Origin of the sequence: Streptomyces sp. NPDC052012 (assembly GCF_040689265.1) — a bacterium.
GTDB lineage: Bacteria > Actinomycetota > Actinomycetes > Streptomycetales > Streptomycetaceae > Streptomyces.
The window spans coordinates 1-57,671 of sequence record NZ_JBFAXA010000026.1 but is presented as its reverse complement, the minus strand read 5'-3'; the positions used below and the strand labels follow the sequence as shown (position 1 = coordinate 57,671).

48 protein-coding genes and 3 pseudogenes (1 of these 51 running past the window's edge) are annotated in these 57,671 nt (G+C 70.5%); 27 read left to right on the top strand and 24 right to left on the bottom strand.

Annotated features, from left to right (window positions below; genetic code table 11):
* From AB0412_RS30210 to AB0412_RS30185, 6 genes and pseudogenes are all read left to right on the top strand, one after another.
* Window positions 1-1,220, top strand: partial view of a hypothetical protein gene (locus tag AB0412_RS30210; protein WP_366405762.1) — the 3' portion only. It extends 187 nt beyond the left edge of the window; only the last 1,220 of its 1,407 coding nucleotides appear in the window; its start codon lies beyond the left edge, outside the window; the stop codon is at window positions 1,218-1,220.
* Window positions 1,217-3,156, top strand: a pseudogene (locus AB0412_RS30205) (glycogen debranching N-terminal domain-containing protein). Before AB0412_RS30210 ends, AB0412_RS30205 begins: the two are co-directional and overlap by 4 nt.
* 298 nt (window positions 3,157-3,454) lie before the next feature.
* Window positions 3,455-6,076, top strand: coding sequence for a class III lanthionine synthetase LanKC (gene lanKC, locus AB0412_RS30200; protein ID WP_366405761.1), 2,622 nt, complete (start codon window positions 3,455-3,457; stop codon window positions 6,074-6,076).
* Window positions 6,077-6,109: 33 nt separating this feature from the next.
* Entirely contained in the window at window positions 6,110-6,238 is a 129-nt protein-coding gene (locus tag AB0412_RS30195; RefSeq protein ID WP_006130296.1) for a SapB/AmfS family lanthipeptide, read from the top strand.
* A 149-nt stretch (window positions 6,239-6,387) separates the two neighbouring features.
* Entirely contained in the window at window positions 6,388-8,175 is a 1,788-nt protein-coding gene (locus AB0412_RS30190) for an ABC transporter ATP-binding protein (RefSeq protein WP_366405813.1), read from the top strand.
* Between the two features lie 29 nt (window positions 8,176-8,204).
* Window positions 8,205-10,007 carry an ABC transporter ATP-binding protein gene (locus AB0412_RS30185; protein WP_366405812.1) on the top strand — a complete coding sequence of 601 codons (1,803 nt, stop codon included), beginning with the start codon at window positions 8,205-8,207 and terminating at the stop codon, window positions 10,005-10,007.
* A gap of 4 nt (window positions 10,008-10,011) precedes the next feature.
* Here AB0412_RS30185 and AB0412_RS30180 read toward each other — a convergent pair whose 3' ends face one another.
* The gene (locus AB0412_RS30180) at window positions 10,012-10,608 is read right to left on the bottom strand and encodes a response regulator transcription factor (RefSeq protein WP_366405760.1); all 597 of its coding nucleotides are present in this window, start codon (window positions 10,606-10,608) and stop codon (window positions 10,012-10,014) included.
* Between the two features lie 1,205 nt (window positions 10,609-11,813).
* Here AB0412_RS30180 and AB0412_RS30175 point away from each other — a divergent pair.
* The 3 genes from AB0412_RS30175 to AB0412_RS30165 all read left to right on the top strand — a co-directional run bounded on the left by AB0412_RS30175 (window position 11,814) and on the right by AB0412_RS30165 (window position 15,641).
* Window positions 11,814-12,893: an amidohydrolase family protein gene (locus AB0412_RS30175; protein WP_366405759.1), complete on the top strand. Its 1,080-nt coding sequence runs from the start codon at window positions 11,814-11,816 to the stop codon at window positions 12,891-12,893.
* Window positions 12,894-13,218: 325 nt separating this feature from the next.
* The gene (locus tag AB0412_RS30170; protein WP_366405758.1) at window positions 13,219-15,234 is read left to right on the top strand and encodes a nitrate- and nitrite sensing domain-containing protein; all 2,016 of its coding nucleotides are present in this window, start codon (window positions 13,219-13,221) and stop codon (window positions 15,232-15,234) included.
* Entirely contained in the window at window positions 15,231-15,641 is a 411-nt protein-coding gene (locus tag AB0412_RS30165; protein WP_260824578.1) for a roadblock/LC7 domain-containing protein, read from the top strand. Before AB0412_RS30170 ends, AB0412_RS30165 begins: the two co-directional genes overlap by 4 nt.
* A gap of 82 nt (window positions 15,642-15,723) precedes the next feature.
* On the opposite strand, the gene AB0412_RS30160 is transcribed toward AB0412_RS30165, so the two are convergent.
* Together AB0412_RS30160 and AB0412_RS30155 are read right to left on the bottom strand one after the other, a co-directional pair.
* Window positions 15,724-16,254: an SRPBCC family protein gene (locus tag AB0412_RS30160; protein ID WP_366405757.1), complete on the bottom strand. Its 531-nt coding sequence runs from the start codon at window positions 16,252-16,254 to the stop codon at window positions 15,724-15,726.
* A 170-nt stretch (window positions 16,255-16,424) separates the two neighbouring features.
* Window positions 16,425-18,440 (bottom strand): NAD(P)-binding domain-containing protein, encoded by a 2,016-nt coding sequence (locus tag AB0412_RS30155; RefSeq protein WP_366405756.1) that lies wholly within the window; start codon window positions 18,438-18,440, stop codon window positions 16,425-16,427.
* Between the two features lie 301 nt (window positions 18,441-18,741).
* On the opposite strand from AB0412_RS30155, the gene AB0412_RS30150 reads away from it, so the two are divergent.
* Window positions 18,742-19,335, top strand: a complete 594-nt coding sequence (locus AB0412_RS30150; protein WP_366405755.1) for a TetR/AcrR family transcriptional regulator — start codon at window positions 18,742-18,744, stop codon at window positions 19,333-19,335.
* Window positions 19,336-20,138: 803 nt separating this feature from the next.
* Here the strand turns inward: AB0412_RS30150 and AB0412_RS30145 are convergent.
* Complete coding sequence (locus AB0412_RS30145; RefSeq protein ID WP_366405754.1) at window positions 20,139-20,279, bottom strand: hypothetical protein; 141 nt, start codon at window positions 20,277-20,279, stop codon at window positions 20,139-20,141.
* 297 nt (window positions 20,280-20,576) lie between these two features.
* Here AB0412_RS30145 and AB0412_RS30140 point away from each other — a divergent pair, with 297 nt between their 5' ends.
* From AB0412_RS30140 to AB0412_RS30130, 3 genes are all read left to right on the top strand, one after another.
* On the top strand, window positions 20,577-21,218 hold the full coding sequence (locus tag AB0412_RS30140; protein WP_366405753.1) for a response regulator transcription factor: 642 nt from the start codon (window positions 20,577-20,579) through the stop codon (window positions 21,216-21,218).
* A gap of 87 nt (window positions 21,219-21,305) precedes the next feature.
* Window positions 21,306-22,850 (top strand): MFS transporter, encoded by a 1,545-nt coding sequence (locus AB0412_RS30135; RefSeq protein ID WP_366405752.1) that lies wholly within the window; start codon window positions 21,306-21,308, stop codon window positions 22,848-22,850.
* 35 nt (window positions 22,851-22,885) lie between these two features.
* On the top strand, window positions 22,886-24,085 hold the full coding sequence (locus tag AB0412_RS30130; RefSeq protein ID WP_260824573.1) for an FAD-dependent oxidoreductase: 1,200 nt from the start codon (window positions 22,886-22,888) through the stop codon (window positions 24,083-24,085).
* A gap of 595 nt (window positions 24,086-24,680) precedes the next feature.
* On the opposite strand, the gene AB0412_RS30125 is transcribed toward AB0412_RS30130, so the two are convergent.
* The 14 genes from AB0412_RS30125 to AB0412_RS30060 are packed head-to-tail and all read right to left on the bottom strand — an operon-like array spanning window position 24,681 to window position 36,300.
* Window positions 24,681-25,268 carry a TetR/AcrR family transcriptional regulator gene (locus tag AB0412_RS30125; RefSeq protein ID WP_366405751.1) on the bottom strand — a complete coding sequence of 196 codons (588 nt, stop codon included), beginning with the start codon at window positions 25,266-25,268 and terminating at the stop codon, window positions 24,681-24,683.
* Between the two features lie 19 nt (window positions 25,269-25,287).
* Window positions 25,288-26,559, bottom strand: coding sequence for an acyltransferase domain-containing protein (locus tag AB0412_RS30120; protein ID WP_366405750.1), 1,272 nt, complete (start codon window positions 26,557-26,559; stop codon window positions 25,288-25,290).
* Window positions 26,556-27,395 carry a cyclase family protein gene (locus tag AB0412_RS30115; RefSeq protein WP_366405749.1) on the bottom strand — a complete coding sequence of 280 codons (840 nt, stop codon included), beginning with the start codon at window positions 27,393-27,395 and terminating at the stop codon, window positions 26,556-26,558. Before AB0412_RS30115 ends, AB0412_RS30120 begins: the two co-directional genes overlap by 4 nt.
* 2 nt (window positions 27,396-27,397) lie before the next feature.
* Window positions 27,398-27,919, bottom strand: a complete 522-nt coding sequence (locus tag AB0412_RS30110; RefSeq protein ID WP_260824569.1) for an isoprenylcysteine carboxylmethyltransferase family protein — start codon at window positions 27,917-27,919, stop codon at window positions 27,398-27,400.
* Window positions 27,916-28,899, bottom strand: coding sequence for a carbohydrate kinase family protein (locus AB0412_RS30105; protein ID WP_260824568.1), 984 nt, complete (start codon window positions 28,897-28,899; stop codon window positions 27,916-27,918). The genes AB0412_RS30110 and AB0412_RS30105 overlap by 4 nt, the downstream gene beginning before the upstream one ends.
* Window positions 28,900-28,933: 34 nt before the next feature.
* The gene (gene metK, locus AB0412_RS30100; protein ID WP_366405748.1) at window positions 28,934-30,133 is read right to left on the bottom strand and encodes a methionine adenosyltransferase; all 1,200 of its coding nucleotides are present in this window, start codon (window positions 30,131-30,133) and stop codon (window positions 28,934-28,936) included.
* Window positions 30,130-30,582, bottom strand: a complete 453-nt coding sequence (locus AB0412_RS30095) for an SRPBCC family protein (RefSeq protein ID WP_260824566.1) — start codon at window positions 30,580-30,582, stop codon at window positions 30,130-30,132. Before AB0412_RS30095 ends, metK begins: the two co-directional genes overlap by 4 nt.
* Before the next feature lie 4 nt (window positions 30,583-30,586).
* Window positions 30,587-30,835, bottom strand: coding sequence for an acyl carrier protein (locus tag AB0412_RS30090; protein WP_366405747.1), 249 nt, complete (start codon window positions 30,833-30,835; stop codon window positions 30,587-30,589).
* A 37-nt stretch (window positions 30,836-30,872) separates the two neighbouring features.
* Window positions 30,873-31,280 carry a holo-ACP synthase gene (gene acpS, locus AB0412_RS30085; protein WP_260824564.1) on the bottom strand — a complete coding sequence of 136 codons (408 nt, stop codon included), beginning with the start codon at window positions 31,278-31,280 and terminating at the stop codon, window positions 30,873-30,875.
* A complete protein-coding gene (locus AB0412_RS30080) occupies window positions 31,277-32,515 on the bottom strand; it encodes a beta-ketoacyl-[acyl-carrier-protein] synthase family protein (RefSeq protein WP_366405746.1) in 1,239 nt (412 codons plus the stop codon). Before AB0412_RS30080 ends, acpS begins: the two co-directional genes overlap by 4 nt.
* The gene (locus AB0412_RS30075; protein ID WP_366405745.1) at window positions 32,512-33,798 is read right to left on the bottom strand and encodes a beta-ketoacyl-[acyl-carrier-protein] synthase family protein; all 1,287 of its coding nucleotides are present in this window, start codon (window positions 33,796-33,798) and stop codon (window positions 32,512-32,514) included. Before AB0412_RS30075 ends, AB0412_RS30080 begins: the two co-directional genes overlap by 4 nt.
* A 2-nt stretch (window positions 33,799-33,800) precedes the next feature.
* Complete coding sequence (locus AB0412_RS30070; protein ID WP_366405744.1) at window positions 33,801-34,844, bottom strand: class I SAM-dependent methyltransferase; 1,044 nt, start codon at window positions 34,842-34,844, stop codon at window positions 33,801-33,803.
* Window positions 34,841-35,872, bottom strand: coding sequence for a methyltransferase (locus tag AB0412_RS30065; RefSeq protein WP_366405743.1), 1,032 nt, complete (start codon window positions 35,870-35,872; stop codon window positions 34,841-34,843). Before AB0412_RS30065 ends, AB0412_RS30070 begins: the two co-directional genes overlap by 4 nt.
* Window positions 35,869-36,300, bottom strand: a complete 432-nt coding sequence (locus AB0412_RS30060) for a cupin domain-containing protein (protein WP_030818971.1) — start codon at window positions 36,298-36,300, stop codon at window positions 35,869-35,871. The genes AB0412_RS30065 and AB0412_RS30060 overlap by 4 nt, the downstream gene beginning before the upstream one ends.
* Before the next feature lie 1,069 nt (window positions 36,301-37,369).
* On the opposite strand from AB0412_RS30060, the gene AB0412_RS30055 reads away from it, so the two are divergent.
* On the top strand, window positions 37,370-37,555 hold the full coding sequence (locus AB0412_RS30055; RefSeq protein ID WP_260824558.1) for a hypothetical protein: 186 nt from the start codon (window positions 37,370-37,372) through the stop codon (window positions 37,553-37,555).
* Between the two features lie 796 nt (window positions 37,556-38,351).
* On the opposite strand, the gene AB0412_RS30050 is transcribed toward AB0412_RS30055, so the two are convergent.
* On the bottom strand, window positions 38,352-38,888 hold the full coding sequence (locus AB0412_RS30050) for a hypothetical protein (RefSeq protein ID WP_366405742.1): 537 nt from the start codon (window positions 38,886-38,888) through the stop codon (window positions 38,352-38,354).
* Window positions 38,889-39,597: 709 nt separating this feature from the next.
* On the opposite strand from AB0412_RS30050, the pseudogene AB0412_RS30045 reads away from it, so the two are divergent.
* Window positions 39,598-40,227: pseudogene (locus tag AB0412_RS30045) on the top strand (transposase family protein); the annotation flags it as partial.
* 219 nt (window positions 40,228-40,446) lie between these two features.
* Window positions 40,447-42,231 carry a VanW family protein gene (locus AB0412_RS30040; RefSeq protein ID WP_366405741.1) on the top strand — a complete coding sequence of 595 codons (1,785 nt, stop codon included), beginning with the start codon at window positions 40,447-40,449 and terminating at the stop codon, window positions 42,229-42,231.
* An 892-nt stretch (window positions 42,232-43,123) separates the two neighbouring features.
* Here the strand turns inward: AB0412_RS30040 and AB0412_RS30035 are convergent.
* The gene (locus tag AB0412_RS30035; protein ID WP_366405740.1) at window positions 43,124-44,005 is read right to left on the bottom strand and encodes an NAD(P)-binding domain-containing protein; all 882 of its coding nucleotides are present in this window, start codon (window positions 44,003-44,005) and stop codon (window positions 43,124-43,126) included.
* Between the two features lie 126 nt (window positions 44,006-44,131).
* On the opposite strand from AB0412_RS30035, the gene AB0412_RS30030 reads away from it, so the two are divergent.
* Window positions 44,132-45,139 carry a helix-turn-helix domain-containing protein gene (locus AB0412_RS30030; RefSeq protein WP_366405739.1) on the top strand — a complete coding sequence of 336 codons (1,008 nt, stop codon included), beginning with the start codon at window positions 44,132-44,134 and terminating at the stop codon, window positions 45,137-45,139.
* Window positions 45,140-45,267: 128 nt separating this feature from the next.
* A pseudogene (locus AB0412_RS30025) lies at window positions 45,268-45,615 on the top strand (hypothetical protein); the annotation flags it as partial.
* Window positions 45,616-45,848: 233 nt separating this feature from the next.
* Here AB0412_RS30025 and AB0412_RS30020 read toward each other — a convergent pair.
* Window positions 45,849-46,004: a hotdog domain-containing protein gene (locus tag AB0412_RS30020; RefSeq protein WP_366405738.1), complete on the bottom strand. Its 156-nt coding sequence runs from the start codon at window positions 46,002-46,004 to the stop codon at window positions 45,849-45,851.
* A 341-nt stretch (window positions 46,005-46,345) separates the two neighbouring features.
* Between AB0412_RS30020 and AB0412_RS30015 the strand changes: the two genes are divergently transcribed.
* The 5 genes from AB0412_RS30015 (at window position 46,346) to AB0412_RS29995 (ending at window position 51,731) form a co-directional block, all read left to right on the top strand.
* Window positions 46,346-48,418, top strand: coding sequence for a SpoIIE family protein phosphatase (locus AB0412_RS30015; protein ID WP_366405737.1), 2,073 nt, complete (start codon window positions 46,346-46,348; stop codon window positions 48,416-48,418).
* Between the two features lie 93 nt (window positions 48,419-48,511).
* Window positions 48,512-49,063, top strand: a complete 552-nt coding sequence (locus AB0412_RS30010; protein ID WP_366405736.1) for an AAA family ATPase — start codon at window positions 48,512-48,514, stop codon at window positions 49,061-49,063.
* A 484-nt stretch (window positions 49,064-49,547) separates the two neighbouring features.
* Entirely contained in the window at window positions 49,548-49,784 is a 237-nt protein-coding gene (locus AB0412_RS30005; protein ID WP_366405735.1) for a hypothetical protein, read from the top strand.
* A 417-nt stretch (window positions 49,785-50,201) separates the two neighbouring features.
* Window positions 50,202-51,440, top strand: coding sequence for a SpoIIE family protein phosphatase (locus AB0412_RS30000; RefSeq protein ID WP_366405734.1), 1,239 nt, complete (start codon window positions 50,202-50,204; stop codon window positions 51,438-51,440).
* A gap of 87 nt (window positions 51,441-51,527) precedes the next feature.
* Entirely contained in the window at window positions 51,528-51,731 is a 204-nt protein-coding gene (locus tag AB0412_RS29995) for a hypothetical protein (protein WP_366405733.1), read from the top strand.
* A 97-nt stretch (window positions 51,732-51,828) separates the two neighbouring features.
* Here AB0412_RS29995 and AB0412_RS29990 read toward each other — a convergent pair whose 3' ends face one another.
* Together AB0412_RS29990 and AB0412_RS29985 are read right to left on the bottom strand one after the other, a co-directional pair.
* Window positions 51,829-52,449 carry an isochorismatase family protein gene (locus AB0412_RS29990; RefSeq protein WP_366405732.1) on the bottom strand — a complete coding sequence of 207 codons (621 nt, stop codon included), beginning with the start codon at window positions 52,447-52,449 and terminating at the stop codon, window positions 51,829-51,831.
* A gap of 128 nt (window positions 52,450-52,577) precedes the next feature.
* Window positions 52,578-53,414 carry an IS5 family transposase gene (locus AB0412_RS29985; RefSeq protein ID WP_366405731.1) on the bottom strand — a complete coding sequence of 279 codons (837 nt, stop codon included), beginning with the start codon at window positions 53,412-53,414 and terminating at the stop codon, window positions 52,578-52,580.
* A 198-nt stretch (window positions 53,415-53,612) separates the two neighbouring features.
* Between AB0412_RS29985 and AB0412_RS29980 the strand changes: the two genes are divergently transcribed.
* From AB0412_RS29980 to AB0412_RS29970, 3 genes are all read left to right on the top strand, one after another.
* Window positions 53,613-53,816, top strand: a complete 204-nt coding sequence (locus AB0412_RS29980) for a cold-shock protein (protein ID WP_366405730.1) — start codon at window positions 53,613-53,615, stop codon at window positions 53,814-53,816.
* Window positions 53,817-54,251: 435 nt separating this feature from the next.
* Window positions 54,252-55,235: a squalene/phytoene synthase family protein gene (locus AB0412_RS29975; protein ID WP_366405729.1), complete on the top strand. Its 984-nt coding sequence runs from the start codon at window positions 54,252-54,254 to the stop codon at window positions 55,233-55,235.
* 8 nt (window positions 55,236-55,243) lie between these two features.
* Complete coding sequence (locus AB0412_RS29970; RefSeq protein WP_366405728.1) at window positions 55,244-55,378, top strand: transposase; 135 nt, start codon at window positions 55,244-55,246, stop codon at window positions 55,376-55,378.
* A 259-nt stretch (window positions 55,379-55,637) separates the two neighbouring features.
* On the opposite strand, the gene AB0412_RS29965 is transcribed toward AB0412_RS29970, so the two are convergent.
* Complete coding sequence (locus tag AB0412_RS29965; RefSeq protein WP_366405727.1) at window positions 55,638-55,772, bottom strand: hypothetical protein; 135 nt, start codon at window positions 55,770-55,772, stop codon at window positions 55,638-55,640.
* A 275-nt stretch (window positions 55,773-56,047) separates the two neighbouring features.
* On the opposite strand from AB0412_RS29965, the gene AB0412_RS29960 reads away from it, so the two are divergent.
* Window positions 56,048-56,539: a hypothetical protein gene (locus AB0412_RS29960; protein ID WP_366405726.1), complete on the top strand. Its 492-nt coding sequence runs from the start codon at window positions 56,048-56,050 to the stop codon at window positions 56,537-56,539.
* The last annotated feature ends 1,132 nt before the right edge of the window (window positions 56,540-57,671 follow it).

The following is a 57,671-nucleotide window of genomic DNA, read 5'->3' as shown; positions in this document are numbered from 1 at the left end:
CGATCGGCCTCAGGCACGTCTCGCCGCTACGGGCGCAGACGGAGCTGGAGACGCTGCTCGACGCCCAGTGGGGTGACGGGCGTGTCCCGCACATCGTCTTCAACCCCTCCATACCGCTCCGCGCCTACTTCCCGAGCCCCGACTTCTGGCGCTCCTCGACTGCGGGGCGCGCTGCGGGCGCCCCGCGCGCTGTACAGACCTCCGGCATCACGCAGCCACCGGTGCACGCGCTGGCGGCCTGGCTGGTGCACATCGCCGACCCGGGACTGTCCCGGGCCCGCGGCTTCCTCACCCGGGTGTATCCCCGCCTGGCCGCCTGGCACCGCTACCTGCTGCATCGCAGGGACCTCGGCTCCGGCGGTCTGGCGTCCGTCGTCCACCCCTGGGAACAGGGGATGGACAACAGTCCCTGCTGGGACGCCCCGCTGTCTCGCATCACCCCGGCCCCGGCTCGCTCCTTCCGCCGCGCCGACCTCGACCACAGGGCGGCCGAGGACCGGCCGACGGATCTGGACTACGGGCGGTATGTGCGCCTGGCGACAGACTACCGGGACGGCGGGTACGCCGATGGCTCCGGTGACTTCGCGGTCGAGGACCCGGCGTTCAACGCCCTGCTCATCGCCTCCGAGCACGCGCTGGCCAGGATCGCGCGGGAGCTCGGGGCGACGGGGACGGCCCGGCACGCACGCGCCCAGCGGTTGACGGCGGCGCTGATCGAGCGGATGTGGGACCCGGCGGAGGGCCTGTTCCTCTGCCGTGATGTCCGCGCCGGTGAGCTGGTGCGCGAGCGCAGCGTCTCCGGCCTGATCCCGCTGATGCTGCCCGGCCTGCCGCGGGACATCTCCGCGGCGTTGGTGCGCACGACGGCGTCCGAGCATTTCGGTCTCGGCAACTCGACCCGGCTCGTACCGAGTTACGACCTTCTGGGCGAGGCGTTCGAACCGCACCGCTACTGGCGCGGCCCGGCCTGGTTCAACACGAACTGGCTGCTGGAGTGGGGGCTGCGCGCGCAAGGGGAGCACCGACGTGCCAACGCGCTGCGCGAGGCGGTCCTGGATATCGCGCAGGCCTCCGACTTCGCGGAATACGTCGACCCGTACACGGGTGAGGCCTGCGGGGCGACCGGCTTCAGCTGGACCGCCGCGCTCACGCTCGACCTGCTGCACGGCCGAACCGAGACCACTGCACTGACGGGATTCGAGGGAGGGAACCCGGGATGACGGACCGGTATCATCTGCTCGTTCACGGGGGGACGTTCGCCGCCGTGGGCGACGGCGGGGACATCAGCGGCGTGCGGGGCGTCGGCTCCCCGGATGGGTTATTCGTACGCGACGCCCGGCACCTGAGCCGCTGGCAGCTCACCGTGGACGGGGCGGTGCCCGAGACGCTCTCACCCGTCGCCGACGGGGACACGGCCCGCTGCGTCCTCGTCCCGCGAGGCGGACGCCAGGAGCCGCCCGCGTACACGCTCTTCCGTGAACAGGCTGTCGGCGACAACTCGTTCATCGAATCGCTCCGCCTGATCAGCAACCGTCCGGTGCCGACGACGGTCCGCCTGGCGGTCACCGCGGACGCCGACTTCACCGACCAGTTCGAGCTGCGTTCCGACCACCGCACGTATGCCAAGACCGGCGCCACCCGTCCCCGTCAAGTCCTGGAAGACGGCGTGGAGTTCACCTACCAGCGAGGCGACTGGCGGTCGGTCACGACCGTGACGGCGGACCCCGCCCCCCACGGCGTCGAGGAGACGGGCACCGGCGCCCGCCGCCTGATCTGGACCCTGGACCTGGAACCGCACGGCACGGCCGAACTCATCCTCCGCGTGATGGCCCGCCCGCACGGCGACAAACGGGCTCTGCGCGTACCGCGATCCCCGGCCGCCCTCGACGACCACGACCGCGCCCTGGCGGACGAGGTCGCTGAGGGCGTGGCCTTGCCGGCCAGTTGGCCCGAGCTGGCCGCCGCGTGCGCCCGTGGCCTCGCGGACCTGGCCCTGCTCCAGGTACCGGCGACGGGCCCCGACGGCGAGGAGCTGCGCGTCCCGGCTGCGGGCGCACCGTGGTTCCTGACCCTCCTGGGGCGCGACGCCCTGCTGACGTCGCTGTTCGCTCTCCCCTACCGACCCCAGCTGGCCGCGGCCACTCTCCCCGCGCTGGCAGCGACCCAGGCGACGGAGACCAGCGTGGACGCCGTCTCCCAGCCCGGCAAGATCGTGCACGAGGTACGGCACGGCGAGCTGGCGCACTTCGGGCAGGTCCCGTACGGCCGCTACTACGGCTCGGTGGACGCAACCCCGCTGTTCCTGATCCTGCTGGGCGCGTACGCGGAACAGACGGGCGACACGAGCTTGGCCCGACGCCTCGAACCCCACGCCCGCGCGGCGATCGGCTGGATGCTGGACCACGGCGGCCTGAACTCCCGCGGCTACCTGACCTACCGAGCCGACCAGCACGGCCTCGCCAACCAGAACTGGAAGGATTCCCCCCCGGCGCCATCTGCTCGGCCGACGGCACTCGCCCCGCCGGAGCGGTGATGGCGGCGGGTGCCCAGGGCTACGCGTATGACGCCCTGCGCCGCACAGCGTGGCTCGCCCGCACGGTGTGGTGGGACGAGACCTACGCGGCCCTCCTGGAACAGGCGGCCGGCGACCTCCGCGACCGTTTCCAGCGGGACTTCTGGATGCAGGAGCACTCGTTCCCCGCCCTGGCGCTGGACGCCGTGGGCAACCAGGTGGACGCGCTGGCGTCGGACGCGGGGCATCTGCTCTGGTCCGGGCTGCTGGACAAGGAATACGGGAAGCTGGTGGGCCACCGCCTGCTCGAACCGGACTTTTTCTCGGGCTGGGGCGTACGTACCCTCGCCTCGGGCCAGCCGGCGTACCACCCCCTCTCCTACCACCGTGGCTCCGTCTGGCCGCACGACAACGCCATGATCGCCCTGGGCCTGGCCCGCTACGGCCTCCATGACGAGGCTGGCACGGTGGCCCACGCTCTGATCGACGCGGCAACGACAACCGGGCACCGTCTGCCGGAGGTCCTCGCCGGGTACGGCCGCGACACCCACCCGGAACCGGTGCCGTACCCGCACGCGTGCGTGCGGGAATCGCGTTCGGCGGCGTCACCGTTGGCGCTGCTGTCGGCGGTGGGGGGCACGTAGCGGGGCGCCCGCGGGGGCAGTTGGCCTGGCGTTCGGCGGGCGCTCGGGCGAGGTCCCGAACTCCTCGTCGGCGGCGTCATGCTGTGGTTCGCCCTGTGCTGGTACGGGCTGCCGGTCTGGCTGCGCCGACGGTCGGCGCGGCGCGGCGCGGACTGACGGCCCGACCGCTTCCGGAGTTCCGCTCGGGCAAGTTACCCGTGCGTTCCGCACGTCGGAGTGATGACAGCGGTGACTGTCCCCGCCGCCGCGTCGCGTGACAGCGTCTGTCCCGGCACCGATCCGGTCGGAGGGAGCAGGCGTGAACAAGGGCTACGCCGTGTACTGCGACGCAGACCCGTTCTTCTACGACGCGCCGCACCGCACCGCTCCCGGCACTCATGCGGCGGACTCCCGGTACGCGGCTGCCCTTCTGCCCGTGCCGACCGGATGGCAGCGCGGCGAGAGCGGTGACTGGCTCGCCCTGCGCCCGCTCGACGCCGCGCTGCCGCCACAGGGCTGGAAGATCCACGTCTCCGCCTGCCTGGACAACGCCGAGTCCGTCCTGGAGCGCGTTCGGGAGCACTGCCTCGAGCGCGGCGTCGCGTTCAAGTTCGTGCCGAGCCGCTATCTGCTGCACCAGCGCAACGCCAAGTACGCGGATCGGGCGGGCAGTGGCAAGTTCATCACCGTGTATCCGGCGGACGAGCGGCAATTCGAGCGCCTCGCCGGTGACTTGGCCGAGCTGCTGGCGGCTGAGCCCGGACCGCGCATACTGAGTGACCTCAGACTCGGCGACAGCCCGGTGCACGTGCGGTACGGAAGCTTCACCCGCCGCAACTGCTACGACGACAACGGAGAGTTGCGGCCGGCCGTCGCGAACCCCGAGGGCGTACTCGTCCCCGACCTTCGCGGCCCGGTGTTCCAGGTGCCCGACTGGGTGACCGTGCCGGAGTTCCTGCGGCCCCACGTCGACGCGCGGGCGACGGTCACGCTGGCCGACATCCCTTACACCGTCGAGTCGGCGCTCCACTTCTCCAACGGCGGTGGCGTCTACCGGGCGCGTGACACCCGCACGGGTGAGCTCGTGGTCCTCAAGGAGGCCCGCCCGCACGCCGGACTGGCGGCCGACGGCGCCGACGCGGTGACCCGCCTGCACCGCGAACGCCGGGCACTGGAGAGCCTGTCGGGTCTGTCCTGCACGCCCGAGGTGCGGGCCGGCTTCACCGTCGCAGACCACCACTTCCTCGCTCTGGAGTACCTCGACGGAAAACCGCTCAACACCTTCTTCGCCCGGCGTCATCCGCTGATCGAGGCCGACCCCGGCCGCCGGCGGCTGGCCGAGTACACCGAATGGGCGCTCGGCATCCACGCCCGGGTCGAACAGGCCGTCGCGGACGTGCACGCCCGTGGTGTCGTCTTCAACGACCTGCACCTTTTCAACATCATGGTGCGTGATAACGGACGGGTGGCCCTGCTGGACTTCGAAGCCGCACATCATGTCGACGAGCCGGGCCGGCAGACGGTCGCCCATCCCGGGTTCGTGGCACCGCCCGGCAGGCAGGGCACGGCCGTGGACCGTTACGCGCTGGCCTGCCTGCGGCTGGCCCTGTTCCTTCCACTGACCAGTCTCCTGGCGCTGGACCGGCGCAAGGCCGAGCATCTCGCCGATGTCGTGTCACGGCACTTTCCGGTTCCGCGTGCCTTCCTCGACGCGGCGGTCGACGAGATCACCGGCGCCACGGCTGCCCGGCCAACGGCGGCGCGACGGAGCGGGCAGCGCTTCGTCCCGGTGGAGCCCGGTGACTGGCCCACTAGCCGGGAGTCGATGACGGCAGCGATCCATGCGTCGGCCACCCCGACCCGTGAGGACCGCCTCTTTCCCGGCGACGTCGCCCAGTTCGCCACCGCGGGTGGCGGGCTCTCGTTCGGCTACGGAGCGGCCGGGGTGCTGTACGCCCTCGCCGAGAGCTGCGCCGAGCGCGCCGAGGGCGAGGAGCAGTGGCTGCTCGACCGGACGAAGGAACCGCCCTCGGGCATGCCTCTGGGGTTTCACGACGGGCTCGCGGGAACCGCGTGGACCCTGGACTACCTCGGCCACCGGGACCGGGCGCTCGATCTCACCGGGTTGCTACTCGACCACCCGCTGGAAGATCTCGCCGCGGATCTGCACAGCGGCACGGCCGGAGTGGGTCTGACGCTGGACTCGCTGGCCGCCTCCACCGGGGAGACCGCCTTGCGCACGGCGGCCCTGCGGTGCGCCGAACTGAGCGCCCGGAGCATACCGGACGATGCGCCGGACCTCCGGCCCGGTGGTCGCCGCCGAGCAGGTCTGCTGTACGGCGCTACGGGCAGCGCACTGCTGTTCCTTCGTCTGTACGAACGCACGGGCGACACCGCTCTGCTCGACCTCGCCCGCACCGCACTGCGCCGGGATCTCTCGTGCTGCGTGAGGGGCGCGGGCGGCGCCCTCCAGGTGGACGAGGGCTGGCGCACGATGCCGTACCTGGGAGCCGGCAGCGTGGGCATCGGCATGGTGCTCGACGACTACCTGGCGCACCGCGCCGACGAGCAGTTCGAGCAGGCGCGGACCGAGATCGTGCGCGCCGCGCAAGCCATGTTCTACGCCCAGCCGGGGCTCTATCGCGGTGTGGCCGGGATGGTGCTGTACCTCGGCCGGACGACGGCCACCGGGCCGGGCACCGGGCCACAGGCCGTCCGGCGCCAGATCGACGCACTGGCCTGGCACGCGATGTCCTACCGCGGTCGACTCGCCTTCCCCGGCGAACAGATGATGCGCCTGTCGATGGACCTCTCCACCGGGACAGCCGGGTGCCTGCTGGCCCTCGCGTCCGTACGCGGTGACCGTCCCGCCGGTCTGCCGTTCCTCGCCTCGCCGCGGCAGAGGCCGCGGCCCACGAGCCGGTCCCGCCAGGGACCGTGAACACAACACGTTGCCGAACGAAGGGAAGAGCACATGAACCTGTTCGATCTGCAGTCGATGGAGACCCCCAAGGAAGAGGCCATGGGCGACGTCGAGACGGGTAGCCGCGCCAGCCTGCTGCTCTGCGGCGACAGCAGCCTCAGCGTGACGACGTGTAACTGACCTCCGCGGCGGCCCGTCGCGGCAGACCGCGGCGGGCCGCGCGATCCGGCACCGGCGCCCCCGGGCTCACCACCCGGGGCGCCGGTGGACCGCGTCTCGTCGCCGCCGCGGGCGGCGACGGCCATGAGGAGGAACGGCTGGTGGGAATCATGCCGGCCCGGCGACGACCGAGGCGTTCGGGACCCGACTCGTACGACTCCGATCCGGGCCGTGGGCCCGAACTGCTCGTCCTGGTGTGCTCGGTGGCGGCCGCAGCGGTCGCGGTAGCCCAGCCCCTCGTCCTCGGCCGCACCCTGGACCTGCTCCTGCACGACGGCGCCGCCGGACCCTGGCTCGCGGCGAGCGCCGCGCTGCTCGTCGGCGAGGTTCTGCTGGACGGCCTGACCGCGCTGCTCACCGGCCGCTGTACCGCCGACTGGACGGCGGCGATCCGCCATCGCGCTCTCACCGGAATGCTGCACGCCGTCCCGGATCCGGTCAGTCGGCACTCACCCGGGGACATCGCGACACGGCTGACCGTGAACGCGTCCGACGCGGGCGGCACTCCGGCCGCCCGGGCCGCACTGACGGCCTCGCTCATCACCCCGGCCGGCGCGCTCGTCGCGCTGGCTGTCGTCGACGTGTGGGTCGCCGCATGCGTCCTGGCCGGGCTGCCGACCCTGGCACGGGTGCTGCGGACGTTCGCACGCGACACGGGAACGTCGGTACGGGCCTACCAGCGCGTGCAGTCGGACATCGTGGCACGCCTGCTCGAAACCACGGAAGGCGCGGAAACCATCGCCGCCGCCGGGACGGCCGCCCGCGAACGCGAGCGTGTACTGCGTCCTCTGACCGGCCTCGCCGAGCTGGGAAGGCGGATGTGGGTGCTGCACGGCAGGGCGCTGGCCACCGGAGGTGCTCTCGTCCCGCTGCTGACCGTGGGCGCCACGGCCGTCGGCGGACTGCGGCTCGGCGCAGGTGCCATGAGTGTCGGAGAGCTGGTGGCGGTGTGCCGGTACGCACAGCTGACCGCGGGCTTCGGCAGCGCGGCCACCCTGCTCGGCGCGCTCGTCCGGGGGCGTGCGGCGCGGGACCGCACCACAGCGCTGGAACAGCTGCCCGCCCTGGCCTACGGCACCCGGACGCTCCCTGCCCGCGGCCCGGGTGTCCTCGAACTCCGCGGAATCCGGGTCGTGCGGAACGGAACGGAGGTGTTGCGTGCGGACCACGTCGTCGTGCCGGGCGGCCTGACCGCCGCGGTGGTGGGCCGCAGCGGCGCCGGCAAGTCCGTCCTGGCCGCCGTGGCCGGCCGGCTGATCGATCCCGACGAGGGGGACGTCCTGCTCGACGGGACACCGCTCGATCAGCTGACCCGCCCGTGCCTGCGCGCAGAGGTCGGGTTCGCTTTCGCGCGCCCGGTCCTGGGTGAGGGCACCGTGGCGGAAGCCGTCGCTGCCGGACCACGCACCGTGTCACCGCACCGGATACGAGAGGCCCTGAGGGTCGCGGACGCCGACGCCTTCGTACGCCGCCTTCCCTGCACGTACGACACCCGGCTCGGCAATGCCCCCCTGTCCGGCGGCGAACACCAGCGCCTCGGCCTGGCACGCGCGTTCGCCCATGCGGGCCGGCTGCTCGTCATGGACGACGCGACCTCCAGCCTCGACACCGCCACGGAACACGCGGTGGACCAGGCACTGCGCCGCTCTCTCACCGCCGTCACCCGGCTGGTCGTGGCACACCGCCCGTCCGTCGCGGACCGAGCGGATCTGGTGATCTGGCTGGAGGACGGACGGGTACGGGCCGTGGGCACTCATCGGCGTCTCTGGGGGGAGGCCGCCTATCGGGCGGTGTTCGCCACCGCGGAGCACGCCGAGGGATCCTTCGCCACCACAGACGACGCTGACGGGCTCCGCTGTAAGCAGAGCGCCTCCGGGTGCCGAGAGGTCCGGCCGTGACCCCCGTCGACGGCAGCCGTGCCGCCGCGATGGACCACAGCGGGTCCGGGCCGATGCGTCGGCTCGCAGCGCCCGCTCGCCGCTTCCTCTCCGGACGCAGGGGCGTCCTCGCGCGGCTCGGGGCATGGTCGGTGGTGGAGTCCGCACAGACGTTCCTGGTCGGCTACGGAGTCGCCCGGGCCGTCGACCGTGGGTTCCTCGTCGGCGACACGCTCACCGGACTTGGCTGGCTCGTGGTCGCCGGCATCGCGGTGGTCCTCGCCGTGCCGGTGGTCAGAGGCGTGTTCGCTCAACTGGCCGGGCTGACGGAACCGCTGCGCGACCAGCTGGTGCGGCGGGCGGTCGACCAGTCGATGGCCCATGCCCTGGCCCGCCCCGGCGGCGAGGACCGCGCCGCCGTCTCACGGCTCACGAACCAGGTCGAGATCGTGAGGGACAGTTTCGCCGGTCTCGTCCTCACTCTGCGCTCGTTCGTGTTCACCGCCGCCGGGGCGCTGGTGGGACTGTTCTCACTGGACCCGGCCCTCCTCGTGGTGGTCGTGCCGCCGCTGGTCGGCGGCCTCGCACTCTTCCTTGTCACCCTGCGGCCCATGGCGGCCGCGCAGCGGCGGGCGCTCGCCGCCGACGAGGCACTGGGCGAGCACGCGGCGCGCACCCGCCGGGCGCTGCGCGACATCACCGCCTGCGGTACCGAGACGGAGGCGGCACGGCACGGAGCGCGGCTCATCGCCGAAGCCGCCGCCACATCGCGCGTCCTCGCCCGCTGGGCGGCGGTGCGCACGCTGGCCCTCGGCATCGCGGGGCAACTGCCGATGCTGCTCCTGGTGCTGACCGTGCCGTGGCTGAAGGGAAGAGGAGTCACCACAGGAGCCTTGCTGGGCGCGTTCACCTACCTCGCCCAGGCTCTGCTGCCCGCACTGCACACCCTCATGACCGCGATCGGCGCCGCGGGAACCCGACTGCTGGTGGTCCTGGACCGGTTCACCACGCCGGTGTCGCCTCCCCACGTCACCGCCGCCACGCCACAGACCTCCGCCACCGCACGCGCCTGCCTGCCGGAGCAGGCACCCACCCGCTCCCCGAGCCGGAGAGCCCCTCGGGCGTCATGCCCGATCCCCGCGGTGGAATTACGGGCGGTGACGGTGACCTACGGAGCACGGGCCGAGCCGGTCCTCGACGCGCTCGATCTTCGGATCGAGGAGGGGGAACACCTGGCCGTCGTCGGTCCCAGCGGCATCGGCAAGTCGACCCTCACCCGCGTCATCGCCGGGACACTCGCGCCGAGCAGCGGCGAGGTCGACGTGGCCGGCCGTACGATCGCCAGCCGAAGCACGGCCGAACTCTCCGCCCTGCGCGTCCTGCTGCCCCAGCAGGCGTACGTCTTCACCGGCTCGGTCCGCGACAACCTCACCTACCTGCGGCCGGAGGTGGCGCGTACCGGCATCGATGCAGCAGTGCGAGAACTCGGTGCCGACCGCCTCGTCGAGCGCCTGGGCGGGCTCGACGCGCCGGTACGGCCCGACGACCTCTCGCAGGGCGAGCGCCAGCTGCTGGTCCTGGCACGCGCACACCTGTCCACGGCTCCGCTGCTGCTCCTCGACGAGGCGACCTGTCATCTCGACGCGGCGCTGGAGGCGCGAGCCGAGGAGGCACTCGCACGACGATCGGGAGCACTCGTCGTCGTGGCTCATCGCATGTCGTCCGCGATGCGGGCCGACCGGATCCTGGTACTGGACGGTGTCGGTGCGGCGTGCGGTACCCATCAGGAGCTCCTCGCCCGTTCGCCGCTCTACCGCGACCTGGTGGGGCACTGGAGCGGAACCCGGGAGTGAGCTCTCACATCCAGCCGGCGCTCTGCACGATGCGGATGGCGTCCACGCGGTTGCGCGCCCCGACCTTCCGTATCGCGTTGGCCATGTAGTTGCGGACGGTCCCCCGGGACAGGTGCAGGGAGACGGCGATCTCCGCGATGGGGGCACCCTGCGCCGCCAGGGAGACCACACTCAGCTCACGAGTCGTCAAGGGCATCTGGGACGCTTCCAGCAGCGCCACGGTCAGTCTCTCGTCGAGGAACCGCCGGCCCTCGGCGACGGTGTGCACAGCGGCGATCAGCCGCTGCGCGGAGGCGTCTTTGTCGACGAAACCCAGCGCTCCCGCGTCGAACGCCCTGCGCAACAGACCATGCCGCTCCGCAGTCCCGAGAACGACGAGCCGGGCTCCGACCCGGTCCCAGAACGACACTCCTCCGACGTCTCCAGGTCCCTCCAGACAGTCTCCGTCCACCACGCACACGTCCGGGCGTAAGGCCTTCTCATCGAGGTCGTCATCGCGGGAGGACATGGACGAGACCTCGAATCCGTCAACGGACTGCAGGAGTTGTACCAGTGCGGCCCGCAGCAGCGTCGCATCGTGCACCACGAGAACACGGACCATGCGCAACCAACCCCCTAGGTTCCCCAGATGCCTTACGGTCTCCGGGCTCGTCCCCCACTTCCCCACCTGTCTGCCCCGGACCCCCGCCGAGAAGCAGGACCATCGATGAAAGGCGGGGCTGAACGACAGCAACACGCCGTTCTCGGCGATGTTCGCAGGCGAGGCATGAGGGCCGACGAGTCCGGAACCTGTCCTTGCCAGGTTGTCCGCATGGTGATGGAGCCTGGTGATGCCACGGCAACGGCGGAGACGGCACGGCAGAGTCACTCCCCGCCCGGCGTCACCGACCGAAAACCCACGAAGCGAATGTGGCCCGAACGTTGCGGTCACCCTTGAGCTTCCCCGTGCACGACCCTCACCGAGCGAGTGTGCCCGCCCCGCCGGGGCAACAGCAGCGCTGCCGCGTCCCCGCTGCGCGCGGGTACCGAGCCTCGTCGCACCAGACGGCTGGGGGGCGGTGCCGTCCGTCCATGCCCGCAGAGCTGCCTAGTCCACGCAGACGATCCCGCACTGGTCGGCGTACTCCGTCGCCGGCGAGGTGAAGTCGCTTCCGGTGCGCGCTGACGAAGGTCAACCTCTTCGGCGCGGCGCTGACGGACGCCGACCTGCGAGGGGTTGACCTTCGTCGGGCGGTGACCTCCACTGCGGCTCAGGCGACATCTGGTCCTGGTCGGCCCTGCGGCCGCCCCGAACACGTCACCGCAGACAAGGGCTGCAGCGCCCGCGGCTTCCACGACTACCGCGACGACGGGGGATCGGTCACCCCGTCCCCGAGAAAGCCGATCAGCGGCGGCACCGGCACAATGCGCGACTGCCGTGGCGGGCCCGCGCGGCTCGACGAGGAGAGCCACCGCCCGGCGCAACGTGGGCGAGCGTTGCTTCAACCGGCTCAAGGCAGTCTGGTATCGCCACCCGGTACGAGGAGGCCGCCGTGTCTTACGAAGCTCTGGCGACTGGGGCGAGGTCGACTCGCAGGTGTCCGACGACGGCGTGCTGCGACGGCTGCCATTGGATCGTGCCGGTCAGGTGGCATCCGACTGCTCCATGCGGCGGAATTCGTCCCCCGATGGCGCCGCCCGGCGAGGCCGCGCTCCTGTGACCGGTGCACCGTGGTGAGCCAGAGGACGGTGCTGCGGAAGGAAGTTCGAATGTCACGCTCGGGTCGGCCCTTGAGCCGGCGTGGTCTGCTCATAGCCGGTGGGGCCATGGCGTCCGCAGCCGGCACCACTCAGACGTCCCGCGCCCTTGCCGGGGGAGGCGGCAGTTCGAGTGGCACCGAGGGTGGTGACGACGCCTGGCGGGCGAAGATCGATATGCACCACCACTTCACGGCGCCGCAATGGGTGGACTGGGCGGAGCGCGAAGGAGTGGTGCGTCGGGGAGAGCTGCTGTGGTGGGCGCGCTGGGATGTGAACGCCACGCTGGCGCTCATGGACCGGGCGGGGATCGCGACCGCCGTTCTCAACCCCACCATGCAGGACCGGTATCGCTCCGCGGCGCAGGCCAGGGAGGGGCTGTCCGTCGTCTTCGAAGCACTGACCGACTTGATGCACGAACATCCGGGCCGTTTCGCCTTCCTCTGCCCGGCCCTGCTGGACCACCCCGACGTCACCACGTGGGCGTTGCGACGAGCCTTCGACGAACTCGGTGCCGTCGGTGTCAGTGTGAAGGCGAGCTACAACGGTGTGTACCTGGGCGATCCCTCGTACGACCGCTTCCTCGCCGAAGTCGACGAACGCTCCGGGGTGCTCGTCACCCACCCACTCGATCTTCCGGGGAAACCGCCGGGGGTGCCCACCGTTTCCGGCATCCCGAACTTCATGTGTGACTTCCTGCTGGACACCACGCGTGCCGCTGTGAACATGATCCGCACAAGAACACTCGAACGGTACCCTCGCCTGTCCGTCGTCCTGCCGCACGCCGGCGGATTCCTTCCTCAGATCGCCACCCGCCTCGAGGCCTTCGGCGACTTCTGCACCCCGCCACTCGACGCAGCCCGGGTGCGGGAGGCCCTCCGCGGCTTCTACTACGACACGGCAGGCCCGCTGGCTCCGGCATGCACTCTGGTGGAGACGGCCGGTGCCGACCGGATCCTGTTCGGCACGGACTGGCCGGCCGCCTCCGCCGGGATCATCACCGACTACACGGTGCCGGCCGTCGAGGCGGACCACGCGTTCACCGAGCACCAGCGTCGCGGCATCTACCGAGACAACGCACGGCGACTCATGCCCGCGTTGCAGCGGGCCGACCACACCGGTCCCCGGGGCGACCGGCAAAGTGCGTAGCACCAACCGGGGGAGGAACGAGGATCCCCACCAGTAGCTGCGGATCGTCGTACAGGCCAGACCGACCTCATGTGTGCACAGCCGGACCTCCTCGCCAATGGTGAGCAGGTTTCCCTCCCCGGACGGATTCGCGACCTCCGTACCAGTGCAAGCTGCGGGACAGCGAGGCCACCGTTCCGCCGACGCTGCTCTCCTGCGCTGGGCCGATCCGCGGGTCACAGTCTCCTGCCTTGCGGTGTGAGAGCGGTGCAACGGAATGTCCTACACGGTCTAACAGGCGGGAAACCGGCCGCCGCGGCGCTCGGACTAGTTTCGTGACATGAGGGTGTGGAAGCCGGTACGGAGCTGGCGCAGTATCAGGGGTCGCGTGGGGGTGGTCATCACGGTCCCGGTCTGCCTGCTGCTGGCGGTGACAGGTCTCGCCGTGCACGGCCGCGCCGAGGTTCTCGGCGATGCACGGGCGACCCGTGCCGAAGTCGACCTCAGCCTGCGCATTCAGGCTCTGGTGCACCAGCTGCAACGCGAACGCGGCATGACCAACGGCTTATTGGGCGGTGAGGACGAGTTCCGCACACCGCTCGACGCCACCCGCAAGCGCGTCGACACGGTGCTGCTCGCCATGCGTCGCGAAGGCGCGGTCGAGGGCGTCGTCCAGCGGTACATGCGGCGCCTGCCCGACATCCGAGCCGCCGCCGACAAGCGCGCAGCCGACCAGGCCGGGACCCTCACCTTCTACACCAGCGCCATCGACGCCCTGAACGCCGTCGATCCGGTGGCGGAGACCGCGACCGGTGCCGACCGTCAACTGCGCGACGGCCTGGCCGCATTACGGGAACTGGCAGCCGCCACGGAGTCTGTCGCTCTCGAACGCGGGCTCCTCAACGGTGTGTTCGCCCGAGGCGCCTTCCGCGGCCGGGCGTACATCGCTCTCACCGAGGTGCGCGCCACACGCATCGCCGCCCTCGCCCGCTTTCGGCAGGTCGCTACCGCACCTCAGCGTGCGGCCCTGGAAAAGGCCTTCACAACCGAGGACGCCGAACGCGCAACCGCCTACGAGAAACAGGCGGAAGGCGCCGCCGACGGCTCTCCGCTGAGCGCCGACGCGGGCACGTGGTGGGACGCGATGACCGTGCTCGTCGACGATCTGTACGCCGTCCAGCAGTCGGTCGGTGACGATGTACGGCACCGGGCCGACCGGCTCAGCCGCGATGCGGAGCTGGCCCTCGCCGCCTTTCTCGTCGGAGGCGCGCTCATCGCCGCCCTTGTCGTGGGCCTCGCCGTCTTTGCCTCCCGGTCCCTCACGCGCCCACTCCGTAAGCTCGCCGTGACGGCCCAGGACGTGGCGCGGCGCCGGCTGCCCGAAGCCGTCGCCCGTATTCAGCAGTCCCCGCATGACCGTGCCGAACTCCTCGCAAGGGCGGACGCACCGGATGATCCCCATGCACGGCTGCTGGGTGGCGTGGCCGAGATCGCCGAGGTCGCGGCGTCGCTGCGCCGGGTGGAAGACACCGCCCTCCGGCTGGCCTCCGAGCAGGCCGGCCTACGTCGCAACACCACCGAATCGCTTGCCAACCTCGGCCGTCGCAACCAGAACCTAGTACGTCGCCAGCTCGGTCTCATCACCCGCCTGGAACGGCAGGAACTCGATCCCGACGCCCTCGCCGAGCTCTTCGAGCTCGACCACCTCGCAACCCGTATGCGGCGCAACGCCGAAAGCCTGCTGGTCCTGGCCGGACAGAATCCGCCGCGGCCCACGGCAGCACCCGTCGACGGCCTCGAGGTCGTCCAGTCCGCCGTCGCCGAGGTGGAGCAGTACCGGCGAGTCCTGATCGCGACCGTGGAGCCTGTGCGGGTGCGCGGGCACGCCGTCGCCGATGTCGCCCATCTTCTCGCCGAGCTGATCGAGAATGGGCTGAACTTCTCGCCGCCGACGGAACCCGTCGAGGTCCACGGCTGGTACGACCGCGAGGACGACACGTACTGCTTGGCTGTGGTCGACCACGGCGTCGGCATGTCGGAAGCCGACAAGGAACGTGCGCAAGGCCTCTTCTCCGACTCCGGCGAGGAGGCCCTGCTCGCCGCGCCCACCCGCTTCCTCGGCCACCTCGTCGTCGGTCGGCTCGCAGACCGCCTCGGGGAAGGCACCCGCATCGACCTCTTCGACACTCCTGGCGGCGGCCTGTCCGCACTCCTGTCTCTCCCCGGGCGCCTTCTCGCATCCGCCGAAGACCCCGCCACACCACCCCCGCACGCCAGACCCGCAGTCTCCTCCCTGCTCAACGGGTTCCGGGCGGGTGTCGCCCGCGCCGAAGCCAGAAACCCCCAAGGAGCGTCATCGTGACCACTGCCGTGCAGAGTTTCGGCTGGCTCGTCTCAGAGTTCGTACGCACCACCGACGGCGTCACCGACGCCGTCGCCGTCTCCACCGACGGCCTGCTCATGGCCGCTTCGGACAGCCTGGGCCGAGATCGCGCCGATCACCTCGCCGCCGTGGTCTCCGGCATCACCAGCCTGGCCCAGAACGCGGCGACGGCACACGGCTTCCACGGCATGAAGCTGGTCATGATCGAAATGCTCGGGGGTTTCCTCATGGTCGGCCGCATCCGCGACGGCAGCTGCCTCGGCGTCCTCGCGGCCGAGGGGTGCGACGTCGGCCTCGTAGGCTATGAGATGGCGGTCCTCGCCGACCGGGTCGGCGAGCTGCTCACCCCGCAGCTCATACGCGAACTGCACGCCGTGCCCAGGTGAGCCTCGTCACCGCCCACTCCAGGGCGTGGCAAGGCCCTCCGGCGGCGTCGAGCGAGGGCTGTGACACCCTCGCGTGGAGTCCTCAGCCGCTCTCCTCGGCCAGCGTCTTGATGCCGTGAAGGGTGGCCTCCATTCCCGCGCGCAGTTCCTTCATCCGGAAGGCAAGGATCTCCTCCTCCCGGTCCGGCCAGCGATCGAGCCGCAGCGTGACCCCGCTGCGGCCTGGTCCGATGAGGACCGACTGCCGCAGCCGGGTGCCCTCACCCTCGGCCCTGAGTTCGTATTTCCAGGACGCCATGGATTGCGCCGGATCCAGCGTCGGCTCTCCGTACCGGCCGTCCGCATCCGTGACTGCCCAGGCGAACACCCGTTGTTCGTCCAACTCGACCACGTGGGAGACAGTTCGCCAGTCGCCGAGCTGATGGTGATGGTTGTAGCCCTCGAACCGCGCGCCTACGAGGGGTCTGTCCGCGCCATCGAGCCAAGCCACGCGCTGTAGCTCCGGGCTGAGCCGGGCAGGCAGACGAATGTCGGTCACCAACTCCCAGACCTGCGGCACGTCTGCCTCGATACGGACATCGCAGTGCACGCTCGGACCGTCGGCAAATCGCATGTCAACCCCTCGATGTCAGACCTCCTGATTATCCATGTGGAACCGTAGAGCGTTCGGTGTATCTGACGATCAGGGGAGACGCATCGATGACCAGTCGGGAAGAGAGCACCGGCCGCTCGGGGGAGCCGGGTGAGGTAACGACCTGGTCCGTCACCGCCGCGGTCAGCTGCTCATCGAGTGGATCCGGCAGACCCGGCAGGACGCTTCAGCGGCTGGCCGGCCGCGTGGATCACGGAGAAGTCCCGGGCGTCGAAGCGTGCCACCTGTGTGCGGAGCCGGTCGGTGGACCAGGGCCAGCTGAAACTGTTCCGGCCGTTGACGTCGAGGTAGTAGCTCCGGCATCCGCCGGTGTTGTAGACAGTGCCCGCGAGCGCGGCCTGCAGGTCGGTGTTGTAGGCGGCTTGCACATCGCGGCGTACCTCGACCGAGGCCCACCCCTCGGCGCGTGCCGAGCGGATCGCGCCGAGGGCGAGGTCGAGCTGGGCTTCCAGGATGGTGAACGCGGAGCTGTGCCCAGTGCCCAGGCCGGGACCGAGCAGCAGAAATACGTTGGGGAACCCGGCCGTGACGGTGCCGAGGTACGCCTCGGGGGAGCCGTGCCAGTGGTCGGCGAGGGTACGTCCGGCGCCGTCGTGGATGAGGTTCGACAGGGGCATGTCCAGGATGTGAAAACCCGTGCCGAGGATGACCGCGTCGACCTCGGCGCTGCTGCCGTCGGCGCCGAGCACGGTGCTGCCGTCGACCGTGCGGACGGCGCAGGCGTGCACTTCTACATTCGGGCGGGTCAGGGCCGGGTAGTAGTGGTTGGAGAACAGGATGCGCTTGCAGCCGATGGTGTGTTCGGGAGTCAGCTTGCGACGCAGTTCACGGTCGCGGACGGTGGCACGCAGGTGCACGCGTGCCAGGGCCTGTACGCCGCGCAGCAGCGAGGGTTTGCGGAATCCACGGCCCAGCATCTCCATGGCCCGGTACTCCACCGAGGCCACCGCGGCCCGGGCGCCGGGCACCTGCCGCATCGCCCACCGCTCGACTTTCGGAATGCGGTGGTCCGGCTTGGGCAGCACCCACTGGGCAGTTCGTTGGAACAGGTGGAGCCGGTCGACCTGGGGGGCGATGGCCGGGACGAACTGCACGGCCGACGCCCCGGTGCCGAGCACCGCGATCCGCTTGCCGCGCAGGTCGTAGTCGTGGTTCCAGCGCGCGGAGTGGAACACCTCGCCGGGAAACGCCGAGAGGCCCGGGATGTCGGGGATGAGCGGCTCGTTCCACGGCCCGGCACCGGCGATCAGGAACCGGGCGGTGAATGCGCCGGCATCGGTTCTGATCCGCCACCGTGCCGCGTCGGGCTGCCAGTGCGCCCCGGTCATGCGCACGCCGAACCGGGTGTGCTCGCGCAGCCGGTGCCGGTCGGTGACCTCTCTCACGTAGGCGAGGATCTCCGGCTGATGCGCGTACACCCTCGTCCAGTCCGGGTTCGGCGCGAACGAATAGCTGTAGAGCCGGGACGGCACATCGCACTGGCAGCCCGGGTAGGTGTTGGCCCGCCACGTGCCGCCGAAGTCGTCGGCGGCCTCGATGATCAGGAAATCCCGAACCCCGGCCTCGCGTAACCTGACCCCCGCGCCGACCCCGGAGATGCCGGCGCCGATGACGATGACCTCGAAATGGGTGCTCATGCCGTAGTGCTCCTGTCGATGGCTCGCTTGACACGGTCGGGTGGGTGCACAGGCAGACGTCCAGGGCGTGCGGCGTGCGACGTCCATGAAGTCGAAGCGCATGACCGCCGGGTCCTCGGCACTGGGCTCGATTTGGACGACCCGGGTCCCCGCCGCCCCCGACAGGTGTTCCTCCGCATCGCGCGTCCGGGTCATCCAGCGCCTGGCGACGGGTTCGAGGCGGCTCAGCCCGGTGGCGGGCGCGCCACCGGACGTCGCCGTCGGGGCGACGATCACCACCGCCTCCGGGTCGAGCGGGGCAACGAGGCCGGCCGACGTCGGCGGCGGCATGCCGCCGTCGAAGCAGGCGCGCCCGTCGATCCGTACGGCGGGGAGCCAGCCCTCGATGGCCCACGACGCGGCCATCGCGCTGCCGATGTCGCCGGCCGGGGTGTCGCGCGAACCGAGCACCACTCGTCTGCCGGAGCGTGCCTCGGCCGCCACACCGACGTACGTGACGAGGCGAACCACGTGTGGCCGCCCGCCGGCCCGGCGCCGAAGCCCCGCAACCACCCGGTTCCCCCCGGGCCTTGCTGCACGAGGCCGAGCAGCCCCGGCCCGAGCGGGACCTGGCCCCGGGCTGCCGCCTCGGGCGCCGAGCGGGCATGCCAGTGGAGCTGCTCCTCGACCGTGGCCTGCGCCGCAACCCCCCAGGGGAGGCCGGCGGTATCGCCGCACCCGACGACCAGCCCGCGTCGTTGACACCCCCGCCATAGATTCTCCTGGTATTGGAATTCCAGCGGAATCTGAAAGCTAGCGGTATTCTCCGGGGGTGGCAAGACTGACCCGGGCGGAGAGCCAGGCCCGCACCCGCGAACACGTCCTCGACACCGCGTACGCGCTCTTCCTGAGCGACGGCTTCACGGCGACGTCGATCGAGCGGGTGGCCGAGGCGGCGGGCTACTCGAAGGGGGCGGTGTACTCCAATTTCGCCACCAAGAACGAGCTGTGCCTGGCCGTGCTCGACCGCATCGCCGCGGAACAGGTGACACGGCTGACAGCCGCGATGGGCGACGCGCCCCGCTTCGAGGACCGGATCGAGGGATTCGCCCGCTGGGCCGACGAGACCATCGGGGACGGTTCGTGGACCTCGCTGGAAGTGGAGTTCGCCACCGCCAACCGCCGCGACGAGCGCGTGTGCGAGCAGCTCGCCCAACGTCGGCGCAGCGTCACCGACGCGCTCGCGGACCTGATCCGGTCGCAGGCGGACGAACTCGGCATCACCCCTGCCCTGCCCGCCGACGTTGCCGCCCTGACTCTGCTCAGCCTCGGCATCGGACTCGGCGTCCAGCGCGCCTTCGACCCGACCGTCCCGGTACAGCCGCTCGTCGACCTGCTGCGCAGCGTCATGAGCGGGTGCCCCTGAAGCTGCCCGTACCGCTGCGCTGACAGTGCGGGCAGCCGGCCGCAAGGGGCGGCTCACAGACCGGCGCGGCGATCGGCACGAGAGATGCGTCGCCGAGTCAGCGCTGGAGCACTGCACCGCTCACGGAGCCGTCGCCGACCCGGCCCCTTGCAGATGGTCTTTGACGCGCCGCACAGTGGGCTCGCAGTACAGCCAGGGGACCGGGGGAGTGCTCGCGCGTGAGTGGGCCGAGCCTTCCGCACACCGGCACTCTCTGACAGGCTCGTCATTCCGGGCTCCAACAGCCCACGAAACGCCGCCGATCCAGCCGGCGATGGGGCCCAGCACCTCCGTCGACCGCCCTCCGCCGGCTCTCATCGTTCCAGCAGGTGCTCACCTGTGGCCTACCGCGACGGTCATGTCGCGGCTCTGGTTGCCGCCGAACATCGCAGGCCGCGAGCGCACGTCTTCCACACGTGACATCGGTCTCGCGGAACTGCTCAGCGAGCCAGTAAGGGCTGACGGACCTCTCGTTCCGGACGGGTGCGCGCAGACGACCGGGTGAGGGGCCTGTGCCCGGCAAGGCCGTCAGCGGCTCGACCGGCAGGTACACGTGGTCTCACACGCGCGCTGGGACGCGGCTCGGTCCGGCTTGAAGTACGCGCCCGGACGAAGACCGCGCCGACGGAGAAGATCGCTGGGGCTCGCCCCGGAAATGACCACACTCGCCGATCTCGCATGTGGCTTCGCCCCCTGTTGAAACCGGCCGAGGCAACTGCGCAACACCCACCGAGCGGATCGCTGCTCCCCGCGCCGCCGGTGCCTCACCCGCGCAGGTGCACCAACGCCTCGAACTCGATCCGCCCGCCGTGGACACCCGCCTCACCTGCGTCACCACTGCCGCCGCCCCAGGGCGTCACCCTCGGGCGGCGGCAGTCGCTGGAGCCGCCGTCCGCCTTCCGCATCGGCCGAATCCCGCCGGGCGCATGAGGGGAAGGAAGTCAGATTTTCAATTACCGGCGGGCCGAAATCGATAAAAATGGAAGCTTCCTGTTGCGAAAAATATGCGTTACGCCCGCATCAATTTCTCGGCGTTGTCCGAAATGGTACGGGCCGTGGTGTACGATCGGCCGACAGTGGGCCCAATTTTCCGACGACGGAAGACGGGCCGACAACGGGGGCATCTCGATGCACCCGCGCACTCTCTACACGATCGTGAATACGACGGAGGGTCGCCGATGTCATCGATTCGGATCTTACTCATGGACACCGAACGGCTGGTCGCCGAAGGTTTCCGTAATTTACTGCAGAGCTTCAACGAATTCTCGGTGGTGGCCGTCGCCCACGACGAGGCCACTGCCCTGCGCCAACTGCGGCGACATCACCCGCATCTCGTCGTGATGGGCCTGGGGGCGGGTGGAAGCGGAGGCGTGGACACCGCGCGGGCGATCCGCCAGGACTCACGGCACGTCCGCATCATCATCGTTGCGTCCAGCCAACAGCCCATCTACATGCGCGAGGCCTTCGTGGCCGGCGCCAACGCCTACCTCTCACGCGACATCGGTGCTCTGGAACTGCGGGACACGCTGCTCACCGTGCACCGCGAAGGCGCCGCCCTGTCCGCGGCGGCCGCCGGACAGGTCCTTGAACTCGTCTCCGGCGGACTGAGCGGCGACGCCTCACCCCTCGCCCTGCTCACCCGGCGCGAACGGGAGATCCTCTTCCTGGTCGCGGACGACCAGGAGACCCACCACATCGCCGCCCAGCTGGGCATCGCCCCCAAGACCGTGCGCAACTACCTGAGCCGCATCTACGCGAAACTGGGCACCCGCAACCGCCTCCAGACCGCCCTGTACGCGCTGCGCTCCCCGGAGTTCCGCAAGCAGTCGGTCGCCAAGACCTGACCTCCTTCCTCCGTCATCACCCATGAGTCAATACGATACGCTACGTGTAGCGTATCGTATCGGCATCCGAATGGGAGGGGCGGCGTCGTGCTCAACCGATGGTGGACTCTGTGCGTGGTGTCGGTGGGCAGCTTCATGCTGCTCCTCGACGTCACGATCGTGAACATCGCACTACCCGACATCGAGGAGGCGCTCGACGCGTCCCTCACCGATCTGCAGTGGGTGGTGGCCGCCTACGCCGTCGCGCTGTCGGCCGCCCTGCTCACGGCGGGATCGCTCGCCGACCGGTTCGGCAGACGAGCCGTCTTCTCCTGGGGCATGGCCGTCTTCACACTCGCGTCACTGCTGTGCGGGGTCGCCCAGGATCCGCTGATGCTCAATCTGGCGCGGGTGCTGCAAGGAGTCGGCGGCGCCGCCCTGCTGGCGACGTCCCTGGCGCTGCTGGCCGCCGCCCACCCTGACCACAAGGAACGGCATGTGGCGCTCGCCGTCTGGGGCGCGGTCAGCGGTGCCGCCCTGGCAGTGGGACCACTCGCCGGTGGGATCCTGGTGGAGGGCGTGGGCTGGCGGTGGATATTCCTGGTCAATCTTCCGGTCGGGATCCTGGCGCTCGTCGCCACGGTCATGCGCGTCGACGAGTCTCGCGCGGAGCGACCAGGCGCCGTCGACTGGCCCGGCTTTCTGACCCTCGGCACCGCCCTGGGGACGCTCTCCTTCGCCCTCCTGCGGGCCAACGAGGAGGGGTGGAGCAGCACCGCGGTGGTGAGCGCGTTCATCGTCTCGGGTGTCTCCCTTGGCGCCTTCGTGGTCGTCGAACGGGTCCGGCGTGACCCGATGCTGCCGGGCGCGCTGTTCGAGAAGATCACCACCACGGGCGCCGCGCTGGGTGTGTTGGCCATGAGCACGACGGCCTTCGCGCTGCTGCTGTATCTGACCCTCTATCTCCAGACGGTGCTGGGTCACGAACCGCTGGCCGCGGGACTGCGATTGCTGCCGCTGACCCTGTCCATCTTCGTGGCCTCCGCCGTGGCGGCCCGCCTGGGCACCGTGGCGCCGGCCCGCTGGCTGGTCTCCGTGGGCCTGGCCTGCATCGGCGCGGGGCTGCTGCTGATGGGCGGCATCTCCGTCTCCGACGACTGGACCGGCCTCCTCGCCGGTCAGCTGGTCACCGGTCTCGGCGTCGGCCTGGTCAATCCGAACGTGGTGGCCGCCGCGATGGGCGCGGTCGAGCCGGCCCGGGTCGGTGTCGCCTCCGGGTTGAGCAACACCTGCCGCTCGATGGGCATCGCCGTGGGAGTGGCCTCGCTCGGCGCGGTCTTCGCCGACCAGGTGCGCGACGGCGTCCACGACGCGCTGGCGGGCACCCCACTGGAGGTCCGGGCCGGTGAACTCGGCCACGCGGTGGCTTCCGGGCAGGTCGGTCCGGCACTCGCACAGCTTCCCGAGGACCAGCGTGGATTGTTCGCCGGTGCGGCGCAGGGCGCCTTCGTCGACGGCCTCAACTCGATCCTGACCGTGGCCGCGGTCGTGGCCTTCGTCGGAGCAGTCACCGTCGTGCCCCTGATCCGCAGCCGCGACCTTGTCACCACCGGGCCCGACGGCGAGCCCCTTCCGATCGCCGCGGGGCATTGACCGCCCCGGGCTCCCGCCCACCACAGGAGCAGACTGTGCAGACTTTGACCAGCCGGTGCGTCGTCGTCGGCGGTGGCCCCGCGGGTGTGATGGCGGGCCTGTTGCTCGCCCGGCAGGGCGTTGACGTGATCGTTCTCGAGAAGCACGGCGACTTCTTGCGCGACTTCCGCGGGGACACGGTGCATCCCTCGACCCTGCGCATCATCGAGGAACTGGGGATGATCGACGAGTTCCTGCGCATCCCGCACAGCAAGGTCACCACCATCACGGTGCAGACGCCTGCGGGTCCCACCGTCTTCGCCGATTTCGCGAAGATCCGCGGCACCCACCCGTACATCGCGTTCATGCCGCAGTGGGACGTCCTCGACTTCCTCGCGCGCAAGGGCCAGGAACTGGACACGTTCCGGCTGTTCCAGAAGGCCGAAGCCACCGGAGTGATCCGAGAGGGCAACCAGGTTCGCGGGGTGCGGGCCGTGACGCCGGACGGTCCGCTCGAGGTCCGGGCGGACCTCGTACTCGCCGCCGACGGCCGGCATTCCACCATGCGCCGGGCCGTCGGGCTGACCGTCTCGGCGTCCGCGGCGCCCATGGACGTGCTGTGGTTCCGGCTGAGCCGGGAGCCGGGCGAGACCATGAGCTTCCTGCATACCGGGCCCGGCTTCGTTCTGGTCACCATCGACCGTGGTGACTACTGGCAGATCGCCTACGTCATCCCGCAGGGTGCCTACGAGTCAGTCCGCACCGAGGGCCTGGGACGGCTCCGCGCCGATGTGGCCTCCGTGCATGGACCGTTCGCCGGGCGACTGGACCGGGAGATCACCGACTGGGACCACGTGAAGCTCTTGAGCGTGCGCGTCGACAGGCTGCGCACCTGGCACCGGCCGGGGCTGTTGTGCATCGGCGACGCTGCCCACGCGATGTCGCCGGCCGGTGGGGTGGGCATCAACCTCGCCGTGCAGGACGCCGTGGCCGCCGCACGCATGCTCGGTCCGGTACTGCTCGCCGGCGGGACTCCCGAGCGGCGCGAGCTGGCCGCGGTCCAGCGCCGCCGATCCTTGCCGGTGCGGGCGGTCCAGACGGCCCAGGTGCACATGCTCGCAGACCTGTACCCCAAGGACCGCAGAACCACGGTGGAACGCCCCCTCGCCGCTCGAATTGTCCGCCGCTTCCCCTTCCTGACCCGTTGGACGGCTCAGTTCATCGGCGTCGGCCTGCGCCCGGAGCACGTGGACTGACCTGGCGCGGCCGCGCTGTGGGGCAAGGACAATGCCGCGGGGGAGGGAGGACGAAAGGACGGACGTGGCCGTATCGGTGATGCGGTCCCTCGAACCGGTGCGGCCGGGCGCCGGGACGGTCGGTGCGCGGTACGCGGAGGGTGCGAGCACCCGACGGGCCCCTGGGCCCCTTGTGTCCGCCGACGAGCACGAGGGTGCCGCGGGCGTCGGTAGGCGCAACGGGACGGACACCGGGTGCCGGAAGAGGTGCAGACCCCGCAGGCGGCTCGTGGGAACACGCGGCACGGGAAGGGCGGGACAGCAGCCACGCGGATGGTGCGAGCCCCCTGGCCGAACCCGCAGACAGCTGACGTGCGCACGCGCGCGCAGGCGGACCTTGCAGCCGCCGGACTCACCCTTCGGGCGGCCCGCGCCGGCGGGCGAGCGGCAGGGCCCGGGGCATGTGGGCGGCCCGCGCAGGCGGCCCGCCCGCCCGCCCGGCCGGGTGGGCCGGGCGCGGGCCGGGGAACGGGTGTCCGAGGCGACGGCGTCGCCCGGCGTAGGTTCGCCGCACGCTCTGCGGCCTCCTGCCCGGAGCCGGTCCCCGCACCTGCGGTCAGGCACGGATCGACGGCCAGATGACGTCCAGGACCTGGTCGGCCCAGTCGGCCGGCGGGGGGCCCTCGATGACGGAGCGGGCCATGTAGGAGCCCGCCAGCATGCTCACCACCGTCTCGTGGTCCACCCCGGCCCGCAGTTCCCCCTCCGCCACCCCCGTGCGCAACGCGCCGAGCATGACATCCAGACGGGGACGCAGAATGGTCTCGCGGAACGCACGGGTGAATTCCGGGTCCTCGTCACCGTGCAACACAGCGGCGAGAGCACGCAAGCCGACCACGTCTTCGACCCCGCGTCTGAATTGCTCGAGCAAATTCAGCAGTCGCTCGCGTGCCGGTATCCCGGCAGGCGGCTCGGGAATGTCCTCCACGAAGGCCAGGGAGGAACGCAGCAGCTCGTAACGATTCTTGTAACGCCGGTAGATGGTGGTTTTCGCGACTCCGGAACGCTGTGCCACGGCCTCCACGGTGACTCCCGTCGGCCCCTTTTCCCGCAACAGTGCGAGTGCCGCCAGGACGATCTCCCTGGACACCTCCGCACTGCGCGGCCGCCCCGGAGCCGACCGGGTGTTTTCTCCCTGAACCATTCCGCGGAGTATATCGACGTCAATGGGCCGGACGGGCCCCCGTGCCGACAGCGGACCGGCTCACCGGCACCCCGGCCGTGTAAAGCTGGCCGAGAGCTTCCAGCATCGTGCCCGTGCCGTCGGTACTGCGGCCCAGTGAGGCCGGCCACAGACGTCCGCCGTCCGGCAGACAGCGGGCGCCGAGCCCCACCAGCGCCCGCCCCGGACCGACTTCCAGAAAGGTGCGTATCCCCATCGCGTCCACCACCCGGATCGCATCAAGGAACCGCACCGGACCGCGCATGTGCCGCCCCCAGTACACCGGAGTGAGCTGTCCGGCCTCCAGCGGGCGCCCGCTGACGGTGGAGATCAAGGGCACGCGCGGAGGGTACGTGTGCACCCCCTCCGCGACGGCGGCGAGTTCGGCGAGTGCCGGTTCATGAAGCGGCGAGTGCAGTCCCGCCGGCACCGGAAGGCCGCTCACCCGGGTTCCCGAGGTACGCAGCCGATCGGTGAGCCGGGCCAGCATGGTGGCCCGCCCGGACAGCGACACCTCCCCCGGCGAGATGACCGCCGCGATCCCCACCGTGGACTCGAAGCCCCTGAGGGCTTCCAGCGCGGTGGGCTCGTCCAGGGCGACGACCGCCATCGCGCCGTCCGTGATCCGTTCCGCGAGGGTGATCTCCGTACCGAGCAGCCGCACCGCGTCCTCCACGCGGAGCGCGCCCGCGCAGGCGGCGGCCGCGTACTCGCCGGAGCTGAAGCCGAGCACCGCCGCGGGCTCGACACCCCGGGTGCGCCACAGTTCCGCCAGCGCCATGCTCACGCAGAAGGTGCCGAGCGCGCCGTGCGCCGTGCGGTGGACGATGTGGGGCTCTGCATCGGGATACAGGAGCCGCTGCAACGGCGTCGAGACGAACGGCCGGGCCGCCTCCGCGCACCGGTCGAACGTCTCCCGGTACACCCGCTCGGTGCGGTACAGCCCCTGCCCCATGCCCGCGAACTGCGCTCCCTGACCGCTGAAGAGGAACGCGACGCGCGCGGCCTCCTCGGCGATCCCGGTGTGCACCTCACGGACCGTCTCCCCAGCCAGGTGGGCGTCCAGACGGGCGGCGATCTCCTCGGAGGTGCGTCCGGTGACGCTCAGCCGGTGGGTGGCGTGCGGACCGTCAGCTGCGTGTGCGCACACTTCCAGCAATGAAGAACCACCGGGCCGCGCGAGCCGGGCCGCGGTATCGCGTGCGAGGCCGGCGAGCTTCTCGGCGCTGGGTGCGGACAGCACAAGCAGACGGGTGGTGCGGCCCGCGGTCATGGCCTCCGCTCCGTCCCCAAGTCCGGATCGGTGCCGCTCACCTCGGCGACCGCCCGGCACCAGGCCGCGCCCGCGTCGGCCAAGGCCACGGGGAAGGCCGTGAACGTGAACGGCCCGGACGGGATCTCCCGCAGCCGGGCGAGCCCCTCGATCTGCACGAACTCCCGTCGCCTGCCGTGCATGTGGGCGGGCCACAGGACGCCGCGGTCTCCCGATGCGTAATAGCGCTCGACCATGTCGCGGGGAGGCCCGTCGAAGCTCCAGCAGTCCGTGCCGAGGACCTTCACACCGAGATCCAGCAGGTGGTCGACGGCCTCGGGGCTGATCGCCGTGGATCGCGTGTGGTACGCGGGCGTGCCCAGGCGCAGATCGGAATCGGTCCGGAAGAGCACGACGGTTCCGGGACCGACGCGTGCGCGGGAACGTCCCAGCGCCTCCTTGACATCGGATGCGGTCACCCTGTTCCCGCAGGCGCGGACATCCAGCACGGCTCCGGGCCCGCGGAACCACTCCAGAGGCAGGTCCATGACCTTCTTGGCGGGACGCCCCTCGCACTCGGGTCCGTAGTGGAACGGCGCGTCCACGTGTGTGCCCTGGTGCACGGACATGCGGTAGAACTCGTTGGACAGGAAGCAGCCGTCCGGCAGGTCGTGGGGGCGCAGCCGGCGGCGGCCGGTCAGCCACCGCCAGTGGTTGACCAGACGGTCCCTGCGGCTGTCGCCGGGCAACGCCCGTATGCGGCGGGAGAGATGGCGGATGCCGTCCCGGTGGAGCCACTGCTCGAACTCGACTCCGGGGGCCCGGCGGCTCACAGGGATGCTCAGGTCGACGTACACGGCTACTCCTCACTCGGTGCGTGCGCGGCCCGGCGGCCGGTGGTGCTCGCGGTGCCGGGGATCCAGCCAGGCACGGCGCGCCGGTAGGCGGCGTACTGCTCTCCGAAAGCCGCCCTGAGTCCCGGCTCCTCAAACCGGACGGTGGTCACGCAGGACACGGCCAGGACGAACGCGGCCCAGACCAGGACGGCCGTCGCGGACCACAGCAGCGCCTCACCGGTCAGGAGCAGGGTCATCCCGGCAGCCATGGGGTTCCTGATCACCCCGTACCAGCCTGACCGGACCAGCCGCTCGGGCGGGCGGTCGCCGAGGGGGGTGGGCTGGCGCAGATAGACGCGGTCCACGGCGTCCGCGGTCATCCAGGCGCCGAGCAGGACCAGGACGAGCCCGGCGGCCACGCGGAGCCCGTCCGTGCCCGGCGGCGGGGGTCCCGGCAGCCACAGGCCGAGCGCCGTGGGGACCGCACCGGCCACCACGAGGGGGATCAGCAGGGGCTCGGCGCGCAGCGTTCGGCCTCGCTTCACGGCATGCTCCCGAGCACAGGGGCGAGTGCGGTCACGGCACGTTCCCCGTAGGCGCTGCAGAGCCGGGCCGTGAGAGAACGGGCCCCCACCGTGTACTCCTGGGTGCCGGCCGACTCCAGGGCGAAGGAGGCAAGGACGCAGCCCAGCCGGGCCGCCGCCTCGGTCGGGGCGCCCCGGGCGACCGCGGCGAGCATCCCGGCGCGCAGCGCGTCGCCTGCGCCGGTCGGTTCGACGGCTTCGACGTCGGGGACCGCGGGTACCAGGAGCGGCTCGTGGCCGGAACGCTCGATGAGCACCCCGTCGGCGCCGAGTGTGGTCACCCAGGCCCCGACCCGGTCCAGGATGCGCCGGGCGGTCCAGCCGGTGCTCTCCTGGAGCAGTGCCGACTCGTACTCGTTGGTGAACAGCCAGCGGGCGCCCGTGAGCAGGAACTGTGTGTCCGTGCGGTTCAGGCGGGCGAGCTGCTGTGAGGGGTCGGCGACGAACGGCAGTGCGGCGGTACGGCATTCCTCGGTGTGCCGGAGCATGGCCGCCGGGTCGTTCGGCGAGACGACCACGAGGCCGAGCGGCCCGGCCCGTTCGGCCACCTCGCGCAGCGAGATGGTGCAGGCCGCCCGCATGGCCCCGGGGTGGAAGGCGCCGATCTGGTTGTGGTCGTCGTCAGTCGTGCAGACGAACCGTGCCGTGTGCCCGCCGGGCACGACCAGCACGGAGTCAGTGTCGACGCCGTGCTGCTTCAGCCACACCTGGTAGTCGGTGAAGTCGGGTCCGACCGCTCCCACCAGAAGAGGTGTCAGGCCCAGGCGGCCCAGACCCAGAGCGATGTTGGCGGCGACCCCGCCGCGCCGGATCTCCAGCCGGTCGCACAGGAACGAGAGGGACACGCTGTGCAGCCGGTCGGGAACCAGTTGTTCGGTGAAGCGGCCTGGGAAGAACATGAGATGGTCCACCGCGATGGACCCGGTGACGGCGATACGCACCCTGGAGCCTCCTGAGGGATTGCGGCGGTGCGGGTCAGATCCCAGCGGCCTGCCGGAGTTTGTCGGCCCGGTCGGTGGCCTCCCAGGTGAACTCCGGTCCGGTGCGGCCGAAGTGCCCGTAGGCAGCGGTCCGGGAGTAGATCGGGCGCAGCAGGTCCAGATCGCGCACCAGGGCCCCCGGACGCAGGTCGAACACCTCGGTGACGGCACGCTGAACGGTGGCGACCGGCACGGTCTCGGTGCCGAAGCACTCCGTGAACAGGCCGACGGGGCGGGCGGTGCCGATGGCGTAGGCGACCTGCACCTCGCAACGTGAGGCCAGGCCGGCCGCCACCACGTTCTTGGCGACCCAGCGCATCGCGTACGCCGCCGAGCGGTCGACCTTGGAGGGGTCCTTGCCGGAGAAGGCGCCGCCGCCGTGGCGGGCCGTGCCGCCGTAGGTGTCGACGATGATCTTCCGGCCGGTGACACCCGCATCGCCCATGGGGCCGCCGATCTCGAAGCGGCCGGTCGGATTGACCAGCAGCCGCACCCCGGAGACGTCCAGCACGCCGGTCAGCGCACCGAGTTCGGGGTCGAGGACGTGGGTGCGCAGATCCGGGGCGAGGAGCGTGCTGAGGTCGACGTCGCGAGCGTGCTGGCTGGAGAGGACGACCGTGTCCAGCCGGACCGGACGGTCGCCGTCGTACTCCACGGTGACCTGGGTTTTGCCGTCGGGCCTCAGATAGGGCAGGACGCCGGTGCGGCGGACCGCGGCGAGACGGGCGGCCAGTCGGTGGGCGAGGGTGATGGGCAGCGGCATCAGTTCCGGTGTCTCGGCGCAGGCGAAGCCGAACATCAGCCCCTGGTCGCCTGCGCCGATGCGGTCGAGTGCGTCCGCGTGTCCTTCGATCCGGGCCTCGTAGGCGTCCGACACGCCTCGGTCGATGTCGGGTGACTGCCGGCCGAGCGAGACGCTCACTCCGCAGCTCGCACCGTCGAAGCCCTTGGCGGAGGAGTCGTAGCCGATGGCGAGGATCCGCTCCCGGGCCACGGCGGCGACGTCGACCCCGGCGCGGCTGGACACCTCGCCGGCGATGTGCACCTGACCGGTGGTCACAAGGGTCTCCACGGCCACGCGGGCGTCGGGGTCCCGGGCGAGCAGAGCATCCAGGACCGCGTCGCTGATCTGGTCGGCGATCTTGTCGGGGTGCCCTTCGGTCACCGATTCCGACGTGAACAGGCGCCGGGTCACGGCCGTACAGCCCCTGACTCGATCTTCTGCTTGATGCCGGCCTGGTTCTGGCGGGTGTGGACGTTCATCCGTTCCAGAACGGTTTCCAGTGGTGTCTCGAACTTCTCGTCGAGTTCGAAGTCCTGGACCCAGGTCATCAGCGTGCCCTTCGGTGCCGGCTGATAGGTCCACCTCAGGTGCATGTACCGGAACGGGTACAGCGGATCACGCCGCTCGGCGACCGCGACGAGCTCGCGATGGTCCAGGATGCGCCAGGAACGCCAGCTCGCGCCCTCGGCGTTGGTGAGCTCGAAGACGATCTCGCTCCAGCGGCCCTCGCGCTCCTGGGAGAGTAGCTTGGCGTGGCTGTACTCGTCGAAGATCTCCGACCAGCGGGCGATGTCGTTGGTGACGTCGAAGACATGCCGGGCGTCGGCCTCGATGACGATGCTGTTCTCGATGCGCGGCACGGTCTCATCCCCTTCCTGCGGTGGCCGGGAGCAGGCGCGTCACGCAGGCCACGAGGTCGCCGAAGGTGGTGAACCCGCCCTCGGCCTCGGCGCTGATGTCGATTCCGAAGTGCTGTTCCAGGGCGACGACGATCTCCACCAGCTCGGTGGAGTCGATCTCGAGGTCGCGGTTGAGGTGCCTGCCGTCCTCGAGTTCCTCGGCGTCGAACCCGACGCCACTCAGGACGCCGATCACTTCTTCCCGAACGTTCATCTGACTCACTGACTCCTTCACTCGCTCTCGCCGCGTCTCACACGGCCACGGCGATGGCCACGGCGACGCCGGCCTCGTGGGTGATGCTCAGGTGCAGGCGGCTGAGCCCGGCACTCCGGAACGCCCGTGCTGCCCGCCCGGTCAGCCGGGGTACCGGCGCCCCGGACGGTTCCCGGCCGATCTCCACGTCCCGCCACCCACAGCCCTCGCCGTGACCGCCGAGGGTCTTGCGCACGGCTTCCTTGGCCGCCACCCGGCCGGCCAGGCAGGCGGCGCGGTGGCGCGCCGACGCCCCCTGGCACAGGGCCTGTTCGGCCGGGGTGAGCAGCCGGTCGAGCAGCGGCTGCCCGCGCCGCTCCAGCATCGTGCGCAGCCGGCCGATGCCGACCACGTCGATGCCCACCGCCCGCACCGCCGCTGCACCGGGAACCGTCGGCCTGGTCAACGCCTCAGCATCAGACACGCGTTGACACCTCCCAGACCGCGCGAGACCACCAGCGTGTGCTCCCACCCGGGGGCGGGCCGGGCCTCGCCGCGCACCAAATCCAGGTCGATGCCAGGCGCCGGACGGTCGAGGTTCACAGTGGCCGGGACTGTCTCCTCCTGCATGCCCCGCAGCGCCAGCGCCACGTCGGCGGGTGCGGCGGCGCCGAGCAGGTGCCCGAACCCGGACTTGGGCACAGTGACCGGCAGCCGCGCCGCGGCCGGGCCGAAGGCCTCGTGCAGCGCGTAGCCCTCGGTGACGTCCTCGACGGGGATCGCGGAGCCGTGAGCGAAAACCGCTCCCAGGTCCTCTCCCGAGACGCCGGCCCGGTCGGCCGCGGCGCGCATGGCCCGGCCGAGGATCCGGCCTGTCGGTTCTACGGTGTAGTACGGCATGTAGCCGTCGGTGCTCACGCCCCAGCCGGCCAGTTCGCCGAGGATCGTCGCGCCGCGGCGTTCGGCGTGCTCGCGCCGCTCCAGGATCAGGAACACCGCGCCTTCCCCGAAGACGCTGCCGCCGTGTCCGGCGTCGAAGGGCCGGTACAGCTCGTCCGCGGCAAGGGTGCCGCGGGCCTTGGCGCTCAGCCCGCTGGTTTCCAGGCACAGCCAGCCGTACGGGGACAGCGGCGCCTCGACACCGCCCGCGATGACGACGTCGGCGCGGTCGCGCAGCAGTGCCTCGGCCCCGCCGATGAGGGCGTACGCGCCGCTCGCGCGGTCGGCCACGAAGGTGCGGGCAGGGCCCTTGATGCCCTGGTCGATGCAGATGTTGCCTTGGGGGGCGGCGGGGAACCACGCGGTCGCCTGGTAGGGGCTGACCGCCCGCGGGCCGTCGGTCCACAGGTTGCGCAGCTCGCGTTCGGCGAACTCCCAGCCGCCGAGGATGTTGCCGACCATGACGCCGGTGCGCTCGGGGGTCACGTCCGTGCCGACGGCGACGCCGGCCTCGTCGAGGGCCTGGCGCACGGCGTGGACGGCGAGGTGGGTGAAGCGGTCGGTACGCTTGACGAACCGGGACGGCAGTTCGGTGTCGGCGTCGAAGCCGGCCTGACCCGCGGCCGGGCAGGCGTACGCCGAGGCGTCGAACCGGTCGATGGCGGCGACGTGCGCGACGCCGTCCCGAGCCCCCTCCCACAGGGGGTCGAGGCCCGTGCCGGCCGGGGTGACCGCGCCGATTCCGGTGACGACGACACTCATGGCCGGCCTCCTTCCCGGACCGCGCTGGCGACCAGGGCCGCGTGCAGGCCGGCGAAACCGCTGGCGTCCTTGAGGATGACCTCGCCGTCCCAGGGCCGGCCCGTGCCCGGCACGTAGTCGAGGTCGCACGTCGCGTCGCGGGTCTCGTAGTTGGCGGTGGGGTGCACGAAGCGGTGGGTGCAGGCCAGGGCGCACAGCACGAGCTCCATCGCGCTGGCCGCGGCCAGCGCGTGGCCCAGCATGGACTTGGCCGAGTTCACCGGGATCTGGCGGGCGCGCGGGCCCAGGGCGAGTTTGAGTGCGCTGGTCTCGCAGGTGTCGTTCTGCCGGGTCGAACTGCCGTGCGAGCTGACGTGGTCGATGTCGTCGGGGCTCAGTCCGGCACGCTCGACAGCCTGGGTCATGGACCGTGTCAGATCGGCGCCGTCGGACAGCAAGTCGGTCATGTGGATGGCGTTGGAGGTGTGGGAGAAGCCGTCTATCCGCAGGTACGGCGTTGCTCCACGGGCGCGTGCGTGGTCCCGCTCCTCCAGCACCAGGACGCCGCAGCCCTCGCCGAGCACGAAGCCGTCGCGCTCGTCGTCGTAGGGGCGGGAGGCGGCCTGGGGCCGGTCCTTGTGGGCGCGCGAGAGGCAGTTGATGATTTCGAAGGAGGCCACGGTGACGGGCGTGATCGGTGCCTCGGTGGCGCCGGCGATCATCACGTCCGCGTCTCCGTGGGCGATGGTCTCGAAGGCATGGCCGACCGCGTCGATGCCGCCGATGCATCCGGTGGACAGGGTGACGCACGGACCCTGCGCCCCGAACAAGGCGGACAGAACCGTGCCCGGGGTGTTCGACATGGAGGCGAGGTACAGGTCGCGGCCCGCCTTCGTCGGGTCGATGGGCTTGCGACCCTCATCCGTGACGGCGAGGAACTCCTCTTCCATTTTGGGCGTGCCGCAGATCGCGGTGGACAGCGAGATGCCGGTACGGTCCGCCGCGTGACCACCGGCCTCGAGACCGGCGTCCCGCATGGCCTGGGCTGCGGCCGCGAGGGCGAACTGCACATACCTGTCCAGCCGTTGCCCCTCGGGTGGCAGGTAGGGTATCTGCTCCTCGAAGCCGGGTACTTCCGCCACGGCGTCGGAAAGGAACGTGAATTCCTTGAACAGGGCGGAACTGGTGATGTCGGAAAGCGGTTTGGTGACGCTCCTGCCCGCCGAGACCGTGTCCCAGAAGGCGTCCTTTCCTATTCCCGCCGGGCTGACCACTCCGAGCCCGGTGACGACCACTTCTCGCATGGCTATTGCCTTTCTCCCGTCAGGGCCGTTACCAGCCCTCGAGTGACGCATTCCTTCACCGCGATTCCGGCCTCGGCCAGGAGGGCGCGGTATTCGTCGGCCTCGGGCAGGCCGCCGTTCTCGGTGTTCACCAGGAGGCTGAGCGCGAGCATCGGGCGACCGAGCGGGGCCTGCCCGGCAGGCGTCCGCATGATGTCGGCCAGCAGCAGCGTGCCGCCCGGCCGCAGCACCCGGGCGCACTCCCGGATGAGCCGGGCGGCGGTCCGCCGCCCGGCGAACCGGCCCGCGTGCGCCATGACGACGGTGTCGAACTCGTCCTCTGCGAACGGCGTGCCCGCGAAGTCGGCTGGTACGAAACGGAACCTTTCGGCGACCCCGAACTCCGCGGCGCGCTCGCGGGCCACGGCGAGCAAGGCGGGAGCGTCGTGTGCGGTCACCCGTGCCCGAGGGTCGGTGCCGGCCAGCGCGATGCCCCACTCCCCGCTGCCGCAGGTGAAGTCCAGGACCCGGCCCGCGCTGCCCAGCTCCAGGACCGCGACCACGTCGGCCGCGGTCCGTACGGCGAGCGGGAAGGCGCCGGCGAACATGCCCCGGTGCCGCCCGCGCCCGGCCGGGTCCCCGAGGTCGCCGCCACGGTCACCGGAGCGCGCGAGGGATGTGAGCGCGCTCCAGCGGTCCCACTGCGCGAGCACCTCGTCGAAGTGGTCCCCGAGGTAGCCCGGGGCTCCCTTCACCAGGTACGCGCGCGCCAGCTCTGTCGGTGCCCAGCCCGCTCCGTCGGCACCCGAAACCAGCCCGAAGTCTTCGAGGGCCTCGAGCAGTTCGCCCAGTATCCGCGCATCGCAGCTCAGGTCGCCGGCGAGCCGCGCCGTGGTGCGCGGCGCCCCGGCCAGGGCGGTGAACACGCCCAGGTCCATGGCCGCGCCCAGTGCCCTCGCCCGGGCGAAACCGAAGTTCAGGGCCAGCAGCGGTGCGGGGTCGGGTAGTTCGGTGTAACGGGCGAGGGCCGTGGCGACGGAGGCCGGCGGCGGGGACGTGTCCGTCACCCGGAGCCCTTCGTCGCGACGAGCAGCCCGGACAGCGCCGACACGTTGCCGGTCTCCACATCCCGGAACCCGGCGGCGTCCACCCAGGAGCGGATCTCGTCGACGTCCCGGACTTCGCCCTCCTCGGTGTTGACCAGCAGGATCAGCCCGAACATGGAGGGGAAGAGCCCGGAGGCGAGCGACGGCATGTGGGAGTGCACCAACAACCGTCCGCTGTCGGGAAGGTGGTCGTGAATCCGCTGCACCAGGTGCGCGGCGCGCTCGGGACCGTAACCGTCGAGGACGTGGGAGAGCAGGACGGCGTCGCTCTCGGGCCAGGTGTCCTCCATGATGTCGGCGGGCACGACCTCGATCCGGTCCTTGAACCCGGCCTCCGCCACGTTGGCGCGGGCCAGGTCGGTGACGGCGGGGTAGTCGAGGGAGGTGATACGGAGCCCTGGGTGGCGCTTGGCGAGCGCGATGGAGTAGTCACCGGAGCCGCAGCCCAGGTCGAGGATGTGGCGCACGTCGTCCAGGGGCGCGACGTCAGCCAGCCTGTCGGCCTGGAGGCGGGAACTGACCCGCATGGCCTGGATGAGCCGCCCGGTGCCCTCGCGGCCCTCGCCCGCCGCGGCGCCCTGGTCGCTGTACCCCTTCTTCAGCACCCGCTGGTTGAGTGAGGCGTTGGTGCGCACGGCCTCGTCGAGCCGGGCGAAGTGGCCGAAGTGGGAGTCCTGGTGCTCGGCGAAGCCGCCCATGTAGTCGGGCCGCCCCGCGATCAGGAACCGGTCGGCCTCCTCGCTGTTGCGGTACGTGCCGTTCTCGGCGCGCACGAGGTCCAGGCCCTTGAGCGCGACGAGGAGTGCCCTGGTGGGGCGCGGGCTGAGGCCGAGTTCGCCGGCCAGGTCCTCCACGGTGCGCGGGGCCTTGTCCAAGGCTTCGAAGACGCCCAGGTCGAGGGCGGTGAACACCGCCTTCGACTGAAGGTAGGCGGTCAGGATGGAGTGGACCCGGGAGGAGTCCCCCCGGGCAGGCACTGTGGTGGTCACTTGCCCTCCAGGAGGCTGGTGTACTCGGGCAGTTGGGTGTACTCGTAGGGGTCCTCGGAGAGGAACACGTTGCGCACCGGGGGCCGCTCGGTGGGGGCGACGACCAGGAACCGGCAGGTCTGGTCGGGTCCGGTGACGAAGCCGTGCGGCTCGTTGCGCGGGATGAAGATGGCGTCGCCGGGGCCGACCTGCTCGGTGCGGCCCTGGTCGGGCATGACGAGGCCCATGGAGCCCTCGATCACATAGATTTCGTGCTCCCACTCGTGGAAGTGGGGCGGGGTGGAACCGTTCGGCGCGACCTCGAACTCCGTGAGGACGAACCGGTCGGCACCGTCCGGTGTGTCGATGAGCTTGCGGTGGGTCGTTTCTTTCGCACCCGGCTCCCGTACGATTTCGGCCTTCACCTGTGTCCGGTGCACGCGTTTCATCCGATGCCCTTCATTGTCAACGGGGGAGTTGTCGCTGCGGAATTCGACGGATTTCAGCGAACCTGCTCCTGTCGCATCGGTTTTCTCCCGTCGGCCGCCGGTGCCGAATCTAGGCCAGCGGCTCGCAGCGTTTCGACGGGCAAGGGCCACTGCGCACGACGGGCGAGTGTCCGGCTGACGCGTGGGACGAACGCCCACGGGACCGGGACACATACCCGGGACAGGTCCGAGTGGGGCGCCGGAGAACGGGGAACGTCCTCAGGACCGTGCCGGTAGAACCGTCCTCCCGCTGGGAGACGGCCGGCTGGACGCACGGCGGCGGAAGTCCGGTGTGCCCTGCTTCGTCGCCGGGACCGACATCTTCGGGGCGATCGCCCCGGAATCCGCGGCCCACGGCTCCTCCCCCGGGGACTGCCTGCCCGGTCGCACGGAGCGCGTGCGGGAGGGAACACCCTTCCGGTGGCTCATGACTCCCGCAGGTCAGAGGCGAGTTCGGTTCGCCGACGGGTGCGCATCGGCGGCAGGAGGCGACTCCCGTGGCGACGGGGACCGGGAGCTGGATGAACGCCCGCAGCGGCGGCCTGTCTTGCACCGCCCGGGCGCCGGGGCCTTTCTGCCCGACGGGAATGCGCTAGTCGGAAGCCGGAATGACAGCCAGCTTGGCCGAGCGAGGGATTTCGCGGCTCGAGTCTCCGAACAGTCCGTACAAGAGGGGCTGCTTGCCCCCGCGGCCTCACTGACCGCTCGAGTGGACACTTCCCCAGTGGGGGAGTGCGCGAGCAGTTCGTGGCCTCGATCAGCGCTCATCTCGTATTACGCAGGCGCGCACGAACGGGATGTCTCGCAGCCCGTGCCCGCTGCGCTCGCGGGGCGTGGGATGGCTCGAGCCGTTCCACCATTTTCCAGCCAACCATCTATCCAGATGGCTGGTTCCGGGTGCATGCTGTCACGCGGCGTCCACCCCCCGGCGGGCCGACGCTCCGACTCCGCCCGTATCGCTCCCGCAGGCGGTGTCACGGCGCCTCAAGGCTCCCCACGGACCAGGCGCTGCCCAGCAACTGGAGGCCTGATGTCGAACGAGAACCGCACCTGGGACCTGCCCCCCTCCGGCAGCTCGCCCGCGCGCACGGTGACCGGCACGTGCGAGATGTCGCTCACCGATGAAGAGTTCCTGAACAGGTATCCGACCGTCAGGGGTGTGGCGGAACGCTGGGTGGCGCTGGCACGAGAGATTGGGGTCCACGCCGACCGCTGACCGACGGCTGCGGGGATTCCAGGCGACAGGTCCGGCTCCTGTGCCGCGGCTGCCCCAACACTGGGAGAACCCGGCACGGCGATCTCGGCCGTTTGCTTCGGCTGCAGGTTCCCTGGCAGCCGGGACAGCCGGCCGACGGCAACGACCCGCGAAGCCGTCTTCGCGATCCCCGGCAGCGACTCCAGTGCGCCCGCGGTGATTGGCGCGAGGCACTCAAGATCACCGTGGACCCGTTGGGCCGCCACACCGACGACGGTCTCCGACCACCACGTCACCGAGCGCCTGAGTTCACCCAGCGACACCCGGCCCGGATCCGACGGCCAGGCCGCCGTTCCCTGGCCAGCCACGCACGCAGCTCGCCGCCCACGACAGTGCGGACCGCCCAATCGCGAGAACGAGCGCGGTCTCGGCATGTGACATGTGGTGCTGGCGGCATGGCTGATCAACGCGAGGTAGTCATCATTCGCCGGCCAGGTCAGGGCCTGCGACGGCCTCGCCCCCGGCGGTCGGGGGCGTATTCATGCACGAGATCCTCCAACGCTCCCACCGGCATCAGGTCATCGTGACGCATGGCGGAGCATCCGTCGTGGGCGCATGGAGCCCCATGCCGATCGCTTTCGCCGGCTATGCCAGGTTCCACGGCCCCCGGCGGCATGAATACGCTGCCGGACCGACCGGCCGTCGGTCCGCCAGTGACGGTGCCGCCTTCTACCGGAAGGACTTCACACTGCCCCGACGGGAAGGTGGCCTGGTGGCGCAACCACGGACGGCTGCACCGCCACCAGGAACAGCTCGGTCAGTGGATCAGAGCATTCGCGACGATGATCACCAGGCCGATCAGCATGTCCAGGCCCCCTGCCCGGCACGAGGACGGCCATCCGTACCCGGCGGTGCGGGCGGCCAGCGTGCCCAGGGCGAACAGGGCGACGGTGTTGAACAGCAGGGCCGCGTCCACCGCCGCGGCCTCCGCCCACCAGCCGGCCACCGCGGCCAGCAGTATGGCGACCGTGGGCAGCACGGCCGCCACCAAGGGCCACTCGGCGAGCACCGACCGCAGTCTTCTGGGGGTGGCTCTCCCACCGGCGGACGCGCGATGGGCGATCACATGCGCATACCCATGGGCGGCACCGGACGCCAGCGCGGTGAGCAGTACCCACAGCGCGTCCGCACCCGGATCGGCCTCGTCCCCCGCCGGGTCCAGCGCGGACACCATGGCGCTGGCCAGCACCAGACCGTAGATGCCGCTGAACAGCCACTGCTCCGGCGGCTGCCACCGCAGGATTCCCGTCGGGGTGACGTCCTCGGGGCGGCCACGGTCGGCACGGTCGGGCATCGCACCGCCTCATGCGGAAGGGGGCTGGGTCCGCACATGCTCACCCGCGTGACGTCAGGGAACACGACGCCACGCGGGTGAGCAGCCTGAAGGGGGGATACGAAGCGTGTCGAATGCGGTGCAGCACCGACACCTCCCCTGCTCCTGGCAGACGGCGGGAGTGTGGACCGGCGGGCAACCGGGCTGTCAGTACGGGCGGTCAGGGGGCCGCCCATGACCGGTGATCGAATGATGCGCAGCTTCCACGACTTGGCTTTCGGTGTCGATCCTGGGGAGCCAGGAAGGACACACGATGTGACCACAACTCTGTCCTACCGCATGCTCGCCGGAGAGCTCGGGACGAGGTCAAGATCACCGTAGATTGGGACCGGATCGACGTGTCGTCCCTGACCGGGGGAGTGGCGTGCGAGGGAGATGTGGTCGGACTGCACCCGCTCCCCGGCCATTGTGGGCAGACAGCCGCATACGGCTGTCAGGACTTCGAGGAATAACCTCCGCTAGCTGCAGACGACGCGTCTGCCGCTGACCACCACCAGGCGAGCCGAGCTGCTGTAGTCCCGTGACGCTCTCAGGGGGCGATGGCGGAGAATGCCATCATGTAGCGCGCGCCTACGACCTCGTCATGGGCGCCGCCACGTGGGCACGGCCGGCGCACGTTTCCGCCGAGGAACATGCCTCGCGACGGCGGGCCCTGCAAGGGCTCTCCGCCGTGGCCCTCGGCACCGCCGACAGGCCGGGGGCTCTGTTGGTTCCGTATCCTTCCGTGCCGGACGTCTCGTGTGAGTCGGTTGAGCATGTCTCCTGGCTGATCTACGCCCGAAGTCGTGAACTGAACTCGCCCTGGAGACGGCTCGGCTGCTTGAAACAGGCTCTCCTCGCGCTGGCCCACCTTCGGAAGAGCGAGAGGTTCGCCCCGTTCGCGGCCGGGTTCGGAGTCTCGAACGCGACGGCCTGGCGCTACGTCGACGAGACCCTGGACGTTGATCGTGGACGGCACCCTGATCGCCGCCGACCGCATGCGCCGCGGACGAGCCTTACTCCTCGCCGAAGTACAAGCAACATGGGAATGAACGTGCAGGTTATCGCCCGGCCGGACCGCACACCGCTGTGGTTCTCCCGAGCGACACCGGGCCGGACCCACGACCTCATCGCGGCCCGCGCCCAGGGCATCATCCAGGCCTGCCCGACCCGCCATGTCCTCATCCTCGCGGACCGCGCCTACCAGGGCGTCGGCGCCACCGTCCGCACCCCGTACAAGAACCACCGTGAGCAGTCCAAGCATCACCAGCAGTGCTCCACCCGCCGCATCGGCACCGTCATCCAGGCTGTGCACACCCTCTGGCCTGCGACTTTCCGGGATGAAAGAAGTTCAGCGAGGGTCGGCGCCTTGGTGCGGTGCGTCGTTGCGCTCGTCACTGCGGCGTCCGATCAGCGCCTGAAGTGACCTGGGATACACCATTTTGCTCCCGGTTGTGCCTAGCCTGGCCGACGTTTCTCGCCCGTAATGGCTGCAGCACTGGGTCCCCCCAGCCCGACACATCGACCGTTCAGGAGATCAATGCGCCCCCGGATACCCACCGTCCGCCGAACCGCCCCCCTCCCGCCCGCCGCGCTGGCAGGCGGCGCGCTGGCCGTCGGGGTCGGCGGCCTGTACCTGGCCGGGTTGCTGATCACCGGTGGCGGGATCGAAGCGGGCACGACGGTCCGCGGTGTGGACATCGGAGGCCTGACCCGTGAGGAGGCCGGCCGGAAGCTGGAGCGGCATCTGGCGCAGGCCGGCCCGCGGACGCTTGCCGTCAAGGTCGGCGACCGCACGGGCACGGTCGATTCGCGGCAGGCGGGACTCACCTTCGACATCCCCGAGACCCTTGACCGGGCGGCGTCCACCGGCGTCGATCCGGTCACGGTGATCGGCGGGCTGTTCCGCTCGGGCGATGCCATCGAGCCGGTCGTGCACGTCGATGAGGACAAGGCCCGCGCCGCCCTCGGGAAGCTGGGGAAGAAGCTCGACGAGAAGGTCCGCGAGGGCGCCGTCTCCTTCAAGGACGGCCGTGTCGAGCAGACAGCCGCACGCACCGGGTACGCGCTGGACGTGGACGCCTCGGTGGACGCCCTGCGCACCGCCTTCCTGCGCGGCGCGCAGAAGTCGGTCACGGTGCTGCCCGCGCATCGCACCACGCCTGAGGTCACTGCCGAAGAGGTACGGCGGGCGGTGCGCGAGTTCGCACAGCCTGCGATGTCGGCCCCGGTCACGCTCACCGCGGGCGGCAAACGGTTCACGCTCACCCCGGCCGTGCTGAGCGAGCACCTGACGATGCGGCCGGACAACTCCGGCAGGCTCACGCCGAAGCTCGACAGCAAGGGCCTGCGCACCGCCCCGGCGGTGACCGGCGCCCTGAACCATCTGCCCACCGCACCCCGCAACGCCCGGCTCGGGGTCGCGGGCGACAAGGCAGTGGTGACCGAAGACGCCGAGCCGGGCGTGAAGGTCACTGACAAGGCCCTGGGCAAGGCCGTCCTGCCCCTGCTCACCAAGCCGGGCGCCGCCCGGACCGGTGAGGTGGCCACGCAGCAGATCCAGCCGGAGGTCACCCGCGAGAACGCGGCGCGTCTGGGGCTGACGGAGAAGATGTCCTCCTTCACCGTGCACTTCGAACCGGCGGCCTACCGCACGAAGAACATCGGCCGGGCCGTGGAGCTCATCAACGGCTCAGTTGTCAGGCCGAACGAGACCTGGAGCTTCAACCGGACCGTCGGCGAGCGCACCGAGGCCAACGGCTTCGTCGAGGGCGTCATGATCCGCGACGACCAGTACGCCAAGGCGCCCGGCGGCGGTGTGTCCGCCGTCGCGACCACCGTGTTCAACGCGATGTTCTTCGCCGGCGTCAAGCCCGTCGAGTACGGCGCCCACTCCTTCTACATCGAGCGCTATCCCGAGGGCCGCGAGGCGACGGTCGCCTGGGGCAGCCTGGATCTGAGGTTCACCAATGACTCCGGCAAGGCCATCTACATCCAGGCCCGGTCCACCGACACCTCGGTGACCGTCTCGTTTCTGGGCACGAAGAAGTACGACGAGATCACGTCCGTCAAGGGACCGCGCACCAATGTGCGGCAGCCCGAGAGCCGGGTGAGCACCGCTGACAAGTGCGTGCCGCAGACGCAACTCGAGGGCTTCGACGTCACCGTGGAACGGGTCTTCCACGACAACGGGCGCGAAGTGAAGCGCGAGCCGTTCCGCACCCACTACACCCCGCGCGACGAGATCACCTGCGGAGAGAACAACGAAGAGGTCCCGGGCCTGCCCGGACTCGAAGACCAGTCACTCATCGGCCCTCTCCTGTGACCACGTCCCGGACCGCTCCCGGGCACACGATTCCAGCGATCGAGGGACGGCGTGGTCGGGTACGCCGGTCCGATCCGCCCTCGGCTCGGGCCGAGTCCGGCCCTCGACCTGGCCCGGCACGAGCAGCGACAGCGTCGAGTCGCGGGCTGCAATCCTGCTACGTCACCCTCCAGAGGTGCAGGGCGCAGCAGCGACCCGCTCGATGACGGCGTCCTGACCAGTCCGGCGGCGAGGGTCTCGGCCGTCTCCCGCTGGTCGGCCCGGGCCAGCGCGCCGGCGACCTGCTCGATGTTCTCGGCGGCGCGGATGTTCCCCCGTGTGCCTGCTGCCCGGCTGCTGTCCGCGTAGGCCGTGGTCAGCAGCTCGGCCGCCAGCTCAGGCTGCGGGTCGACGACGTGGAATCGCCGGTTGTCGTCGTTGTCCTCGATCGGGACCCGTCCAGGGAGGGCAGTGGTAAGGCCCAGCGCGGCAGGGGGTGCCGCCGTGATGCGCGACCCGTGACGCACGCGGCTGCGCTTCCGGCCTGGGAATGAGATGCGTCAAAGGTGGTGGCACAGGCCCGTTTGGTACATCCCCATGGAAGCGGCGCGGCTCGCGGCAGCACGACTGCATGCAGCGGTCGTTCCGTCGGAGCTACAGCTCGAGGCGAGTGGCTCGGCGCACTGGTGCACAAGTGGGCGCAACCATCTCGCTCTGGTGCCGCTGCACGGCGGCGAACTGCCTGGCGATCAAGACACCGATGGCCTGATCGACGACCGCGTGCGAATCGATGGCCTCCCGGCGGCTGCACCGCGGGGTCCCCGATCGGAGGCGAGCCCGGCCCGCCCGGTCACCCGGCGCGGCCTTGAGGCCGCGCCGGGTGACCGGGCGCTGGTCCGTTCGGTGACGCTGTTCAGCTCCCTTCCGCCTCGGTGAGCACGCTGATGACGCTCGCGAAGCTGTCCGCGCCATGCCCGGCGGCCCTGGCCCGTTCCATATGGGACTTCAGCAAGCCGGGGAGCGCGGTGTTCAGGCCGCGGGCGGCAGAGGCGTGGATGAGGTGGTCGATGGCCGCGATCTGTACGTCCACGGTGGCGTCGTCGCCCGGGTACCGGCCGGTGTCCACCTGGTCGGCGTACCGGGTGAGGAAGTTGTTCACCGTGCTCAGCCAGCGCATCGCCACGGGAGTGAACGCGGTGGCCGGGACCTTCTCCGTGCCGAGTAGCGCGGCGCCGTGCAGCCAACCCGTCATGGTGGCCCACATCAGGCCCAGCAGGGCGGCGTCGTAGAGGGACGCCAGGGCCGGGTCGGCATCGAGGTACACGGGGTCGCCCAGGGCTGCCAGGGTGGGGCGGTGAGCGTCGAACACGTCGCGCGGGCCGCTGTACAGCAGCATCACCTCGGGGTTCCCGACGCCCGGCGGAGTCGTCATGATCGCACCGTCGAGGTAGCCGGCACCGTGCGAGCGGAACCACGCCAGCGCCTCGTGCGCCTGTTCGGGGCTGCCGGACGTGAGATTGACGACCGCGCGGCCGGTGAGGGAGTCGGTGGCTCCGCCGAGGAGTCCGTACAACGCGTCGTAGTCGAGGACGCAGGGGATGACGAGCGGGCTCGCCGAGATCGCCTCCGCGGGTGTCGTTGCCAGGCGGGCGCCCCGGTCGGTCAGCGCTGCGGCCTTCTGCGGCGATCGGTTCCACACCGTCACCGGATGGCCGCGGTCCAGCAGGGCGGCGGCCAGCGCGGTGCCCATGTTTCCCAGCCCGAGGATGGTCACCGGCTGCGGGTCGGACGTCATGTCAGTTCTCCTTGAACGGTTGATCATCTGCGTCCGAGACTCGCAGGGCGGGTCCGCCCCCACCAGTGACACCGGTGACGACTCCCACCAAAATCGTGCCAGTTCGCGGACCTATGATGGGCGGACATGAGCGCCGGATCCGTCGCCTTGGTGGTGACCGAGGACCTCGAGGTCGCGTCCTGGGACCTGTACGAGCTGAGCATCGCCGCCACGGTGTTCGGCAGACCGCAGCCCGATCTCGCCGACCCGTGGTACGACCTTCGCCTCTGCGGCACCGGCGACCGGCCGACGGACTCGCCGGGCGCACCGCATGCCGGGCCGGGCTTCGGCCTGCGCACCGCGTACGGACTGGAGCACCTGGTCGGCGCCGACACCGTCATCGTCCCGTCGGTGCCGGACTCCTGTGTCGAGCAGGGGGTCCCGCTGCCGCCGCGGCTGATCGAGGCGCTGCGCCGGGCGTACGAGGCCGGCGCCCGGATGGTGTCCCTGTGCACCGGCGCGTTCGCGCTGGCCGAGGCGGGACTGCTCGACGGCCGCCGCGCCACCGCTCACTGGATGCACACCGCCCAACTCGCCGAGCGCTACCCGAAGGTGCGGGTGGACGACTCCGTGCTCTACGTCGACGACGGTGACGTGCTCACCAGCGCCGGTATGACCGCCGGACTCGACCTGTGCCTGCACCTGGTCCGCCGCGACCTCGGCGCGCATGTCGCCAACCAGCTGGCCCGCCGCATGGTGGTGCCCGCCCATCGCCCCGGCGGCCAGGCGCAGTTCATCGACCTGTCCGTGCCCGCCACCGACGACGAGGGGCTGGCAGCCGTGCTGGAGTGGGCGCAGACGCGTCTCGACCAGCCGCTGACGATCGAGGACCTGGCCGACCGAGCCGCCGTGAGCCCGCGCACCTTCTACCGGCGACTGCGACAGGCCACCGGGACGACGCCCCTTCGGTGGCTGCTCAACCAACGGCTCGTCAAGGCCCAGAGCCTGTTGGAGTCGACGGACCTGCCAGTCGAACGGGTCGCGCAACTGAGCGGCCTCGGCACGGCGAACAACTTCCGCCACCACTTCCTCAAGCACATCGGCATCTCCCCGACCGACTACCGCCGCGCCTTCCCCCGACCGCCGAAGCCATGAGCGTGCGGCAGCCCACGGCTGCCCGCGCTGAAAGCCGACGAGCGCCGTAGGTCACGGAACCGGGCGGGATGTAACCCCCGCACCCCGGCGAGGCGACGTGAAGTGCTGGGCGGACAAGGCTGGCCGCCCTGCTGCGACGGCTGGACTACGTGCTCGTCGTCCCGGGCGGGCCGACCATGAGTCAGCACCTGCTCCAGCGCCGCGGCATCACTTTCCAGCGCACCAAGACCTGGAAGGAGTCGCCCGATCCCGAGAGCGACGCCAAGCTCGAGCGCGTCGAGCACGTGCTGGAGCATGTCCCGGACCGGGTGTTCGCCTTCGACGAGTTCGGGCCGCTGGGCATCCGGCCCACCGCAGGCTCCTGCTGGGCCGAGCAGGGCAAGCCCGACCGGCTCCCGGCGACCTACAGCCGCACGCGCGGCGTCACGTACTTCCACGGCTGCGACTCCGTCGGCGACGACCGGTTGCGGGGCGTCACCGTCTTCTCCGTCGGGGCAGCAGGGATCAGTGCGCCGAGGCCACGGCCCAACCCCCTCCGTCGCTCGCTCACTGGATGCCCTCCACCATGCTCGGCCCACGGGACCACAGCTCCTCCGCGAAGATCACCAGCGACCAGACCGGCCACCGCCGAGCCGGGCGAGCATGTGGCGGACATCGCCGTACCGTTTCTCCCGCGCTCCGGCGCGCAGGCGCGTGCTGCCCCGGCAAGCTAAACGATCATGCAGGTGGTGGTGGCATGGGCGATCAGTCTGCCCTCCTCGTCGAGCACCCTGCCTTCGGCGGTGGCGATGCGGCGGCCCGCGTGGATGACGGTGTTCTCGGCGGTGAGGGGTTGTCCGTCGGTGCGGGCGGCGTCTCCTCGCACGGCTGCGACAGTCCGGGGACGCCAGAGCCTCGCCGCAGGTGTTTCGCCCGGTCGACGACCTCGACGCGGTCACCGCACGGGCCCACAGGCGCGGCGCGGGCCAGGGCGGAGGGCTTCTGCGACCGACGGAGCAGGCGGGTGTCGCCCTCGCGCTGCCGTCCCGGACGGACGGTGCCAGGATGGTGCCTGGGGCGGGATCCCCGACCCGCGGGGCGACGTACCAGCAGGCCTCCGCGACCCGCTCGACACGTCGGGGCCATCCCCTCTCGGGCTCGGACCGTGACCGGCAGACGACGATGGGCACAGAGGCCACCGGATGGGAGGCGCCGCTCCTCCGGGCGATGGTGGAGACCGACGCCTACGCAGGCATGATCTACCTTCTGCCACCTGGGGAGCAGGTGCTGTACCTGGCCGTGCTGGCAGGAGTACCCAAAGACGTCCTGGCACCTTGGTACCGCGTCGGGCTGGCCACACCCTCACCCAGCCCGGAGGCGGTACGCCGACGGAAGCTCATCTGGATCAGCGGTCAGGACGACATGGTGCGCCGCTATCCCCGCATCGCACTCGACTACCCGTATGCCTTCGCCATGGCAGTGGCCCCCGTAATCGCGCACGGCACCTGCTACGGCACGATGTCGCTCGGGTGGGCGGCTTCCCATTCGGAAGAGCTGTCCGCCGCCGAACGCGACAGCCTGACCACCGCCGCGGAACGGCTGGCCATGACGCTGGAACAGGCGGCCATCGAGGGCAGACCCGTGCGGTACGAGGGGGAACCACGCGTCGTGAGCGTGCCCGGCGCAAGCGCCAACGGCGCGGCCTCCCTGACCGGGCTGATAGGACGGCTTCCCGAGGGACTCTGTGCCCTGGACCCGCAGGGCCGCATCGCCTTCGTGAGCTCAACCGCGGCCGAGTTGCTGGGCGCACCGACCGAGAAGCTCCACGGCGCGCTCGTGTGGAACGCCCTGCCGTGGCTGCGGCAGCCGTTCTACGAGGACAGCTACTGGGCCGCTCTGCTCGTCCGGCAGCCCACATCCTTCACCGTGCTGCGCCCACCCGACCTGTGGCTCAGCTTCGAGCTCTACCCCGATGTCACAGGTACCAGCGTGCGCATCACTCCAGCCACTGCGGAGCCAGGACGGAAGGGCACCGCGGCGGTTCCGCCGGCCGCTCCTCCCGTCACCGCGCTCTACCACCTGATGCACCTGGCCGGGGTGCTGACGGAGGCCGTGGGCGTCGACGACGTGGTTGAGCTGCTCGCAGGACAGATCACCCCAGCCTTCGGCGGCCGAGCCATGGCGTTGTTGACGGTGGAGGCCGGCAGGCTGCGGGCCGCCGGTCACCGCGGCTGTCCGGCCGAGGCGATCGACTTGTTCGACGGCCTGCCCCTGACGTCGGCTTCCCCAGCCGCGCGGGTTCTGGCCACAGGGGTGCCCGTCTTCTTTCCCACCAGCGAACAGCTCCGGCAAGCCTTCCCCGAGGCAGCAGGTTGGACCGACAGGATGGGGGCCTGTGCCTTCCTGCCCCTGACAGCCTCGGGACGCCCGGTCGGCACCTGCGTCCTGACCTTTGCCGAGCCGCACCCCTTCACGACCGACGAACGGGCCGTCCTGACCTCCCTGGGGGGCCTGCTGGCACAAGCTCTCGACCGAGCCGGCCTCTATGACTCCAAGCACCGGCTGGCGCGCGGACTGCAGTCCGGACTGCTGCCGCGGAAGCTGCCCGCGATACCTGGCCTGGAAGCGGCGGCACGCTACATCCCGGCCACCCAGGGCATGGACGTCGGTGGCGACTTCTACGACCTCATCCGCCTCGACGAAGCTGTCGTCGGCGCCGTCATCGGAGATGTGCAGGGCCACAACGTCACCGCCGCGGCCCTGATGGGCCAGGTGCGGACCGCGATCCGGGCGTACGCCACCGCCGGAGCGGCCCCGGCCGAGGTCCTGGCCCGCACCAACCGCCTGCTCACCGACCTGGACGCAGGACTCTTCGCCAGCTGCTTGTACCTCAGCCTTGATCTGGGCCGCCGCCAAGCCGCGCTCTCCACAGCTGGACACCCGCCGGCACTGCTCCGCGGCCCGGACGGACAGGTACGGACGCTGGAAGCGGCAGGGGGGATGCTCCTCGGCATCGACCGCGAAGCGGAGTACCGCATGGTCAGCGTGCCCGTGCCGGTCGGCTGTGTACTGGCTCTCTACACCGACGGGCTGGTCGAGTACCTCGATGTGGATCTGGAGGAGGCCATCTTCGGCCTTGCCGGTGTGCTGTCCCATGGCGGAGACCGGCCGCTGGAGTCGCTGGCCGACGATGTGGTTCGGCACGCCAAGCGGCCGCAGCACCGCGGCGACGACATCGCCCTGCTCCTTCTGCGCACAGCCACCCGGAGCGGGGCCACCACTCGTGCGGCGAGGTGCTGAGAACCGGGGCCAGCCGTGGGCTGGGCCAGGACGGGAAGTCGAGCTCACGGAAAGCGATGGTGCCGAGCATTCGGTGACGGATACAGTCCGCTGATGCTTACGGTGATGTTGGGTGGAGCCCCCGGTGTCGGCAAGACGACGGTGGCGGGGCGCCTGCTGGAACTCGCCCAGGATGGACCGCGTCTCGTTCAATGGGTCGACGTCGACGCCCTGTGGCTGCACCAGCCGTGGCGCGTCGATGAGCGGATGAGGACCATGCTGCAGGCAAATCTGCGAGCCGTGGCCGGCAACGCTTCCCAGGCCCAGGTCGACATCCTGCTGATCACGTGGGTGTTCCAGTCGGCAGAGATCCACCGCCTGGTGACCGGACTGCTTCCCGCCGGAACCACGACGGTGTCTGTTCAGCTGCGTGCCGACCACGACACATGGCTCCGACGCTTCGAGGCGGACCCGATGCGTCCGGGCGTGAACGACTTCTACCAGGGTCGATACGCGGCGGCCCAAGGCACACCGGTCGATCATGTGGTGGAGACCGATGGCCTGACCCCCATGGACGTGGCTCGCCAGGTGGCCGCTCTCATCGGACTCGCTGAGCAGGGGGAGTCGGTCGCTCACCGGCCCGGCCCCGCCCGTCACAGGATGTGACCGTTCAGCTGACGTCTCGCAGCTTCTCAGTGGTCGAGCTGGCAAGTGGTCCACGCCTAGGCGGTCGAGGGTGGCGTTGTGTCCGCGGAACAGGCGAGAGATTCCCCGATCCTCAGGTGTTCGCACTCGCAGTCCTCGACGACGGAACGCACGCCTACGAGGTGCGCGTCTGCGCCGACCAAGCGCTGTCGGCGACGGCCGGCCCGGTGGAACCCTTCCGGATCTCCACCTCGTACCACTGGGACGACGCCCTGGACGCGACCACCGTGATCGTGCCGCGCGTCCCGCACGACCGCGTCCCGCATCCGCGTGCCGTCCGGCTGTTTCAGGAAACCGAGGCAGGCGGAGCCCGCATCGCTTCGATCTGCACCGCGCCTCAGCCCTCGGCCACGCCGGACTGCTGGAGGGGCGTCGCGCGACCACCCACTGGCGGTTCGCCGATGTGTCGGCCGAGCGCTTTGCCGGTGCACGGGTGGATCCGTCCATGCTCTACATCGACGAGGGTCAGGTGCTCACCTCGGCCGGCAACGCCGCCGGCCTCGATCTGTGCCTGCACATCGTGCGCCGCGATCACGGTGCTGCGGTGGCTGCCAAGGCGCCCGCCTGCTGGAGATGCCGCCTCAACGGGCCGGTGGCCAGGCCCAGTTCGTCGAGTACCGCGTGCCCGACGGCGATGCCGCCGACCTCGGTGACACCTCGCAGTGGATGCGCGGCAAGCTGAGCGAGCCACTGAGCCTCGCCGACATCGCCGCCCACGCGACGATGAGCCGCCGCAGCCTGTGCCGCACTTCCCCAGCTGGTGGTCGGGGAGCTGGGGCGGGCCCGTGCTGCCGGACTCATGCGGACCGGCCCGACCGGAGATCTGGCACAGCCGCCTGACACTGGCATCAGCGCCGAACGCCTTGCCTGCCGGGTGAGATGACCGTTGCGTTTGTCGGGGGGTGATCAGGTCCGTCCGCCCGCGGATTGCGCTGGTCGTCCGCGGGGAGATGGCCTGGGTGATCGGGGGGATGGGCCGGGGACGACAGAGGCGGCTTGTTGGCCTTCTGGCGAGCCGGGTCGTTGGATTGCTCGTAGATTGGTCTGTGGGCAGTTGCGCTCGCAGTTTGCGGCGGGCGCGTGATGACGGCAGATCGTGATGACGGCGGAGATCGACTTCACGGCGTTCTTCGAGGCCACACCGAGCCCGTACCTGGTGCTGGATGCGGACCTGGTGATCCGCTACGTCAATCCGGCCTACCTGGCGGCCACCGGACGGAAACGGGAAGACCTGCTCGGGAGGCACTTCTTCGACGCCCTGCCGGAGAACCCCGGCGTTCCCGAGGGCACACAGCGCAGCCCGAAGGCGTCGCTGCTGCGGGTGCTGGACACCGGCCAGCCGGACACCCTCGTGCTGCAGCGTTACGACATCTCCGCGCCGGGCCGGCCGGGAGAGTTCAAGGAGCGGTGGTGGTCGGAGATCCATACACCGCTTCCCGGGCCGGACGGCGCGGTGAAGTGGATCGTCCAGCGGGCCGAGGATGTCACCGCCTTTGTCCTCTCGCGGCGGGCGCGCGAGCTGACCGAGGAGTTCACCGAGCGGGAGAAGGGCATGGCAGCGGAGCTGTATGTGCGTGCCCGTGAGCTGTCCCGGCTGAACCAGGAACTGCGGGAGGCTCACGCCCGTGAACGGCAGGTCGCGGTCACCCTGCAGGGGGCCATGCTCTACGTGCCTGACCTGGACCGGCACCGTGACACCATCGCCGTGCGCTACCTGCCCGCGACCACGTCGCTGAATGTGTGCGGCGACTGGTACGACATCGTCGACCTGCCACCGGACCGCTACTCCGCTGCGGTCGGAGACGTCGTCGGTCACGGTCTGCGAGCTGCCGCGGTCATGGGCATGCTGCGCAGCGCACTGAGCGCGGTCATCCGCGCGATTCCGAGCCCCGCTCAGGCCCTGGAGATTCTCGGTCTGTACGCCCGTTCCCTGGACGGCGCGACGGCCGCCACCGCGGTGAAGGTCCTCGTCGACACCCGCAGTCAGCTGATCATCTACAGCAACGCCGGGCACCCGCCACCCATCCTGCTCCACAGTGACGGGGCCAGCGAGCTGCTGGACAAAGCGACCGATCCGCCGCTCGGCGCCCGCCCGCACCACGTTCCCCGCCCCCAGGCCGGCCTGCCCTACACCCCGGGCGACACCCTCGTGCTGTACACCGACGGCCTCATCGAACGCCGCGACGAGGACATCGACCAGGGCCTGGCACGCCTTACCTCAGCCCTGGCCGAGCACAAAACCCTCGCCCCCAGCCCGCTGGCCGACGCGCTGCTCGCCGACCTCGACGTCGCAGGCGGCGCCGCCGACGACATCGCCCTCATCGTCATGCGTCTGTAGGCAGCCGCTCCCGTCGTCCCAGCCCTGCGGGCCGGCCGTGCTCCGACGATGGCTGGCGTCTTCGTGCTACGTGGCCGGTGCACCCTCGTGGCGGCCGCTTTCGCCGTGGCGATGGCTCTTGGCGGATGTGGTGGGGATGACGATTTCTCGCTGCCGCAGTGGGACGAGCCGGGCCGGAACGCCCGCGTCGACGAGATCATGATCCGGTACGCGCATGTGGCGGAACCGCGAGGCGGCAAGCCGTGGCACCCGGGAGACGGTGTCCCCGCGTACGTGTGGCTCTACAACTAGGGCGGCGAGGCGGACAAGCTGGTGGGCGCCAGCACCCCGAACGCGGCCTCGGTGGACATCGTCGACCCCGAAGGGGTGGCTGTGGTGGCTGTGGTGGCTACGCGGCGAGCTTCTGCAACTCGGGGAAGTACCAGCGGAGGATTCCCCGCAGGCGGTCGGCGCCGGGGCGGCCCCAGTCGCGCTGCAGCTCAGAGGTCAGGGAGATAGCAGTCACTGGCTGGGCCCCGGCCTGCGCCATGCGCTGTACAGCACTTTCGTGGGCGTCACGGCTCACACCGCCGATCGCGTCCGTGACCGGGTAGACGTCGTAGCCTTCGCGGATCATGTCGAGTGTCGGGAACGCGACGCAGACCTCGGTCCACAGGCCGGTCATGATGATCTTCTTGCGGCCCGTGGCCTCGACCGCAGCCCGGAATTCCGGGTCCTCCCAGGAGTTGAGAGTCGTCCGGTCGATCTCCTCGACATCCGGCAGTTCGGCACGCAGCGCCTCGATCGTTCCGCTGTTCGCGCCCAGCTCGACCCCAACGGTGCTCAGCACCACCGGCAGATCATAGGCAGCAGCAGCACGAGCGACGGCCGTAACGTTGAGCATCATCAGGTCCTGGTCAATCGACCGAACGGTGCCGACCTGCTCGGGCTGGTAGTCGATAAGAACGAGAGCCGCATTCCCGGGGCTGAGCAGGTGGTCGTTCGGGCGGATGGGGGTCTTGCCGGCCATCTCGGGTTCCCTTCTGTGAATACAGCACCAGTCAGTCGACCGCTGGTGCTCAGGTTAAGGGCCGCACGAGGTCTGCCAGCTGGATCTGGGCCGTGTGGCGGCCCGCGAACTAGGCGGTTTGGTTTGGATCAGCGGGTGGACCAGAGGAAGATGCCCGCGATGTGAAGTCCGGCGAGGTAGATGGTCGCGGTCTTCTCGTAGCGGGTGGCGATGCCGCGCCACTGCTTCAGGCGGTTGATGCACCGCTCGACGGTGTTGCGCTGCTTGTATGCCTCGCGGTCGAAAGCCGGCGGTCTGCCGCCCGCCTGTCCGCGCCGCCGCCGGTTGGCTTGCTGGTCGGCCCGTTCCGGGATCACCGCGCGGATGCCGCGTCTCGCCAGGTGGTCTCGAATCGCGCGGGACGAGTACGCCTTGTCGGCCAGGACCAGGTCCGGCCTGGTGCGGGGCCATCCCACAGGGCGGGGAACACGCAGACGGGCCATGACATCCGTGAAGGCGGGTGCGTCTCCGGCCTGAGCGGCGGTGAGGACGAACACCAGCGGCTGGCACCGGCCGTCGGCCGCGAGGTGGATCTTCGTGGTCAGTCCGCTGCGACACCGGCCGATGGCGTGATCGTCCGGCTCTCCGGCCGGGGCCCCCTTTTTTTTGCGGGCCCCGGCAGCGTGCTGGTGAGCGCGCACGACGGTGGAGTCCACGGACACGGCCCAGCTGACGTCTTCCTCCGCGTCGGCCTGGGCCACCAGGGCGGTGAACACCCGCTCCCACGTGCCGTCGACGGCCCACATCCGCAGCCGGTTGTAGACGCCCCGCGAGTTGCCGTACTTCTCCGGCAGGTGCACCCACTGGGTACCGGTCTGGAACTTGAAGGCGATCGCGTCGATCACCTCACGATGGTCTCGCCAGCGGCCACCCCGCCTCGGCGTACGGTCCGGGAGCAACCGTTCGATCTGCGGCTTCGTCACCATGGAAGACGCCCTGCCCGACCCCGGCATCCCGGCGGTCGCATGACCGAATGGCCCCCGTGGAAGTCAAAACGTGTGTGTCGCCGTTCGGATGAGCGCCGCGTTTCGGGGTAGAACGGCTGTCGGCTCGTGTGACTGCACAGAGCCGGAGCATGCCCGGATCAAGGGCTGTTCCCGGGTATGGACGAAGGATTGAACAGTATGGCCAGCGGCACCGTGAAGTGGTTCAACGCCGAGAAGGGCTTCGGCTTCATCGAGCAGGACGGCGGCGGACCGGACGTCTTCGCGCACTACTCCGAGATCAAGGGCAGCGGATACCGCGAGCTGACCGAGGGCGAGCACGTCACCTTCGACATCGGCCAGGGCCAGAAGGGCCCGCAGGCCCAGAACATCACCCGGGGCTGATCACGTCCAGAATTGCACCAGGGACAGGCGGCTGCTAAGAGGCAGTCGCCTGTCTCCCTGGGAGGTGAGGTCCTGCCACAGGCCGAGCACCGCCCCGGTCCTAGCCCCTCCTCCACCGGTAGGGAAGCAACCATGTGGTCGCATGATGCTGGACACGCGGGTGGACCAGAGCTTCGGTTTCGCAGCTCGCAAGCGGCCGACCGGTGGCCACCCGACGTCGCCCCTGGGGGAAGCCTGCGCGAAGGCCGACTCCCCGGCCCCGTGCACCAAAACCGTCGCCGCGCCGCCCGAGCGGCGTTCATGGACGTGCTGCAGATGCGGACCCCCCCCGCGCAGCCTCACCCACCGCTGTGTCCTTGTGGGCCTGCCCGGAGACGTATGGACTGATGACGGCCCCATCAGTGCCGTCCCGAAAGATCGAGGACAGGGAGAGTTGTGATCCGTTGGTCTGCCGCGCTGGCGAAGGCGGGAATCACCGATCCGCGTCTGCGGCGCACCTACGATGCCCAGCGCAGGCTGGTGCGAAGGTTCGCGCTTCACGAGTATGTGGCGGCCCGGCTGTTGTTGCCGGCGCACCTTCACCCGGCCGTCGCCGCCGCAGTGGCTTATATGCACGTGACCGACGAGCTGATCGATACCGGCGATGTGAGCTCCCGCCAGGCAGCCCTTGCTTCCTGGGACGCCGAGACCATGGCTGCCCTTGAGCGCGGCGGAGCAGCTGAGCGAGGCACGCTTCAGGCTCTTCAGGACACGGTGCGACGTCACCCGCAGATGGCAGCGCGCGTCCGTGCCTTCCTCGACGGCGCGCAGGTCGAGGCGACTTGGACCGGCTTCGCGACCGAGGCTGACTTCCAAAGGTACGTGGACCATTACTCACTGCCCGCCCTGATGCTCACCGCGTCACTGATCGCGCCGGCTCCCGGCGGCGGAGCGGAAGAGCCGTTCATCAGGGGGTGTAGAGCGCTGATCGAAGGCTGGCAGCGCTGCGACTTCCTGGCCGACCTGGCTGATGACGCCGGGAAGGGCCGCATCGGGATTCCGCAGGAGGAACTGGTTCGGCACGAGTTGAAACTCGAGGATCTGCAGAGCAAAGCGGTGACATGTGTGCCTGCGCTGGGTCGCCTGGTCCGTGCGCAGACCGAACTTGCCGAAGCCGCGCTGGCAGAATGCCAACGCCTTCCCACGCTGGTGGCACCCGAACACCGGCCGTTCCTCGATGCCCTGATCGCTGTCCAGGAGCTCCGGCTCGACGCGGTGAGGCGGGCAGGGGCAGGACTCCTGCGCCGAGGGGCAGGACCCGCACGGCTGGCCTCATTGCGTGTCCTGACCCGTCAACACCGTCGCGCACGACAACTGCGGCGGGGCTTGATTCGCTTTGACGGACATCAGAGATCAGGGGCTTCGGCCCCAGAAGGATGATGTCCCTTATGCAGAGCATGGGGAAGAAGAAGCCCCGCCGTCGCCGCTCGTTCACGCCGGAGTTCAAGGCCGAGACAGTCGAGCTGTGCCGGCGGGGTGACCGCTCGGTCGGTCAGGCCGCCAAGGACTTCGAAACTTGTTGATCATGTCGGGCACGCTCACCACTGCTCCGGCGGCCATGGCCGAGAACCCGGCCGGGAAAACCGCCGTGAGTTCCAAGAAACGTTGCGCGCCTACATTCGGATGATCATGCCCTTCGTTGACGCAGCTGCCGCCCGCCCAGCGGGAGATGCTGGGACCACCACACAGCAGTGTCGCCGAGAGCAGGGACAGCACCAGCCTGGTCACCGCGCCGGCGCCGAACCCGCTGCGCAGCGGTGTCTGGAGCCGGAGGAAGACCACTCAGACGACCAGCCACGGCAGCCGACGCCAGACCGGCGTCCGCACCGGGGCGCGGGGCAGGTGCCAGCATCGCTCGCACACCGCCTGTAGCGCCCGGTTGAAGGCCGTGGCGGACACCAGCGTCAGGAAACTCATTTCTCCCGAGGCCTGCTCGCCTCGGCCCAGCGCCCGCAGTGGACGCTGCGAACCACGCCTGCACGCCGCTCCAGGCGCCACCTGGTGGCCGATCACACGAGAAGGCGAGCAGTACGTATGACCTGTGCGAGTGCATCGCCAGGCTCCGAACAGGCGATAAGGGCCGTGCCCCGGATGCCAACGTTCTTGCCCGGCCTTTCACTGGACAGAGGCAGCCACCTGCCGCGCCAGGCACGCCCTTCCGGGCGGCGCGTCCCGATCCCGCTGGAGACGACATGTCCGCACACCGCACGCGCTCGGTCGCGGGCGTGCTGATCACGGCGCTCGCCGCCACCGCACTGACTGCCTGCTCCGACGACGAGAATCCCTCGTCCACCGCCAGCAAGGCGGCTTCTGCGGCCTCCTCGGCCGCTGCGTCCCTCGCCTCCCGGGGCTCCGATGCGCTGGCCTCCGCGACCGCCGAGGCGGGCCAGAAGCTGGACGAGATCAAGAATGGAACCGACGTCAAGGGCGATGTGACACTGGGGACGCCCGACACCGCCTCGGGACGTGCCACGGTCAAGGTCACTGCGCGCAACACGGCCGGCTCGACCAAGTCCTTCGCCATTCAGGTGAACTTCCGTGACACCGGGGGCAATCTGCTCGACACGGTCGTCGTGACCCTCTCTGATGTGGCGGCGGGCGAGGACGGCACCGGCTCCGCGAACAGCAACCGTTCGCTGTCCGGCGACGTGCGCGCTGATGTCGGGCGGGCTCTGCGCTACTGACCCAGCTGGGGCCGTGCCAGACCACGCGGCCTCTCCTGCGGGCCGGCCGGGATCACTGGGCCGGCACGGGCGATGCTGGCCGCGCGAGGCCGTGAGCGGCCTGCTCCGGCGGATGGAGGCCTGTCACACGCGCGGTTCGGCGCGTCAGGCCTACGACCTGGCGTTCGGTGCCCCGGTGCACCCTCGACCGGTCGCGTGGTGGTCGCCCTTGCTGCTGACCGAGGCGGCGGCGGTTGTGTTCGGCACGTTCGGCCGGTTCCTGCTCGACGGTACGCGCACTGCCAGGGCGGTGGTCACCGCCCTGGCCGCCTCTCTGTGCTGCGCCGGCGTGCTGTCCATGCCACGGCAGCGTGCTGCGGCCGCCCCGGATCCAGGGCTGCGGCGCGGCGGTGCGCAGGGTTGGACACCGGAGAGGGCGGACGTCTACCGCGAAGCACCGGCGGTGGCCTCCGTCATTCTTCTCGCGGTGGGGGAGTCCCTGGTGCTCTGGAACGTCCCCACGGTCGCGGTGCGGCACGGGTCCTCGGCATCACCGGGGACTAGGCCGCGGCAGAGCGGCAGGACAGACGCGCGTGGCCACACGCCGCACACACAGTCCGACGGCGCGGGGCGGGCGCACCGGCCGCAGGTGGAGGCGGGCAGCACGTTTATCCCTGCTCGTCCTGCGTCCCGGTACCGTTCGTCGCCGCCGGGCTGCGGAGCCTGGTCCTGTACTCCGACGGCCTGCCCGAAGGCCGCGGTGAGGACATTGACGTCGGCCTCGCCCGCCTCGCCGTCTTGCTTGCCCGACACAGCCGAGCCGCCCCCTGGTCGATGCCCTTCACTCGCCCGCGGAACCGGGCGTTCTCACAGCTGAGCGACAGACGTTCTTGAAATTCACCTACGAAGCCACAGGACTCGAAGGCGCATGTCGTCCAGTTAGGTGCGGGACAGCCTGTTCGGGACTGACTGCGGTGCCGCCCGGCCCGGCGTATCCTTCGCGCGTGGAGCTGCGCTTCGAGACGCGTCGGTCCGACTCGCCGTGGGTCGACACTGTATGGACCTGCACGAGCGAGCAGGTGACGACGATGACGTCCGTCGCGGGGGTGCGCTGGGGTCTGGTGTTCTGGGAGCAGGACGGCCGGGCGTACGC

Excerpts from the sequence above, each read along its gene's own strand:
- AB0412_RS30030 (WP_366405739.1), top strand. The coding sequence starts at position 44,132 with ATGAGCGCCGGATCCGTCGCCTTGGTGGTGACCGAGGACCTCGAGGTC.
- AB0412_RS30060 (WP_030818971.1), bottom strand. The coding sequence starts at position 36,300 with ATGAAACGCGTGCACCGGACACAGGTGAAGGCCGAAATCGTACGGGAG.
- AB0412_RS30080 (WP_366405746.1), bottom strand. The coding sequence starts at position 32,515 with ATGAGTGTCGTCGTCACCGGAATCGGCGCGGTCACCCCGGCCGGCACG.
- AB0412_RS29965 (WP_366405727.1), bottom strand. The coding sequence starts at position 55,772 with ATGAGTTTCCTGACGCTGGTGTCCGCCACGGCCTTCAACCGGGCGCTA.
- AB0412_RS30010 (WP_366405736.1), top strand. The coding sequence starts at position 48,512 with ATGCTTACGGTGATGTTGGGTGGAGCCCCCGGTGTCGGCAAGACGACG.
- AB0412_RS30000 (WP_366405734.1), top strand. The coding sequence starts at position 50,202 with ATGACGGCGGAGATCGACTTCACGGCGTTCTTCGAGGCCACACCGAGC.
- AB0412_RS30190 (WP_366405813.1), top strand. The coding sequence starts at position 6,388 with ATGCCGGCCCGGCGACGACCGAGGCGTTCGGGACCCGACTCGTACGAC.
- AB0412_RS29990 (WP_366405732.1), bottom strand. The coding sequence starts at position 52,449 with ATGGCCGGCAAGACCCCCATCCGCCCGAACGACCACCTGCTCAGCCCC.
- AB0412_RS29960 (WP_366405726.1), top strand. The coding sequence starts at position 56,048 with ATGTCCGCACACCGCACGCGCTCGGTCGCGGGCGTGCTGATCACGGCG.
- AB0412_RS30125 (WP_366405751.1), bottom strand. The coding sequence starts at position 25,268 with ATGGTTCAGGGAGAAAACACCCGGTCGGCTCCGGGGCGGCCGCGCAGT.
- AB0412_RS30075 (WP_366405745.1), bottom strand. The coding sequence starts at position 33,798 with ATGCGAGAAGTGGTCGTCACCGGGCTCGGAGTGGTCAGCCCGGCGGGA.
- AB0412_RS29980 (WP_366405730.1), top strand. The coding sequence starts at position 53,613 with ATGGCCAGCGGCACCGTGAAGTGGTTCAACGCCGAGAAGGGCTTCGGC.
- AB0412_RS30015 (WP_366405737.1), top strand. The coding sequence starts at position 46,346 with ATGGTGGAGACCGACGCCTACGCAGGCATGATCTACCTTCTGCCACCT.
- AB0412_RS30175 (WP_366405759.1), top strand. The coding sequence starts at position 11,814 with ATGGCGTCCGCAGCCGGCACCACTCAGACGTCCCGCGCCCTTGCCGGG.
- AB0412_RS30055 (WP_260824558.1), top strand. The coding sequence starts at position 37,370 with ATGTCGAACGAGAACCGCACCTGGGACCTGCCCCCCTCCGGCAGCTCG.
- AB0412_RS29985 (WP_366405731.1), bottom strand. The coding sequence starts at position 53,414 with ATGGTGACGAAGCCGCAGATCGAACGGTTGCTCCCGGACCGTACGCCG.
- AB0412_RS30160 (WP_366405757.1), bottom strand. The coding sequence starts at position 16,254 with ATGCGATTTGCCGACGGTCCGAGCGTGCACTGCGATGTCCGTATCGAG.
- AB0412_RS30090 (WP_366405747.1), bottom strand. The coding sequence starts at position 30,835 with ATGAACGTTCGGGAAGAAGTGATCGGCGTCCTGAGTGGCGTCGGGTTC.
- AB0412_RS30120 (WP_366405750.1), bottom strand. The coding sequence starts at position 26,559 with ATGACCGCGGGCCGCACCACCCGTCTGCTTGTGCTGTCCGCACCCAGC.
- AB0412_RS29970 (WP_366405728.1), top strand. The coding sequence starts at position 55,244 with ATGCAGAGCATGGGGAAGAAGAAGCCCCGCCGTCGCCGCTCGTTCACG.
- AB0412_RS30140 (WP_366405753.1), top strand. The coding sequence starts at position 20,577 with ATGGACACCGAACGGCTGGTCGCCGAAGGTTTCCGTAATTTACTGCAG.
- AB0412_RS30185 (WP_366405812.1), top strand. The coding sequence starts at position 8,205 with ATGGACCACAGCGGGTCCGGGCCGATGCGTCGGCTCGCAGCGCCCGCT.
- AB0412_RS30180 (WP_366405760.1), bottom strand. The coding sequence starts at position 10,608 with ATGGTCCGTGTTCTCGTGGTGCACGATGCGACGCTGCTGCGGGCCGCA.
- AB0412_RS30005 (WP_366405735.1), top strand. The coding sequence starts at position 49,548 with ATGCTCTACATCGACGAGGGTCAGGTGCTCACCTCGGCCGGCAACGCC.
- AB0412_RS30145 (WP_366405754.1), bottom strand. The coding sequence starts at position 20,279 with ATGCGGAAGGCGGACGGCGGCTCCAGCGACTGCCGCCGCCCGAGGGTG.
- AB0412_RS30035 (WP_366405740.1), bottom strand. The coding sequence starts at position 44,005 with ATGACGTCCGACCCGCAGCCGGTGACCATCCTCGGGCTGGGAAACATG.
- AB0412_RS30195 (WP_006130296.1), top strand. The coding sequence starts at position 6,110 with ATGAACCTGTTCGATCTGCAGTCGATGGAGACCCCCAAGGAAGAGGCC.
- AB0412_RS30050 (WP_366405742.1), bottom strand. The coding sequence starts at position 38,888 with ATGCCCGACCGTGCCGACCGTGGCCGCCCCGAGGACGTCACCCCGACG.
- AB0412_RS30040 (WP_366405741.1), top strand. The coding sequence starts at position 40,447 with ATGCGCCCCCGGATACCCACCGTCCGCCGAACCGCCCCCCTCCCGCCC.